The sequence below is a fragment of the Flavobacterium fragile genome, assembly GCF_023634865.1.
GTDB classification, from domain to species: Bacteria; Bacteroidota; Bacteroidia; order Flavobacteriales; family Flavobacteriaceae; genus Flavobacterium; species Flavobacterium fragile.
Genome location: NZ_JAMLJN010000010.1, coordinates 57,672 through 100,765, shown reverse-complemented (window position 1 = coordinate 100,765; position 43,094 = coordinate 57,672). Strand labels below are relative to the sequence as shown.

At 32.3% G+C, this 43,094-nt stretch carries 46 protein-coding genes and 1 other RNA gene (1 of these 47 only partly in view); 27 read left to right on the top strand and 20 right to left on the bottom strand.

Annotated elements, in window-relative coordinates:
- Positions 1–446: 446 nt before the first annotated feature.
- Positions 447–2,423 (bottom strand): alpha-ketoacid dehydrogenase subunit alpha/beta, encoded by a 1,977-nt coding sequence (locus NAT47_RS11290; protein ID WP_250582826.1) that lies wholly within the window; start codon positions 2,421–2,423, stop codon positions 447–449.
- 319 nt (positions 2,424–2,742) lie between these two features.
- Between NAT47_RS11290 and NAT47_RS11285 the strand changes: the two genes are divergently transcribed.
- From NAT47_RS11285 to NAT47_RS11260, 6 genes are all read left to right on the top strand, one after another.
- Positions 2,743–3,696, top strand: a complete 954-nt coding sequence (locus tag NAT47_RS11285) for an isopenicillin N synthase family dioxygenase (RefSeq protein WP_250582824.1) — start codon at positions 2,743–2,745, stop codon at positions 3,694–3,696.
- 144 nt (positions 3,697–3,840) lie between these two features.
- Entirely contained in the window at positions 3,841–4,218 is a 378-nt protein-coding gene (locus tag NAT47_RS11280) for a GxxExxY protein (protein WP_250582822.1), read from the top strand.
- A 58-nt stretch (positions 4,219–4,276) separates the two neighbouring features.
- A complete protein-coding gene (locus tag NAT47_RS11275) occupies positions 4,277–4,612 on the top strand; it encodes a translation initiation factor (protein ID WP_250582820.1) in 336 nt (111 codons plus the stop codon).
- 33 nt (positions 4,613–4,645) lie between these two features.
- A complete protein-coding gene (locus NAT47_RS11270; protein WP_250582818.1) occupies positions 4,646–5,512 on the top strand; it encodes a nucleoside phosphorylase in 867 nt (288 codons plus the stop codon).
- An 87-nt stretch (positions 5,513–5,599) separates the two neighbouring features.
- Positions 5,600–6,445 (top strand): substrate-binding domain-containing protein, encoded by an 846-nt coding sequence (locus NAT47_RS11265; protein WP_250582816.1) that lies wholly within the window; start codon positions 5,600–5,602, stop codon positions 6,443–6,445.
- A 27-nt stretch (positions 6,446–6,472) separates the two neighbouring features.
- Complete coding sequence (locus NAT47_RS11260) at positions 6,473–7,399, top strand: transglutaminase (RefSeq protein WP_250582814.1); 927 nt, start codon at positions 6,473–6,475, stop codon at positions 7,397–7,399.
- Here NAT47_RS11260 and ung read toward each other — a convergent pair whose 3' ends face one another.
- On the bottom strand, positions 7,400–8,065 hold the full coding sequence (gene ung, locus NAT47_RS11255; RefSeq protein WP_250582812.1) for a uracil-DNA glycosylase: 666 nt from the start codon (positions 8,063–8,065) through the stop codon (positions 7,400–7,402).
- An 83-nt stretch (positions 8,066–8,148) separates the two neighbouring features.
- Between ung and NAT47_RS11250 the strand changes: the two genes are divergently transcribed.
- From NAT47_RS11250 to NAT47_RS11240, 3 genes are all read left to right on the top strand, one after another.
- Complete coding sequence (locus NAT47_RS11250; RefSeq protein ID WP_250582810.1) at positions 8,149–10,317, top strand: endonuclease MutS2; 2,169 nt, start codon at positions 8,149–8,151, stop codon at positions 10,315–10,317.
- A 16-nt stretch (positions 10,318–10,333) separates the two neighbouring features.
- Positions 10,334–10,756, top strand: a complete 423-nt coding sequence (locus NAT47_RS11245) for a thiol-disulfide oxidoreductase DCC family protein (RefSeq protein ID WP_250582808.1) — start codon at positions 10,334–10,336, stop codon at positions 10,754–10,756.
- A gap of 72 nt (positions 10,757–10,828) precedes the next feature.
- Positions 10,829–10,972, top strand: coding sequence for a hypothetical protein (locus NAT47_RS11240; RefSeq protein ID WP_250582806.1), 144 nt, complete (start codon positions 10,829–10,831; stop codon positions 10,970–10,972).
- A 37-nt stretch (positions 10,973–11,009) separates the two neighbouring features.
- Here NAT47_RS11240 and NAT47_RS11235 read toward each other — a convergent pair whose 3' ends face one another.
- Together NAT47_RS11235 and NAT47_RS11230 are read right to left on the bottom strand one after the other, a co-directional pair.
- Entirely contained in the window at positions 11,010–12,029 is a 1,020-nt protein-coding gene (locus NAT47_RS11235; protein WP_250582804.1) for a T9SS type A sorting domain-containing protein, read from the bottom strand.
- Between the two features lie 69 nt (positions 12,030–12,098).
- The gene (locus NAT47_RS11230) at positions 12,099–13,265 is read right to left on the bottom strand and encodes a proline dehydrogenase family protein (RefSeq protein WP_250582802.1); all 1,167 of its coding nucleotides are present in this window, start codon (positions 13,263–13,265) and stop codon (positions 12,099–12,101) included.
- 94 nt (positions 13,266–13,359) lie between these two features.
- On the opposite strand from NAT47_RS11230, the gene aroB reads away from it, so the two are divergent.
- The 4 genes from aroB to NAT47_RS11210 all read left to right on the top strand — a co-directional run bounded on the left by aroB (position 13,360) and on the right by NAT47_RS11210 (position 17,588).
- The gene (gene aroB / locus NAT47_RS11225) at positions 13,360–14,427 is read left to right on the top strand and encodes a 3-dehydroquinate synthase (RefSeq protein WP_250582800.1); all 1,068 of its coding nucleotides are present in this window, start codon (positions 13,360–13,362) and stop codon (positions 14,425–14,427) included.
- 301 nt (positions 14,428–14,728) lie between these two features.
- The gene (locus NAT47_RS11220) at positions 14,729–16,138 is read left to right on the top strand and encodes a type III PLP-dependent enzyme domain-containing protein (RefSeq protein WP_250582798.1); all 1,410 of its coding nucleotides are present in this window, start codon (positions 14,729–14,731) and stop codon (positions 16,136–16,138) included.
- An 11-nt stretch (positions 16,139–16,149) separates the two neighbouring features.
- Positions 16,150–17,124, top strand: coding sequence for a deoxyhypusine synthase family protein (locus NAT47_RS11215; RefSeq protein WP_250582796.1), 975 nt, complete (start codon positions 16,150–16,152; stop codon positions 17,122–17,124).
- A gap of 86 nt (positions 17,125–17,210) precedes the next feature.
- Positions 17,211–17,588, top strand: a complete 378-nt coding sequence (locus tag NAT47_RS11210) for a DNA primase (RefSeq protein ID WP_250582794.1) — start codon at positions 17,211–17,213, stop codon at positions 17,586–17,588.
- Positions 17,589–17,920: 332 nt separating this feature from the next.
- On the opposite strand, the gene NAT47_RS11205 is transcribed toward NAT47_RS11210, so the two are convergent.
- Both NAT47_RS11205 and NAT47_RS11200 read right to left on the bottom strand, forming a co-directional pair.
- Positions 17,921–18,400 carry an Lrp/AsnC family transcriptional regulator gene (locus NAT47_RS11205; RefSeq protein ID WP_026726210.1) on the bottom strand — a complete coding sequence of 160 codons (480 nt, stop codon included), beginning with the start codon at positions 18,398–18,400 and terminating at the stop codon, positions 17,921–17,923.
- A 56-nt stretch (positions 18,401–18,456) separates the two neighbouring features.
- On the bottom strand, positions 18,457–19,611 hold the full coding sequence (locus NAT47_RS11200; RefSeq protein ID WP_250582792.1) for a M14 family metallopeptidase: 1,155 nt from the start codon (positions 19,609–19,611) through the stop codon (positions 18,457–18,459).
- 303 nt (positions 19,612–19,914) lie between these two features.
- Here NAT47_RS11200 and NAT47_RS11195 point away from each other — a divergent pair, with 303 nt between their 5' ends.
- Positions 19,915–20,379 (top strand): helix-turn-helix domain-containing protein, encoded by a 465-nt coding sequence (locus NAT47_RS11195; protein ID WP_250582790.1) that lies wholly within the window; start codon positions 19,915–19,917, stop codon positions 20,377–20,379.
- A gap of 30 nt (positions 20,380–20,409) precedes the next feature.
- Here the strand turns inward: NAT47_RS11195 and NAT47_RS11190 are convergent, their stop codons facing one another.
- Complete coding sequence (locus NAT47_RS11190) at positions 20,410–20,964, bottom strand: 1-acyl-sn-glycerol-3-phosphate acyltransferase (RefSeq protein ID WP_250582788.1); 555 nt, start codon at positions 20,962–20,964, stop codon at positions 20,410–20,412.
- A 55-nt stretch (positions 20,965–21,019) separates the two neighbouring features.
- On the opposite strand from NAT47_RS11190, the gene NAT47_RS11185 reads away from it, so the two are divergent.
- The gene (locus NAT47_RS11185; RefSeq protein ID WP_250582786.1) at positions 21,020–21,682 is read left to right on the top strand and encodes a spermidine synthase; all 663 of its coding nucleotides are present in this window, start codon (positions 21,020–21,022) and stop codon (positions 21,680–21,682) included.
- Positions 21,682–22,386: a potassium channel family protein gene (locus NAT47_RS11180; protein ID WP_250582784.1), complete on the top strand. Its 705-nt coding sequence runs from the start codon at positions 21,682–21,684 to the stop codon at positions 22,384–22,386. Before NAT47_RS11185 ends, NAT47_RS11180 begins: the two co-directional genes overlap by 1 nt.
- Positions 22,387–22,390: 4 nt before the next feature.
- Here NAT47_RS11180 and kdsB read toward each other — a convergent pair whose 3' ends face one another.
- Together kdsB and NAT47_RS11170 are read right to left on the bottom strand one after the other, a co-directional pair.
- Positions 22,391–23,116 carry a 3-deoxy-manno-octulosonate cytidylyltransferase gene (gene kdsB, locus NAT47_RS11175; protein ID WP_250582782.1) on the bottom strand — a complete coding sequence of 242 codons (726 nt, stop codon included), beginning with the start codon at positions 23,114–23,116 and terminating at the stop codon, positions 22,391–22,393.
- A 27-nt stretch (positions 23,117–23,143) separates the two neighbouring features.
- Positions 23,144–24,568, bottom strand: a complete 1,425-nt coding sequence (locus tag NAT47_RS11170; RefSeq protein WP_250582780.1) for an ATP-dependent DNA helicase — start codon at positions 24,566–24,568, stop codon at positions 23,144–23,146.
- 209 nt (positions 24,569–24,777) lie between these two features.
- Here NAT47_RS11170 and NAT47_RS11165 point away from each other — a divergent pair, with 209 nt between their 5' ends.
- Complete coding sequence (locus tag NAT47_RS11165) at positions 24,778–25,587, top strand: DUF3822 family protein (RefSeq protein WP_250582778.1); 810 nt, start codon at positions 24,778–24,780, stop codon at positions 25,585–25,587.
- Positions 25,584–26,162 carry a 16S rRNA (guanine(966)-N(2))-methyltransferase RsmD gene (gene rsmD, locus NAT47_RS11160; RefSeq protein ID WP_250582776.1) on the top strand — a complete coding sequence of 193 codons (579 nt, stop codon included), beginning with the start codon at positions 25,584–25,586 and terminating at the stop codon, positions 26,160–26,162. Before NAT47_RS11165 ends, rsmD begins: the two co-directional genes overlap by 4 nt.
- Before the next feature lie 7 nt (positions 26,163–26,169).
- On the opposite strand, the gene rnpB is transcribed toward rsmD, so the two are convergent.
- Positions 26,170–26,493, bottom strand: an RNA gene (gene rnpB, locus NAT47_RS11155) — RNase P RNA component class A.
- Between the two features lie 120 nt (positions 26,494–26,613).
- Between rnpB and NAT47_RS11150 the strand changes: the two genes are divergently transcribed.
- From NAT47_RS11150 to NAT47_RS11140, 3 genes are all read left to right on the top strand, one after another.
- Entirely contained in the window at positions 26,614–26,922 is a 309-nt protein-coding gene (locus NAT47_RS11150; protein ID WP_250582774.1) for a hypothetical protein, read from the top strand.
- 94 nt (positions 26,923–27,016) lie between these two features.
- Positions 27,017–28,090: a DNA polymerase III subunit gamma/tau gene (gene dnaX / locus NAT47_RS11145; protein ID WP_250582773.1), complete on the top strand. Its 1,074-nt coding sequence runs from the start codon at positions 27,017–27,019 to the stop codon at positions 28,088–28,090.
- 317 nt (positions 28,091–28,407) lie between these two features.
- Complete coding sequence (locus NAT47_RS11140; RefSeq protein ID WP_250582771.1) at positions 28,408–28,776, top strand: DNA polymerase III; 369 nt, start codon at positions 28,408–28,410, stop codon at positions 28,774–28,776.
- A 19-nt stretch (positions 28,777–28,795) separates the two neighbouring features.
- On the opposite strand, the gene NAT47_RS11135 is transcribed toward NAT47_RS11140, so the two are convergent.
- The 4 genes from NAT47_RS11135 to pdxH all read right to left on the bottom strand — a co-directional run bounded on the left by NAT47_RS11135 (position 28,796) and on the right by pdxH (position 32,975).
- Positions 28,796–29,686 carry a Ppx/GppA phosphatase family protein gene (locus NAT47_RS11135; protein WP_250582769.1) on the bottom strand — a complete coding sequence of 297 codons (891 nt, stop codon included), beginning with the start codon at positions 29,684–29,686 and terminating at the stop codon, positions 28,796–28,798.
- 10 nt (positions 29,687–29,696) lie between these two features.
- Positions 29,697–31,781, bottom strand: coding sequence for a polyphosphate kinase 1 (gene ppk1, locus NAT47_RS11130; protein WP_250582767.1), 2,085 nt, complete (start codon positions 31,779–31,781; stop codon positions 29,697–29,699).
- Positions 31,762–32,265, bottom strand: a complete 504-nt coding sequence (locus tag NAT47_RS11125; RefSeq protein WP_250582765.1) for a SixA phosphatase family protein — start codon at positions 32,263–32,265, stop codon at positions 31,762–31,764. Before NAT47_RS11125 ends, ppk1 begins: the two co-directional genes overlap by 20 nt.
- A 65-nt stretch (positions 32,266–32,330) precedes the next feature.
- Complete coding sequence (pdxH, locus tag NAT47_RS11120; RefSeq protein WP_250582763.1) at positions 32,331–32,975, bottom strand: pyridoxamine 5'-phosphate oxidase; 645 nt, start codon at positions 32,973–32,975, stop codon at positions 32,331–32,333.
- Between the two features lie 116 nt (positions 32,976–33,091).
- On the opposite strand from pdxH, the gene NAT47_RS11115 reads away from it, so the two are divergent.
- Genes NAT47_RS11115 through NAT47_RS11105 form a run of 3 tightly spaced genes read left to right on the top strand, consistent with a single transcriptional unit; the run spans position 33,092 to position 34,549 of the window.
- Positions 33,092–33,634: an RNA polymerase sigma factor gene (locus NAT47_RS11115; protein ID WP_250582761.1), complete on the top strand. Its 543-nt coding sequence runs from the start codon at positions 33,092–33,094 to the stop codon at positions 33,632–33,634.
- Between the two features lie 30 nt (positions 33,635–33,664).
- Complete coding sequence (locus NAT47_RS11110; protein ID WP_250582759.1) at positions 33,665–34,087, top strand: hypothetical protein; 423 nt, start codon at positions 33,665–33,667, stop codon at positions 34,085–34,087.
- Positions 34,088–34,099: 12 nt separating this feature from the next.
- Complete coding sequence (locus NAT47_RS11105; RefSeq protein WP_250582757.1) at positions 34,100–34,549, top strand: sensor of ECF-type sigma factor; 450 nt, start codon at positions 34,100–34,102, stop codon at positions 34,547–34,549.
- 39 nt (positions 34,550–34,588) lie between these two features.
- On the opposite strand, the gene NAT47_RS11100 is transcribed toward NAT47_RS11105, so the two are convergent.
- Complete coding sequence (locus NAT47_RS11100) at positions 34,589–35,611, bottom strand: WD40/YVTN/BNR-like repeat-containing protein (protein ID WP_250582755.1); 1,023 nt, start codon at positions 35,609–35,611, stop codon at positions 34,589–34,591.
- Between the two features lie 156 nt (positions 35,612–35,767).
- On the opposite strand from NAT47_RS11100, the gene NAT47_RS11095 reads away from it, so the two are divergent.
- From NAT47_RS11095 to NAT47_RS11085, 3 genes are all read left to right on the top strand, one after another.
- Positions 35,768–36,931 (top strand): hypothetical protein, encoded by a 1,164-nt coding sequence (locus NAT47_RS11095; RefSeq protein ID WP_250582753.1) that lies wholly within the window; start codon positions 35,768–35,770, stop codon positions 36,929–36,931.
- 73 nt (positions 36,932–37,004) lie between these two features.
- Positions 37,005–38,222: an RsmB/NOP family class I SAM-dependent RNA methyltransferase gene (locus tag NAT47_RS11090; protein WP_250582751.1), complete on the top strand. Its 1,218-nt coding sequence runs from the start codon at positions 37,005–37,007 to the stop codon at positions 38,220–38,222.
- 3 nt (positions 38,223–38,225) lie between these two features.
- Positions 38,226–39,320, top strand: a complete 1,095-nt coding sequence (locus NAT47_RS11085) for an endonuclease (protein WP_250582749.1) — start codon at positions 38,226–38,228, stop codon at positions 39,318–39,320.
- A gap of 102 nt (positions 39,321–39,422) precedes the next feature.
- Here NAT47_RS11085 and NAT47_RS11080 read toward each other — a convergent pair whose 3' ends face one another.
- The 5 genes from NAT47_RS11080 to NAT47_RS11060 form a co-directional block, all read right to left on the bottom strand.
- Positions 39,423–39,794, bottom strand: coding sequence for a methylglyoxal synthase (locus NAT47_RS11080; RefSeq protein WP_250582747.1), 372 nt, complete (start codon positions 39,792–39,794; stop codon positions 39,423–39,425).
- 35 nt (positions 39,795–39,829) lie between these two features.
- Positions 39,830–40,681 carry an N-acetylglucosamine kinase gene (locus NAT47_RS11075; RefSeq protein ID WP_250582745.1) on the bottom strand — a complete coding sequence of 284 codons (852 nt, stop codon included), beginning with the start codon at positions 40,679–40,681 and terminating at the stop codon, positions 39,830–39,832.
- A gap of 73 nt (positions 40,682–40,754) precedes the next feature.
- Positions 40,755–41,765 (bottom strand): type I glyceraldehyde-3-phosphate dehydrogenase, encoded by a 1,011-nt coding sequence (gap, locus tag NAT47_RS11070; protein ID WP_250582743.1) that lies wholly within the window; start codon positions 41,763–41,765, stop codon positions 40,755–40,757.
- A gap of 25 nt (positions 41,766–41,790) precedes the next feature.
- Positions 41,791–42,777 (bottom strand): 6-phosphofructokinase, encoded by a 987-nt coding sequence (gene pfkA / locus NAT47_RS11065; RefSeq protein ID WP_250582741.1) that lies wholly within the window; start codon positions 42,775–42,777, stop codon positions 41,791–41,793.
- Positions 42,778–42,914: 137 nt separating this feature from the next.
- Positions 42,915–43,094, bottom strand: the final stretch of a protein-coding gene (locus tag NAT47_RS11060) for a translocation/assembly module TamB domain-containing protein (protein WP_250582739.1). It continues 4,263 nt past the right edge of the window; the window shows 180 of its 4,443 coding nt (coding positions 4,264–4,443); its start codon lies beyond the right edge, outside the window; it ends in the stop codon at positions 42,915–42,917.

Here is a 43,094-nt window from a genome sequence, read left to right as displayed (position 1 = left end):
GTCAAAACCTATCAAAACCTGTCAAAACCTATCAACTCATTCTATTCCACCCTATTAATTTATAGTAGTTTAAGTATGCGAGTGTCTTGTATTACAATAGCAATACACAAAAACAGTGTATATAGAAAAACTACAACAAGCGTTTTTATCATGAAAAAACAATTGTATAGTAAGTTTAGGATTAAAAACTATAGTTGTATCACCATAACAGGATTTATTTATTAATCTGTATAGTTATTTTACGACGGGTCATAAAGCATAGCTAGTGTATGCTTAGTGTATGGATACTCCATACTTACGGTATGCATACGTAATGGTTGTAGTACCCTAGTAAAAGAAAAGAAACCAAAACAAAAAAAGACACCCGAAAGTGTCTTTTAATTTTATGTAAATTACAAAAAGTGAAACGTACGTTGTAAAAAAACTAGTGTTCCAAGGTGTTTAATTTAATAAGCCAATAGTTCTTTTAGTGCTGCTTCAAACCTACCCTTCGGTAAATATTGGTCTTCTAACGTCTTCATAAAAGGAATAGCCGATTCTAAACTTCCTACACGCTTTACAGGTGCATCTAAATATTCGAAACAGTTTTCCATAATCATAGCCGAAATGTCGCTTGCTACCCCACCAAATAAGGTGTCTTCTTGCAAAATGATTACTTTATTGGTTTTCTTAACAGAAGCATAAATCGCCTCCCAATCCATGGGTTGTAACGTTCTTAAATCTAACAAATCCGCCTTGATCTCTGGATTATTTGCTAACGTTTCTAAAGCCCAATGCACCCCTGCTCCAAACGAAATAATCGTAACATCTGATCCTTCTTTAATCAATGACGCTTTTCCAAAAGGTAAGGTGTAGTAATCTTTTGGTACGTCCTGATATACTGAACGGTACAATAATTTATGCTCAAAAAACAACACTGGATTAGGATCGTTAATAGCCGTATTCAATAACCCTTTCGCATCATAAGGAAACGCAGGATAAACTACTTTTAGTCCAGGCGTTTTAGTAAACCAAGCTTCGTTAGTTTGCGAATGGAAAGGCCCCGCTTGTGTACCACCACCACATGGCATTCGTACCACAACATCGCTCTTTTCTTGCCATCTGTAATGCTGCTTTGCCAATAAGTTTACAATCGGATTAAATCCAGTAGAAACAAAATCGGCAAATTGCATTTCAACCACCGCTTTAAATCCGTTGATCGATAATCCGTTAGCCGTAGACACTACAGCACTCTCACAAATTGGCGTATTTCGAACTCTTTCTTTACCAAATTGCGCTACAAATCCATCTGTAATTTTGAAAGCACCACCATATTCGGCAATATCTTGACCCATAATTACCAAATTCTCATGGCGTTCCATCGACTGACGCAAACCATTTGAAATGGCATCAATTACACGGATATTTTCTGTTTCAGAAGATGGAGTAAATTCTTCAAATTCATACGGTTGGTACACATCACCTAACTCTTCTTCTAATGAAGCTACAATAGCAGGTTCCTCCTGCACTTTCGCCCAATCGGTATCAATTTCGTTCTTAATCGCAGCACGAATAGCCTCATCTTCTTCATCCGATAAAACCGCTGTAGCTTTTAAGTAATTTCTATAATTCTCTACAGGGTCTTTTACCGCCCATAAATCCATTAATTCTTGCGGAACATACTTCGTACCACTCGCCTCTTCATGCCCACGCATTCTAAACGTTTTAAACTCTAACAATACCGGACGTGGATTTTCAATCATCGAAGCTTTTAATTCTTTAATTAAATGATATACTTCTAACAAGTTATTTCCATCTACAATATGGCTTTCCATACCATAACCTACACCTTTATCGGCTAAGTTTTCACAACGATATTGTTCGTTGGTAGGAGTTGATAAGCCATACCCGTTATTTTCAATTACGAATAAAACCGGCAATTCCCACACCGAAGCAATATTCAAAGCTTCATGAAAATCCCCTTCTGAAGTAGCTCCTTCACCTGTAAAAACAGCCGTTACTTTTCCGTTCTTTCTTAGTTTATTAGCCAAAGCAATTCCGTCAGCAATCCCTAATTGAGGACCCAAATGCGAAATCATACCAATAATCTTATATTCTTGCGTTCCAAAGTGGAAACTACGATCACGCCCTTTAGTAAAACCATTTTTCTTACCTTGCCATTGCGAAAACAAACGGTGCAACGGAATATCACGAGTAGTAAACACCCCTAAATTACGGTGCATTGGTAAAATATATTCATCCTTATCTAAAACCGAAGTAATTCCCACCGAAATAGCTTCTTGCCCAATACCCGAGAACCATTTCGACACCTTTCCTTGACGGATTAGAATCAACATTTTCTCTTCGATTAAGCGCGGTTTTAAGATTTTCTTGTATAAATCAAGTAGTTGCGAATTTGATAAATCTTTTCTTTCAAAGTTCATGATACGGGAACAATTAAATTTTGTTCAAAAGTAATAAAAATAACATTTTAGACGAGAAATGTTATAAAAAAAGAAAGTTAAAAAATCAAATGCAAGAGCAAAGCCAAGTTCAAATTAAAATTAGAACATAATCCCCCAATCTCCCAATCTCCAAATCTACCAATCTCCCCATCTCCCTATCTCCCAATCCCCCAATCTCCCCTTCACCAAATCCCCAATCAATGTTAACAACTTTCCTCTTTCACAATTAAAATAAATAATTACCTTTGTATTTACTTGGGTTAAAACCCCTTTGATTTATGAACAATTAATTTTAAGTATGCAACAAATTCCTAGTGTTGACTTACGTGATTTCCTGTCGGATGATCCGGCACGTAAACAAAAATTTGTAAATGAAATCGGAAAAGCCTACGAAGAAATCGGCTTCGTAGCACTAAAAGGTCATTTTTTAGATGACAAACTAGTAGAGGATTTATATGCAGAAGTGCGCAACTTCTTTAACCTTCCTCTAGAAACCAAAGCGAAATACGAAATTCCAGGTATCGGCGGACAACGTGGTTATGTGTCTTTTGGTAAAGAACATGCAAAAGGGCGTTCGGCTGGAGATTTAAAAGAGTTTTGGCATTTTGGACAATACGTTTCAGAAGGTTCAAAATGGGCTGGAGAATATCCAGACAACGTAGAAGTAACCGAATTACCTAAATTCAACACCGTAGGTAAAGAAGCCTATCAAATGTTAGAAAAAACTGGGGTTTACGTATTAAGAGCTCTAGCTCTTTACATTGGATTAGACGAATTCTACTTTGACAAATACATCAAAGACGGAAACAGTATTTTACGTCCTATCCACTACCCACCTATCACCGACGAACCGAAAGACGGAGCCGTTCGTGCCGCAGCACATGGCGACATCAACTTGATTACTCTATTAATGGGAGCGCAAGGAAAAGGTTTACAAGTACAAAATCACAACGGCGAATGGATTGATGCCATGGCACAACCAGACGAGTTAATGATTAATGTTGGGGATATGTTATCAAGACACACCAATAACAAGTTGAAGTCAACCATTCACCAAGTGGTAAACCCACCAAGAGAACTATGGGGAACTTCTCGTTATTCTATCCCATTCTTCATGCATCCAGTAAGCGACATGAGTTTAAATTGCTTACCAGAATGCATCGATGAAAACAATCCAAAGCGCTACGAAGACATCACCGCTGGTGAATTCTTACACGAACGTTTAGTAGAATTAGGATTGATTAAAAAATAAAAGGAAGAATATTCCAACAAACAAACTCCAAATTCCAAGTAACATTGGGGTTTGGTTTTTTGTTTAAAGATTAACATTTACACGCCACAATGGAACGCGGATGAAACGGGTTTTTCGGATTACCGCAGATTAATAATAAAAATTATGAGTAGTATTTTACACAAAGAGTTAACAGGTTCAATTTTGAAATTATTTTATGAAGTATACAATGAACTAGGATATGGTTTTCTTGAAAAAGTTTATCAAAATGCATTATATAATGAATTAAAAAATAACGGCTTTGAAGTTGAATCTCAAAAGCAAATAAAAGTATATTACAAGAACATTGAAGTAGGAGAATATTATGCCGATTTAATAGTAAACGATAAAGTAATTTTAGAATTAAAAGATACTGAAGCAATTACTGAAGCTCATGAATTTCAACTACTTAATTATTTAAAAAGCACAAATATTGAGGTAAGCCTTCTATTAAACTTTGGAAAAAAACCTGAGTTTTGTAGAAAAGTATTTCAAAATTATTAAAAATAAAATCAGCGATAATCCGTAAAATCAGTGTTATCCGCGTTCTAAAAAATTAACTATGAATGATTTAGAAGAACAATTAAAAAAACTATTCCCTAACCACGAAGTTTCTAACGAACCAGAAGCTATCGAGGAAACTCCTCACGAATTATTCGTTCAAAAGGAACCTATGATTTGTAAATATGAGAAGCGCAAAGGAAAACCTACCACGATTATTTCAGGCTATGAAGGCGAAGAAGAAGATTTTAAGATCTTAGCCAAAGAAATCAAAAGCAAATTAGCGGTGGGTGGTTCTTTTAAAGATGGCGAAATCATCATTCAAGGCGATTATCGTGATAAAATCATGAAACTTTTACAAGACAAAGGATTTAAAACCAAACGAGTTGGAGGATAAACCTAAAACCTGAAACTTTAAACTAAAAAACAAATGATAGCAGCATCAGAATTAATATTAAACCCAGACGGAAGTGTATATCACATCAATTTAAAACCGGGACAAATCGCTAACGATATTATCTTCGTTGGAGATCAAAATCGTGTAGAAAAAATCACAAAACACTTTGATTCAATCGAGTTTACTACTCAAAAGCGTGAATTTAAAACCCAAACGGGTACTTATAAAGGCAAAAGAATAACGGTTATGTCCTCCGGAATTGGACCAGACAACATCGATATCGTAATGAATGAATTAGACGCTTTAGTAAACGTAGATTTAGAAACAAGAACCGTTAAAAAAGAATTAACTTCTTTAAACATCGTTCGTATCGGTACTTCAGGTTCATTACAAGCCGACATCCCTTGCGATAGCATTGTAATGAGTTTGTATGGCCTAGGATTAGACAACATGCTACGCTCCTATTTAATTGACGATATTTCAGAAACCGAAATGGAAGAAGCGTTTATCGCTCAAACCAATTGGGACATGAGAAAAGGCCGTCCGTATGTAATTGCAGGAAGTAAAACCTTAGAAAAACGTTTAGAAAGCGATAAAATCTTCAAAGGATTCACAGGAACAGCAGGCGGATTTTACGGACCACAAGGACGTGTAGTACGTTTAGGAATCCAAGATCCAGAATTAAATTCGAAAATGGATAGTTTCAATTTCAACGGAACACGTATGACGAATTTAGAAATGGAAACTGGCGCTATTTACGGTTTAGGAAAACTATTAGGGCACAACTGTTTATCGTTAAATGCTATCATTGCAAACCGTGCAACTGGTACTTTTAGTGAAGACCCATACAAAGCTGTAGATGAATTAATTGTATACGCATTAAATAAGTTAGCAGAGTAATAGTACGGAACACAGATTTAAGAAAATTTTAAATCTGTATTCCAAATACTTTTAAACGCTTAACACTTTAATTTTTTAAACTTAAGAATGAAGACAATCAAAATTGCGGGTGTACCAGAACATTTCAACTTACCTTGGCACATGTGTATTGAAGATGGCGAATTTGAAGCTGTAGGAATCGATTTGCAATGGACCGATGTGCCTGAAGGAACCGGAAAAATGTGCCAAATGTTACGCGATGGCGAAACCGATATTGCTGTAATTCTAACCGAAGGCATCATCAAAGACATTACTGCTGGAAACCCCAGTAAGATTGTGCAAGTTTACGTGCAAAGCCCTTTAATTTGGGGAATTCACGTGGCTGCCAATTCTAACTATAAAACACTTTCCGATTTAGAAAACAAAAAAGTAGCCATTTCTCGCATGGGTTCGGGTTCGCATTTGATGAGTATTGTAAATGCTCAAAATCAGAATTGGAACTCCGAAAATTTACAATTCGACATCGTGAATACCATTGATGGTGCTGTAGAAGCTTTAACTTCAGGAAAAGCTGATTACTTCATGTGGGAACGTTTTATGACACAACCGTTAGTAGATCAAGGTATTTTTAGAAGAATTGCCGATTGCCCTACGCCTTGGCCTTGTTTTGTAATTGCCGTGCGTAATGAAGTTTTGGAAAACCATCCAAAAGTAATCGAGCAAATTTTAGACATTATCAATACTACAACAGAAGAATTCAAAATGATTCCGAGTATTGATAGAACCTTAGCTTCTAAATACCATCAAAAAATAGAAGCAATTCAAGAATGGTTAAAAGTAACACGTTGGTCGCAAAAACAAATGACAGCACCAACTTTAGATAAAATAATGGAACAACTTTTGAAGCTTCAAATTATCGACAAAAAAGTCCCAATAGAGTCGATACTTAAATAATTCCGTATTTTTATCGTTTTAAACGAAATGACAATTAAAATTCCAACTATCGCCGAACTCAAAGAAAAGCTTTCTTTACCGAAGCCGTGGGATAATGTTGTCATTTTTTTATTGAATATCTTAATTGCTATTCCCCTTTTTTTAATTGCACATCAAAATTTAATCGATTTAGAATGGAAGTACAATATAGACCGAATACTTATTTTTGTAGTGCTTGTAGTTAGCATCCAACTGATTTTACGATTGGTCAAAACGATAATCATTTTGATTGTTTTCCTGTACCTAGTGGCTTTGTTATACGGAACCCTTTTTGGAAATTATGGATTCAATCGCGTATTTGAAGACTACCGATTTATGGTCTACTCCATGAGTGAAAATCCAAATCCGCAGGACGTAATAGTGGCAAAATTGCTTCCTTTTCCTAATAAAACTAAAATCATTAATGCGGTAGATTTTGCCAATCCTAAAGTGCGTAATTTTGCCCTTTTAGCAACAACCAAACATTTTAAAGACATCAAACAAACGGGCGATGTTCGTAGAATGATTCAATGCTTTGCAGTATTTAAAGAAATTAGAAACCGCTGGAACTACGTTAACGATCCGAAAGGAAGAGAGTACATAGCTTCGGCTTCCGAGAGTTTACAACACTTTTCTGGTGATTGTGATGACCACGCTATTTTGATGGCAGCATGTATTAAAGCGATTGGCGGTACACCCAGAATTATTCATACAGGAGGGCATTTGTATCCAGAAATGTTGATTGGAAATAAAAACGACTTAGAAACTGCTTTGTATTACATCAAAGAAGTCTTGTTTGTAGACGAAAGTAAAAACCAACAAATCCATTATCATATTGATGAAAGAGGTCAAATTTGGTTAAATTTAGATTACACCGCTACATATCCAGGAGGTAAATTTATGAGTGATGAGATTCTAGGGGCATTAACGTTGTAATTACCATACCACTTCACCTTTTCCTTTTGCTTTAAGGTATTCATTCGTCAATGTAAAATGATTATTTCCAAACCACATGCCTCTGTTAGCACTTAAAGGAGATGGGTGTCCGCTTTCTAAAACCAAATGTTTTTCTCGGTTGATCAATTTCCCTTTTTTCTGAGCAAAACTACCCCATAATAGAAACACCACGTTTTCTAATTGCTCATTTATCAAATCAATCACAGCATCGGTAAAAACATTCCATTGTAAGTGTTTGTGACTATTTGCTTGGTCTTTTCTTACCGTTAAACCAGCGTTTAATAGCAAAATTCCTTGTTTTGCCCAACGTTCTAAATTACCTGAAGTTGGAAATAAGATTCTATCATATTCTGAATTAATTTCAGTAAAAATATTTTTCAACGATGGTGGAATCGCCACGCCATCATTAACCGAAAAACACAAACCATTCGCCTCACCTGTTCCATGATATGGGTCTTGTCCAATAATCACCACTTTCGTATCTTGAGAATCAAATTGCTCAAAGGCTGAAAAAATCAGTTCTTTTGGTGGGAAACAAGTTGTGTTAGCATACTCTTGCTCCACTTGTTGCATCAATTCTACAAAATACGGCTTCTGAAATTCAGATGCTAATAAGACTTCCCAACTCTGATTTTTGATAAACATTTTATAATTTTTACCAAAAATATAAATTTCTGTTGCAATATGGATTCATTACTTTGTAACTTTGACCTACTAGAAAAAGAAAAATGATTTCGATTACTGAAAAAACGCTACAAGATTTAGAATTTAATACGGTTTTAGAAACCATTGCCAGTCGTTGTAACACCGATATTGGTGAAGAAAAAGCGATGGCGATAACTCCGTTTAAAAACAAAGAAGAACTGCTTATTAACTTAAAGCAAACTTCTGAATATTTATCTTCGTTTTCTAATAATAATGCCATTCCCAACCACGGATTTGAGAACATCAACTACGAACTAAAATTCTTAGCTATCGAAGACAGTTTCTTGGAAGTTGGAAGTTTTAAAAAAATTGCCAATCTATCAGAAACGGCGATTACGTTGATTCAGTTTTTAAAGAAATTTGAAGATTATTATCCAAATTTATACCAAAAAGCTTCTCAAATAGATGTGGTGAAATTAATTATTCAACGTATTGATGAAGTCGTAGATAAGTTTGGAATTATTAAAGACAATGCTTCTCCCGATTTAGTGGATATTCGTCGAAGTATTAATGTGGTGCGAGGAAAAATCAACCAAAGTTTTGGTATGGCATTGAGTCAATACAATTCGCTTGGTTATTTAGATGATATTAAAGAAACTGTGGTTGAAAATCGCCGTGTTTTAGCGGTTTTAGCCATGTATCGAAGAAAAGTAAAGGGTTCGATTTTAGGAAGTTCTAAAACAGGAAGTATCGCTTACATCGAACCCGAAGCAGCACAACGCTATTCGCGTGAATTAAACAATTTAGAGTATGAAGAACGCGAAGAAATCATGCGAATTTTAAAGCGTTTGACTAATGAAATTCGTCCGTTTACCGAAACGATTGCGGCTTATCAAGACTTTTTGAGTGATGTTGATGTGATTGCTGCAAAAGCAAAATATGCTAATAAAATCAACGGAATTCTACCGAATATAATTGAAGAAAAGCGCATGTTTTTCCGAGAAGCCTACCACCCTATTTTGTATTTAAACAATAAGGAAAAGAAAGCGGTTACCTATCCTCAAACCATTGAATTACATAATGAAAGTCGCATTATTGTAATTTCGGGACCAAATGCTGGAGGAAAAACGATTTCATTAAAAACGGTAGGATTACTACAATTAATGCTGCAAAGTGGGATTTTAATTCCGGTTCATGAACGTAGTGAAACCTTTTTATTCGATCGAATTTTAACCGATATTGGTGACAATCAATCTATTGAAAATCATTTGAGTACGTATAGCTATCGTTTAAAGAATATGAATTATTTCTTAAAGAAATGCAACGCTAAAACTTTATTCCTAATTGACGAATTTGGAACGGGTTCTGACCCTGAATTGGGAGGCGCTTTAGCAGAAACTTTCTTGGAAGAATTCTATGCTCGTGAAGCCTTCGGGATCATTACAACTCATTATAGCAATTTAAAAATATTAGCCAACGAATTGCCTTACGCTACAAATGCTAACATGATGTTTGATGAGAAATCGTTAGAACCCATGTACAAATTAATTTTAGGACAAGCGGGAAGTTCGTTTACTTTTGAAGTTGCACAAAAAAATGGTATTCCATATGGATTAATCAATCGTGCTAAAAAGAAAATAGAAGGCGGAAAAGTTCGCTTTGACAAAACGATTGCTACCCTTCAAAAAGAGCGTTCTAAATTAGAGAAAACCTCTTTAACTTTAAAAGAAGAAGAAGCAAAAGCACGTGAAGAAAGCAAAAAGATGGAAACCATCAATGCAAAAATTCAAGAGAAATTGGAACGCTATCAAGAATTGTACGATGCGAACCAACGTTTGATTTACATTGGACAAAAAATTGATGATATTTCAGAGAGTTATTTTAATAACAAAGACAAAAAGACTTTGATTGGAGAATTTTTGAAAATCGTAGAAATCGAAAATTCAAAACGCAGAAAACTTTCCGCAAAAGAAAAGAAAGTCAAAGAAGTGATTCACAAAAAAGTCCAAGAAGAAGTAAAAGTTAAGGTGGAAGAAATCCGAACCGAAAAAAAAGAAAAGAAAATAAAAGCCAAAATTGAAGAAGAAAACAAACCTAAAGTAATTTTAAAAGTTGGAGATCGTGTTCGCATGAAAGATGGGAAAGCCATCGGAACCATAGACGCGATTGAAAAGACAAAAGCTACGGTAAACTATGGAATTTTTACTTCAAAAGTGAGCTTAGAGCAATTGGAATATGTGCAACCTGCTTAGTATTTGAAAATATAGTATGGAAATAAACGACTTACCAAAAGATAAAAAAATCATTTTGTTTGATGGCGTTTGCAATTTGTGCGATGCTTCAGTACAATATGTTATTAAGCACGATAAAAAAGATGTGTTCCGTTTTGCTTCACTTCAATCGGAATTAGGAGAAAAAATCTTAAAACACATCGGAATAAATCCTGCACATATAGACAGTATTGTTCTGTACGAGCCCGGTGTTTCTTATTATTACAAATCAACCGCAGCTCTAGAAATTGCAAAAGGTTTGAGTGGAATTTTTACTTTAGCAACTGTTTTTACGATACTACCAACGGGATTAAGAGATTTTGTTTACGATTATGTAGCGAAAAACAGATACAAGTGGTATGGTAAAAAAGAAGCTTGTCTTATTCCTTCTGCAGATCTGAAAGATAAATTTTTAGACTAGTCAATATGATAATTATCAGTTAATAAACAAAAGTTAACCTTTATATTTGTCTAAATTCAAACTTTTGAAACTATGACAAATTTGATGTTCCCTCTTTATTCGCATAGTAACGGAGCCTTTATAATGATTGCTGTTTTTTTACTAGTCATTCTAGGTTTAGTAGGCGCTATTATGCTGATGATGAATTCCGACAAAAAGAAAAAAAACGACCAGTAAACACTGGTCGTTTTTAATTTAGACTATTCTATAGAAATTATTGTTTGATAAACTTCTTAGTAATTTTTCCTTCTGCAGCTTCGATAGTTACAAAGTAAACTCCAGCATTTAAATCAGAAACATTGATTTGAGTCATAGCACCTGATTCGTTTTTAACCACTCTTCCGTTGATATCAACAACTGAAATATTTTTGATTTCGTAGTTGTTAACGTTAGAGATATTTAAAACGTTTGTAGCTGGGTTAGGGTAAATTGATATCGATTCTAAATTAGTATTTTGAAAGTTTTCTGTTCCTAACAAACTCTCTACATTATTTGCATAAACTACAAAATTATCGAATTTAGTTACTCCTGCTAATGCATTAGCAGTTCCTGCTCCCATAAGGAAATCAACTTCTCTAGGTTGAACTGTCCCCGTCGCAGGTATAGCTCCGGTTAGACCAGCATAAAATCCTGGGCCTTTCCAAACAACTTCACGAGTTACAGTATTGTAAGAAATCCCCATTCTAACCCAAGTATTTGATGTTAAATTAAGTACTGCATTTGAAGTTCCTAAATTAAATGAATAAGTTCCTACAGGATTAACACCTCCATTATTAGGATCAAAATAAGCTATCCCTGAAATAGCCTTAGTTTCTAAATTAAAAGACAAACCAGCCAATACAACACTTCCGTCACTATTAAAAATGTAAACTCTTGCAGTGTTTTTAGATGTTGTAGGTCCACCAGTAAATAAATCAAATTCTGTATTTATGATATTATTTCCTGAAGTTCTAGCTGCCCAAGCTGTTGGTAAATCACTTTTCCACATGTAACGAGTTCCAGTTGCAGTATTAGACCCTGTAAGTTGAAAAGATTTACCAGTAGTTTCAGAAACTATCTGATAATCAGAATTTGTCCCATTAGCAGTTAACCATCCACCTTGTCCAGCAGTAACACCTGTTACATCTGTTCCAATATTACCTAAATTTAAACCATCAAAGTTTTCAGATTGTAAAACCTGAGAAAAGGAAATAGAAGAAGCTAATAAGCTTAAAAAAAGTAAAGTTTTTTTCATAAAATAAAGATTAGTAATTAATATCAAATATAGTATTTTTAATAAATAGAATTGAGTTTTAAGAAAAAATTATAACTTTCTTCTTTCTCGCTCTCTCTTAATCAAAGTCAATTCTCTACTGGTTTGACCTGCAACAGAAGTATTCTCTTCTGCTCTTCTTATTAAGTAAGGCATTACATCTCTAACGGGTCCAAAGGGTAGATATTTAGCTACATTGTATCCTTCAGAAGCTAAATTAAAACTGATGTTATCACTCATTCCTAATAATTGTCCAAAGAAAATTCGCTTATCATCTTTAGCGATTCCTTTTTCTTCCATTAACTGCATGAGTTTATAAGAGCTCTCTTCATTATGTGTTCCTGCAAAGATTGCCATGATGTCAATATGGTTAACCATGTAAGCAACAGCAGCATCATAATTAATATCTGTAGCTTCTTTAGAAACACAAATAGGTGATTTCACTCCACGTTCTGCTGCTCTTTCGTTTTCCTTTTCCATGTAAGCACCGCGAACTAACTTCATTCCAATGAAAAAACCCTCAACTTTAGCTTGTTCATGAAGTTGCTTTAAATAGTCTAAGCGATCCCAACGATACATTTGTAATGTATTAAAAATAACGGCTTTTTGTTTGTTGTATTTTTTCATCATATCCGTTACTATAGCATCGGCTGCATCCTGCATCCATGTTTCTTCTGCATCAATCAATAACAAAACGTCTTTTTCAAAAGCAGTTTTACAAGCAATATCAAAACGTTCGATTATTCTGTTCCATTCTTTTTGTTCGTTTTCGGTTAAATATGCCTTCTCACCTACTTTTTCATACAAGGCTAAACGGCCAAATCCTGTTGGTTTAAAAACTGCAAAAGGTATCGCTTCTCTCTCTCTAGCAAATTCAATCGTTTTTAACGTCATGTTCAATGCTGCATCAAATTGTGCTTCTTCCTCTTTACCCTCTACAGAATAATCTAGAACTGAAGAAACTCCTTTAGTGTACATTTTATCTACTACACTTAAGCAATCGGTTTCATTAACACCTCCACAAAAATGATCAAACACAGTAGAACGAATTAATCCTTCAACCGGTAAATGGGCTTTCAAAGCAAAGTTGGTAACAGCGGTCCCGATTTTTACTAATGGTTGACTATCGATTAACTTGAATAAGAAGTAAGCTCTCTCTAATTCGGTGTCGCTTTTTAAAGCAAAAGCAACTTCTGTATTATTAAATAGTGTTTTCATTATGATTTAATATAAAGTGTTACAAATATACGCCACTGATATCGAATAATAAATAAAAAATGACGTATTTTGCAGTCAATATTTACATTTTTTTATGCAAACTATAGCAGCTACTAACTATTCCATATTTTTCAATGAATTGGGTTATGAAAAATTAGCCACATACTTGCTACCGGCACAGTATTCAAAAATTTTTATTTTGGTAGATGAAAATACGTCACAATATTGTCTTTCTCATTTTTTAAATAATCTAACTACAGAAATTGAATTAGAAATTATTGAATTAGAAGCTGGTGAAATTCATAAAAACATAACAACTTGTTTTGAAGTATGGTCGGCTCTATCTGAATTGGGTGCTGATAGAAAAAGTATTATAATCAACTTAGGTGGCGGTGTCATTACCGATTTGGGTGGGTTTGTTGCTTGTACTTTTAAAAGAGGAATTGACTTCATTAATGTTCCAACTACTTTATTAGCCATGGTTGATGCTTCAGTAGGTGGTAAAAACGGCATAGATTTAGGAAATTTAAAAAATCAAATTGGAGTAATTCGTGAACCGAAAGCAGTGCTAGTTGACACCGAATTTCTAAGTACTTTATCTCAAAAGGAAATGCGTTCAGGTTTAGCCGAGATGCTCAAACACGGATTGATTTTTGATAAAGAATACTGGAATCAATTTAAAAATCTAAATAACTTAAATACAGATTATTTAAACACATTAATTCATCGATCTATTGAAATTAAAAACACCATTGTTTCTCAAGATTTAAACGAAAATGGAATTCGAAAAGCACTCAATTTTGGGCACACTTTAGGACATGCCATCGAAAGTTATTTTTTAGATAAAAAAAATAAATCACCACTTCTTCACGGGGAAGCAATTGCTGTAGGAATGATTCTGGAAAGCTATATTTCTAGAGAAAAAGGATTGTTAACCCATGATGAATATCATGAAATTAAATACATTATTAAGGACATTTACGAGCGTATTGAATTTGACTCGGAAGACATAAAAAACATACAAGATTTGTTGATTTTTGATAAAAAAAATGAATTCGGAAAAGTGCAATTTTCCCTACTTGACGGAATTGGAAAAATAAAAATTAACCAATCAACAGACAAACAATTGATTGTCAATGCTTTTGAAGATTATTCAAGGTAGTTTTTTTTTATCATTTTCTATCCACATTAGCCATTTAATTTTTTAACTTTGCGCCAATGAAAGAAAACAATAATACAAGTAATTTTAACAGGGTTCTTAATAATAGGAATGCTGACTTGTCTATTATTGACCGTTTTTTCTTTTCCATTTTTTGTTTTCACATTATTGATTTATTCGCGCAATCGAAAACTTTTAGTGAGAAACTTTTGATTCGATTTGCAAATATTAGAGTTTGAAAAATATCGATTTAACACGTAAAAACATTTGAGCTTTTTTAATTTAAATCTTATTTTCAATAAAAATGAACACTAAATATTACGACTTAATCAATCAAACTTTTTATTTTCCTCAAGAAGAATTTACCCTTAATAAAGATAATCTTCATTTTCATGGTATCGACTTAATGAAGTTAGTTGAAGAATATGGTACACCGTTGAAGTTTACCTATTTGCCAAAAATTTCACAGAATATCAATCGCGCTAAAATGTGGTTTAGAAATTCGATGGAAAAACATGGTTACGAAGCCAAATATTTTTACTGCTATTGTACTAAAAGTTCCCATTTTGAATTTATTCTTAACGAAGCTTTAAAAAATAATATCCATATTGAAACCTCTTCCGCTTTTGACATCAATATTGTTGAAAGATTAATGGAAGAAGGAAAAATTAATAAAAACACTTTTATCGTATGTAATGGTTTCAAACGTGACCAATACATTACTAATATTGCCCGTTTAATCAACAATGGTCATAAAAACACCATTCCTGTAATTGATAATTTCGAAGAGCTTGATTTACTTCAAGAGCAAATTGAAGGAAAATTCAAAATTGGAATTCGTATTGCAGCAGAAGAATCGCCAAAGTTTGAATTTTATACGTCTCGTTTAGGAATTGGATACAAGGATATTTTACCTTTTTATAGAAAACAAATTGCTGATAATAAAAAAGTTGAAGTAAAAATGCTTCACTTCTTTATTAATGCTGGTATCCGTGATACTGCCTATTATTGGAATGAATTATTAAAATGTATGAAAGTGTACATTGCTTTGAAAAAAGAATGTCCTTCATTAGATAGTTTGAACATTGGTGGTGGCTTCCCTATTAAGAATTCACTAGCCTTTGACTATGATTATCAATATATGGTTGATGAAATCTTAAATCAGATTAAAATTGCATGTGATGATGCGGAAGTTCCTGTTCCTCACATCTTTACTGAATTTGGGTCATTTACCGTGGGTGAAGCTGGAGGTGCTATCTACCAAGTTTTATATCAAAAGAAACAAAACGACAGAGAGAATTGGAACATGATTGATTCCTCATTCATCACTACTTTACCTGACACTTGGGCAATTAACAAGCGATTTGTTATGATGGCAGTGAATCGATGGAACGACACGTATGAAAGAGTGTTATTGGGTGGGTTAACATGTGATGGCGATGATTATTACAATTCGGAACAACACATGAATGCAGTCTATTTACCAAAATACAATAAAGAAAAACCTTTATATATTGGATTCTTCAATACAGGCGCATATCAAGAAACCATTGGAGGATTTGGAGGTATAAGTCATTGCATTTTACCACAACCAAAACATATTTTAATAGATAAAGACAAAAACGGAATTATTGCAACCGAGGTATTTTCCGAGCAACAAAAAGCCGAGGATGTTTTAGAAATTTTAGGATACAACAAGAAAAAAGAACAATAAAACAAAAAGTAATGAGCAAAGGACCTATTAGTCAGTTTATCGAGAAACATTATCTTCACTTTAACTCTGCCGCATTAGTTGATGCTGCCAAAGGATATGAAGAACATTTATTAGCAGACGGAAAAATGATGATAACATTAGCGGGTGCCATGAGTACAGCTGAATTAGGAAAATCATTGGCCGAAATGATTCGTCAAGACAAAGTACACATCATTTCTTGTACAGGTGCTAATTTAGAAGAGGATATCATGAACTTGGTAGCTCATAATTCTTATAAAAGAGTTCCAAATTACAGAGATTTATCTCCACAAGAGGAATGGGATTTATTAGAAAATCATTATAACCGTGTAACGGATACTTGTATTCCTGAAGAAGAAGCTTTTAGAAGATTACAACAACATTTATATGATATTTGGAACAATGCAGATTCTAAGGGAGAACGTTATTTCCCGCATGAATTCATGTACCAAATGATTAATTCAGGAGTTTTAGAGCAATATTACGAAATCGACCCAAAGGATTCATGGATGGTTGCTGCTGCAGAAAAGAATTTACCAATTGTAGTACCAGGATGGGAAGACAGTACAATGGGTAACATTTTCTCTTCTTACTGTATCAAGGGAGAATTCAAAGCTACTACAATGAAAAGCGGTATTGAATATATGATGTGGTTAGCAGATTGGTACCCTAAAAATTGTGCAGGAAAAGGAGTAGGTTTCTTCCAAATCGGCGGAGGTATCGCAGGAGACTTCCCTATTTGTGTAGTTCCTATGCTATATCAAGATATGGAAATGCATGACATCCCTTTTTGGAGCTATTTCTGTCAGATTTCTGACTCAACAACTAGTTATGGATCGTATTCAGGTGCTGTTCCAAACGAAAAAATCACATGGGGTAAATTAGATATCACAACACCAAAGTTCATTGTAGAGTCTGATGCTACGATAGTTGCGCCGTTAATATTTGCTTATGTTTTAGGTTGGTAATTTTTTTTAAAAAATATTACATTTTACTTGAAAATATAAGTTATGCATATTAAATTTGACGAAATTACTAGATTAAAAACCACCCGATGAAAAGAGTTATTGTTGACTACGCTAAATTGACAAATGAAATTTTAACCTTACTAGTTGAGAAATTTCCTGACGGTTACGATGATTCAGATGTTATACGTTTCAAAAATGCTAAAAATGAAACAGTTGAAGCTGTTGAAGTGCGAACAGAAGATACTATTTATTTAGTTAAAGTAAGTACTAAATTAGCAGATAGAATCGAAAATTACGAGGAAGACGATATCATTGTTGATGTTGTAGTACCAGACGAAAAGATTGCAGGGCTTAAAGATTTAGATATCGAAGAAGACGATGATGATGATATGGTAAACGATTCTGATGATATAGAAGACACCGAAGATTCTGATGACGTTGATGACGAAGAAGATGAAGACTAAAAAAAGGATTCCAAAATGGAATCCTTTTTTTGTAAACGTATTTCAAGAATTACATTTTTGTGGAGAAATTCGTGTCTTGAAAAAATATATACCATCACATATTACGACATACTATTGTTTGAAGTAGTTTCCAGATAAAGTTGTTCCTCTTTTAAAAAAGTTATAAATTAATTAATTTAGGTTTTCTAACCGTTGCTTATTCTAATATTTTTTTCATTCACTCTAATGAAACTTAATGAAGGAAGTCTTTATAAAAAGTTGTAAGTTCATTTGGTAACTGATTCATAATATTAGAGCAAAAAAAAAGCCTCATAAGAGGCTTTATACAATTTTTACAATTCTTTAAAGATGGTATGCATTAATCGTTTTTTATCATTAATGCTTTCTTCTAAAGATATCATGGTTTCAGTTCTGTAAACACCCTCAATATCATCAATCATGAAAATAACTTCCTTAGCATGTTTGGTATCTTTAGCTCTTATTTTACAGAAAATATTGAATTTACCTGTAGTAACATGTGCAACAGTTACAAAAGGAATTTGATTAATACGCTCTAAAACAAATTTCGTTTGAGATGTATTATGCAAGAATACTCCAACATATGCAATAAAAGAATAACCTAACTTTTCATAGTCTAATGTTAAAGAAGAACCTTGGATGATACCAGCATCTTCCATTTTTTTAACTCTAACATGAACTGTTCCTGCTGAAATTAATAGTTTTTTTGCGATATCGGTGAATGGAACTCTTGTGTTATCAATCAGCATATCCAAAATCTGATGATCTACTTCATCTAAACGAAACTTACTCATAAGTGCTTATAATAAATGTTAAAATTTTAAATTTAATGCAATATAAGGCAAAATTATTAAATAATTTCCAAACCATTAAAAAAATGTGTTAAATTATTGATAAAAAAATTAGCTTTATCACCATTTTTTGGAAAAAATGAAAATTCTGAACTAAATAAACCTCCATTGCAATCATATTCTAAATGACCTTTATGATGATCTAAATCCCCAACTTTTTCAATGTAGGCAATAAATTGTACCTCCTCATCGGTTAAAGATTCTTTATATTGAGCTGCAAAGTTAATTATTTTTTCAACATTAGAATCTATTATTTTGACATTTTTATAAATTATATCATAAAAACATTTGTTATTTTGAGGAATATTTAAATAATCTGTCAATTCATTATTAACTATAACGTTTTCGCAATTTAACTCCAAACTACTTAAAAGCGCAATAAAAATAAATTTTCTAGAAATATCTCTATCATAATCATTTTCATAATGTCCTGCTTCAAACAAAATAGTAGGTGTATTTTGTGTAGTAAAATAATCTCCCGTACAATTTATATTATAACTATCATCGAAACGCCCTATTTGATTAGGCAGATAATTTTGAAGAACAGTATTCATTCTATTTATTACTTGTACAGCTTTTAAACGCACATCATTATAATCCCTTGAGTCGTTGTAGGCAGGTGCTAAAAAAGAAATAGTCGCAGGAAGATTAAATCCTTCGGTACCAAAAATACTTCGCTGATCGTGAAGATTATAACAAAAATCGGGTTGAAAATCATTATAAATCTTTTTCAATAATTGCATTTCGGGTTGCGTTGCATATAGAGCATCTCTGTTTAAATCAATTTTATTCGCATTTTCTCGAGTATATAAATAAGCTCCATCAGGATTTAACATAGGAATACATAATAAGGTGTATTCTGATATAATCCAATTCGCTAATTCATGGTCTGACTTTAAAAAATTAAAAAAATCAAACAACCCTTTAGTAGTTGTTGGTTCGTTACCATGCATTTGAGACCACATCATAATTTTCTTTTTTCCCGTCCCAATTTTAACTTGATAAATACTTCTTTTTTGAACCGACATACCTATTTCACTTATTTCAAAATCTGTTGACATAGATAAAAGCAAAGGTTGGATCACTTCTAAATGAATGTATTTTCCTTTGAGTTGAGACTCTAAATAATGTGTTGCTAATTGTAAATAGTCCATGGAAATATTTTAAGTTACAAATGTAAACAACTTTAAAATTACATTTGTAAACATGTAAAATTGAGATAAAATTTACTTTTGTAAACGTTAAAACTAATGTATGTGAATTCTTTTAAAACTGCAGTGTTTACATTTTAACACAATATTGATTTTTGATAATAAACAAATATTAATCAGTAAATTATATAATTTAAAGTAAAGTAATTAATTAAATTAAATTTATCGATTTATATATGTAAACTTGTAAAGTTCGACACAAATGTTTACATTTGTAATCTTATAAAAATAAAACTTTTATTTACAATGGTAAACATCGATGATTTTATAAAACGATTAGAAAATATTTTAGAATATTATAATCTTTCTGCATCTGCTTTTGCTGATAGAATTAACATCCAACGCTCTAGTATGTCTCACCTACTTTCAGGGAGAAACAAACCTAGTTTGGATTTTATCATCAAGGTAGTAACTGTTTTTCCTGAAGTAGATTTATATTGGCTTTTGAATGGTAAAGGAGTTTTTCCTAAATCAGATGTAGCGAATCCGTCAGAGCAAAAATCAGAAAACTTCAATATTATAAAATCTAGTGAACACGCTCCTACTTTAGAGCCTGATTTATTTTCAACAGTTGATAACATTAATAAGACCATTCCTGTTGAAGAAAAAGATGGTTCTTATGGATTAGATCAAAACTTAATTGCAGATGAGGAAATTGACAGAATCGTTATTTTTTTCAAGAATGGAAGCTTCAAAAGTTATAGACCATAAAAAAAACTCCGAATTTCTTCAGAGTTAATTTTAAATATCAGTAAAACTTTTCGCTGGAAACTTACCAACAACTCCTTTGTAATACGATTTTAATTTTTTAAAATCTTCTTCAATATTATTAGTTATTTGAAAAGGTTCGTGTATTCTAACTTCTTTTTTCCCATAATCAAAAGCTACTGGAATTATGGGTACATTAGCTTTCTGAGCTATAAAATAAAAACCTGTTTTCCATTCTGTTACTTTCTTACGAGTTCCTTCGGGAGCAATTGCTAGTCTAAAAACTTCTTTTTCTTGAAATATCTTGGCTATTGAATCTACTTTATTTTCATTTTTATGTCGGTTTAAAGGCGTTCCACCCATCCATTTAAAATAATAATTGAAAGGGAAAACAAATAGCTCTTTCTTTGCTACAAAATTCATTTCTTGTTGAACAATTCCTCTTGTAAAAACTCCTAAAAAAAAGTCATACCAACTGGTATGTGGCACTACAATCATCACACATTTTTTTATTTCAGGTGCTATGGAACCTTCAATTTTCCAACCTAATATTTTAAAGAAAATGAATTTATATAAAATTTGTTTCATTTGTGTTATTTTGAGACAAAAATAAAATTATATTTACGATTACAAACAAAGTTACATGATTAAGCGCTTACTTAGTTTTTTATTTCCAATAAAAATTCACGAAAAAAAATCGGACTTCAGTAAAAATTTAGAAGTTACTTGGAATAATGGCTATTTGGTTTTGGATTCTAAAAATACCAATTATTCTTTTGGAAGTTTGCAACGCGTATTAAAAAAAGGATTAAAGTATATAGGTTATGAACGCATTCGAAACTTTAAATCAATTTTAATATTAGGTGTAGCAGGTGGAAGTGTAATTGATACACTTAAAAATGAAGTTAAATTTGAAGGTACAATTACTGGAGTTGAAATTGATTCAACCGTAATCGAATTAGCTAAAAAGTATTTTGGATTGGATAATTACAACAAGGTTTCTATTATAAACGAAGATGCTTTTGAATTTGTTTTAAAGACTAAAGAAAAATATGATTTAATCATTATTGATATCTTTCAAGATACCACAATGCCAAACTTTTTGTTTGAAGATTTCTTTATCAATAGAATTAATTATTTACTTAATATTAAAGGGTTTATCTTATTTAATACTATGGTTTTAGATTATCAAGACAGAAGAAGAAATGCCATATACAAAAGTAAATTTGAAAGTAATTATTCAGTTCGATTATATCCAAAAATAGAAGTTCACAACGAATTGTTTACCATAAAAAAATTAGCGTAATGAGTGTTATCAAAAAATTATTGGTAGGAAAAGTGAATGAAAAACACATTCAAAATATGAATCCTGTTAAAAAAAGGCTCTTGAATATAAAAGCCATTTGGAATAACGACCATGAAGATGATAATGGGATTGAAAAAATTATTCGTTTAATTCTATCAACCTCTCAGTTACTATTTCCTGGGATTTACATCAAATATTGGGCAAATAAATTTGGACATGAGTATAAAGACTTAGCCATGGACTTTTATATTTTGGCTAAAGTAACCTTCCCTTTATTAATTCTTATAAACAATTGGCAAAACCAAGAATACATTATATATGTATTGACTTATTTTCTTTTAGAAACCGTTTTGTACATCCCAACATTAATTTTTGCTTCTGATTTATTTTCGCAACCAAGGTCCTACAAAAGATCGATGTTATTGTTGTTTTTTAACTATTTAGAAACAGTTTTAGCTTTTGCTGTATTTTATAGAACAGGAAACTACTTGAATGCCCCATTAAATCATTGGTTTGATGCTGTTTATTACAGTTTTGTTACTTCTTCTACAATTGGATATGGAGAATTTTACCCTACAACAACTGAAGGTAAAATCTTTACTATTCTACAAGTATTTTTATTTTTATTCTTTGTTATTTTGTTTATGAATTTCTTTTCTTCTAAAATTAAAACAAAAGGATATTTTAGTGATAATACAGAATAAAAGATTATAGCATTTTTTTAGCTTTTTCTAAATCCTCAGGTGTATCGATTCCGATACTTGCATGAGAAGTTTCTACCATTTTAATACGTTTTCCGTATTCTAAATAACGCAATTGTTCTAATTTTTCAGAAGCTTCTAACGATAGCATAGGTAAACGGTAAAAATCCATCAAAGCTTCTTTTCTGAAAGCATAAATTCCGATGTGTTTCATATAGCGCACTCCAACATTTTCCTCTCTAGGATAAGGAATTACCGAACGCGAAAAGTATAACGCAAAACCTTGTTGGTCTGTAATAACTTTTACGTTATTTGGATTGTTAATTTCTTCTTTATCAGATATTTGAAACATTAAAGAACCTAAATCGACTTTCTTTTCTGTATCTTTTTTAAAAACTTCAATTAATTCTTCTAAAGGTTTTTTATTGATAAAAGGTTCGTCACCTTGAACGTTTATTACAAGATCAACCTCCATTTTTTCAACAGCTTCCGCAATTCTGTCGCTTCCGCTATCATGTTCTTTTATAGACATGATAGCTTTTCCCCCATTAGAAATAATTTCATTATAAATTAAATCAGAATCCGTAACCACAAAAACATCATCGAATAAATTGGTAGAAATAGCCGCTTCATAAGTACGAAGAATTACGGTTTTACCTCCCAAATCTTGCATTAATTTGGCAGGGAAACGAGTGGATGCATAACGAGCAGGAATTACAGCTATTATTTTCATGATGGTTGTTGTTTGATTACAAAAGTATTAATTTTCGAAAAACTCATCCTTAAATCCGATTAAATATAATTTTTCTTCAGCACGGGTGATGGCAGTATACAACCAGCGTACATAATCAACATCGATTCCTTCAGGTAAATAAGGTTGTTCAACAAAAACCGTTTTCCACTGACCACCTTGCGATTTATGACACGTTATCGCATATGAAAACTTCACCTGAAGTGCATTGAAATAAGGATTTTCTTTTACTTTTTGTAGTTTTTTATATTGTTGACGTTCTTCTTCATAATCCAACAACACTTCCTGATACAATTTATTTGATTCTTCATAAGTTAACGAAGGCGATTCACTCATAATCGTATCTATCATAATAACGGTGTCAAATGGAATCTGATTTGGATAATCGACCATTCTGATTTTTACGGTGGCGAATTTGAATCCGTACAGCTCTCGAATTTTTCTGATTTCTAGAATTTCGACAATATCACCATTAGCGATGAAACCAGCTTCTGAATTTTCGGGTAACCAAAAATAATTATTTTTTACTACCATTAAATAATCTCCTGTAGAAATTTCACTTTCTTTGGACAAAATAGAAGCTCTAATTTGTTGGTTGTATTGATTGGCTCTTTTATTGGATCGCAAAATAAAAGCCGTATCTTCTATACTATAATTATCATAGGCTTGGTGAATGGCATCTTGAATTTCATAACCATCTTGAAGGCGCACAATATCTTTAAATCCTTTCAATTTGAATTGGAACGTATCAATAAAATGCGAATGTAATAATTCTCTTAGTTGAGTTGCATTGTACAAAATTCCAGAATGCTCCGCTTGACGCATCACTTCATCTAATTCGATATGATGCACATTTTTTTGATAATGCAGCGAAAGCGAGTCAATATCCAAAGCCGGACTCACACTCATATTAACAGGCGGCAACTGAGCGGTATCTCCTATTAACAATAATTTACAATTGTTTCCAGCATCCACATAAAAAAACAAATCATCTAACAACGAACCATTTTCATACAATTTTGAATCTTGATTATTATCCGAAATCATAGAAGACTCATCTACTATAAAAAGAGTGTTTTTAAATTTATTTTGTTGCAAAGTAAAACTTACTCCTCCTGTTTTATTTTTTTTGGGGAAATAAATTCGTTTGTGAATAGTATAAGCAGGTTTTCCTGAGTAATTACTGATTACTTTAGCTGCTCTTCCGGTAGGTGCTAACAGCACTGCTTTCATATTAACACTGACCAAATTGTTGATTACGGTTGAAATTATAGTAGTTTTACCCGTACCAGCATAGCCTTTAAGAACAAATATATCATCAGAAGTGGAATTTAGAATAAAATCAGCTATCTTCTGAAGAAAAACATCTTGCTTTAAAGTGGGCTGATATGGAAAATTCTCTTGTAAAAAATTGTAAAACTGCTTGTAGTTCATAAGACGTTGATGGCAAGTATTAATTTTCAAATATACTGATGATTTTTACATGAAATTCTTTTGTGTTGAAAAAAAAATGTAGATTTGTCGACCTGTATAATGAATATAATTTATGTGCTGTAAAAGTTATAATTTGATAATAATTATATCTTTAACCTTTCCTAAATGAATTATTTAATTGATAAATTTGTTCTTCAAAGAAAATTATGATGTCATCAAATAACGATATTACTCAAAAAACCTATAAAAAATTATCGATTCAAGTTTCACTGAATGGAATTTCTTTTTGTATTTTTGATTTGATATCAAACAAAGTGATTACTACAATGGCTATTCCCTTTGAAAAAAACAAAGTGATAGAAGAACAATTGTGGAGAACTTTTGTAGACTATCCTATTCTTACAAAAACATTTGATGAAGTTATCGTTATTCATGATAACAACTTGAATACGTTTGTGCCTACTTCTTTATTTGATGCTCATTTTTCAGCAAGTTATTTGCAATACAATACTAAAGTTTTTGAAACGGATTTTTTTACTCACGATGTAATATTTCCATATGAAATTAATAATGTTTATGTTCCATTTATTAATATCAATAACTTTTTGTTAGACCAATATGAGACATTTGAGTACCAAAATGCCAATTCTATCTTAGTAAAACAACTTTTGGATTTGTCTAAAAATAAAGAAGAAAAGCAAGTATTTGTCCATCTTCAAAAAGAGCATTTTGAAATTGTTGTGGTGAAAAACCAACAATTACTATTTTTTAATTCGTTTCAATATCGCACACCAGAAGATTTCATTTATTTTATTTTATTTACGTGCGAACAACTGCAATTAAATCCTGAAACTATTTCCGTTCAACTTTTTGGAAATTGTTCAGAAGAAGATCCTTTTTTTAAAATTGCATACCAATACATTAGAAATTGTACTTTACTTGATGTTTCAAACAAAGCTTCAATTTTAGAGGTATCTTCAGTACAATATAGAAATCACTTTATACTTTATCATTCATGAGAATTATCTCCGGAAAACACAAAGGACGCCGTTTAGTAGCACCAAAAAACTTACCTGTTCGCCCTACAACCGATATGTGCAAAGAATCTTTATTCAATATTTTGAATAATTACTTCAATTTTCACGGATTAAAAATTTTAGATTTATTTGCAGGAACTGGTAACATTAGTTACGAATTTGCTTCTCGAGGTGCTGGACCTATAACTAGTGTTGATGGAGATATGGGTTGTGTGAATTTCATAAAAAAAACTGCAACAGAATTAGATTTAGATATTAGTGTTATAAAAAGTGATGTTTTCAAATTTTTAGAAAAAAGCAAAGCGAGTTATGACATCATTTTTGCAGATCCACCTTATGATTTGAGTCAGGAAAACTTTGAAAAAATCATTGAACTAATTTTTGAAAACGAACTTTTAGACAAAGAAGGAATGTTAATTGTAGAACATTCAAAGCATACCAAATTGGACCATTTATCTAATTTTTCATTTTCTAAAAGTTATGGCGGTTCAGTATTCTCATTCTATGAATTTGAAAGTGAAGACGAAGAGGAAATAGAATTTGAGGACGAAGGTTGATAATCCTAAAAAAAGCAGACCTGTAAGCCGGATTCTGTCTCCAATAAATCGGAGCCTTATCATTTATCTAAACTAAACATTACTGCTTAGCTTAAGCTGCCTACCCTTCAGCATCGGACGAGTAGCCCTTATTTTGATTACTCAAAAACTGCTGATATACTTGGCATTTCACCGCATAGAGTTTACCTGGTTTCACTACAGCATTACCTGTACATACTTTCTGTTGCACTTGTCCTCACCTTTCGATGGATGGGCGTTACCCACTATGCTACTCTTTGGTGTCCGGACTTTCCTCTCCTATTTTCATAGCAGCGATAAGGCGGTCTGCGCTGCAAATTTACACTTTTAAATTATTAAAGCTGAAATTAAAAATCTTTTATCATTATTTAACTATCAGCAATTGTATTTTTTTGTAAATTTATAAATCCTAAAAATAATAATCTACAGTCTTATGTCTACTATTTATCACTACGCATCCATGTCTGAAGCATTACAAAAATTAAAAGAAAAAGGGTTCACATTTGATTACAATAAAAATATTGAAGATATTATTTTACACCCCGAAAATTATTCCATACATCACGTTTTTCATTATGAAGGAAATTCTAACCCAGATGACCAAGCTACAGTTTATGGAATTGTTTCTAAATATGGTTTAAAAGGAGTTTTTGTAACAGGAACGGCTGCAAATTCTTCCCATGATCATGCTTCATTCATATCAAACTTAAATGTTAAAGATAAGAAATCAACGAGTCTATAGCTGTTGGGAAATTGTGAATAAGTTTTAGTAGTTTTAAGAATCTGTATTTGTTTTTTGATATTTCCCAACCTATATTTGTGTTTCAATAGAATATATGGAACAATTTATAGTATCTGCTCGAAAATATCGTCCTCAAACATTTAAAGATGTTGTGGGCCAGCAGGCTATTACCAATACTTTGTTGAATGCTATTGAAACTAATCACTTAGCACAAGCCTTATTATTTACCGGACCTCGTGGTGTAGGAAAAACAACTTGTGCTCGTATTTTAGCACGAAAAATCAATCAAGAAGGTTATGATGATCCGTATGAGGATTTCTCTTTTAACGTTTTTGAATTAGATGCGGCTTCTAACAATGGTGTTGATGACATTAGAAGTATTATTGACCAAGTAAGAATACCTCCACAAACTGGAAAATACAAAGTATATATCATTGACGAGGTGCATATGCTTTCTCAAGCCGCTTTCAATGCCTTCTTAAAAACATTAGAAGAACCACCAAAACACGCTATTTTCATTTTAGCAACTACCGAGAAACATAAAATTATCCCAACGATTTTATCGCGTTGTCAAATTTTTGATTTCAAAAGAATTACGGTTAAAGATGCCAAAGAACATTTAGCTGAAATCGCTAAAGAACAAGGAATCACCTTTGAAGATGATGCTCTTCACATTATTGCTCAAAAAGCAGATGGTGCTATGCGTGATGCTTTGTCTATTTTTGACCGAGTAGTTTCCTATTGCGGAAAAAACCTTACTAGACAAGCGGTTACCGAAAATTTAAACGTGTTAGATTTTGAATATTACATCAAAATCACCGATTTAATTTTAGAAAATAAAATTCCAGATTTGCTTTTAGCTTACAATGACATTTTAGCAAAAGGTTTTGATGGACATCATTTTATTGCTGGTTTGGCTTCGCACTTTAGAGATTTATTGGTTTGTAAAAATCCGGCTACTTTGCCTCTATTGGAAGCAGGTGAACATGCTCAAAGTTTATATGCTGCACAGTCTCACAAAGCGATGCACGATTTCTTATTAAAAGGAATTGAATTAGCAAATGAATGCGACTTAAAATATAAAGTCAGTCAAAATCAGCGCCTTTTAGTTGAACTTTGTCTAATGCAATTAGCCTCTATCACTTTTGATGGAGAAAAAAAAAAGTAGCTAAATTTATTATTCCAGCTACTCATTACAAGAACAACTCCTACTCTATTTCAGAAGTTTCCACGTTAAAAACTCAAGTTCCGACTGACGAAATCAAACCAGTTGTAAAAACAGAACCAAAGGTAGAGCCTATCGTTTCCTCAATTCCAGAAGTTCAAAATGAAGTAGTTACTCCAATTGTTTCTGAAATTCCAAAACCTATTTTAACCAATTTAAATCCGACAGGAACTAAAGTTTCAGCTCTTTCTTTAGCAAGTGTTAAAGCTAAAAAAGAATTAGAAGCCCAACAACACACCTTTCAAAGACAGCGCGAGGAATTGCCAGCTGAGGCATTTAACGAAACCGATATGTTATTGCAATGGAATAAATTTGCACAAAAAATGGTAGATAGCGGAAAGCGTCTTATGGCTACTTACATGCAAATGAACGATCCCACGCTTGAAGGTACAAAAATTACGTTAGAACTTCCCAACCAAAGTACAAAAGAGGAGTTTTTAGCAGGTTCAATTGAATTATTAGGCTATTTAAGAGGCAAATTACATAACCACGATATTACCATTGAAGTTGTTGTAAATGAAACTACTGAAAATAAATACGCCTTCACCCCACAAGAAAAATTTGAACGTTTAAAACAAATTAATCCGGCTTTAGATTTATTGAGAAAGACGTTTGATTTGGATGTTTAATTAATTCATTTTTTTTAGATCAAATCCTACCATAATACATCGCTTTCACGATACCATCTGATAATCCGATTTTTGGTACGTAAATATGACGAGCTCCACTCCATTTCATAGCGTTTAGATAGATTCTTGTTGCTGGTATAATTACATCGGCGCGGTCTGGATTTAAACCTATTTCGGCAATTCTTTGTTCGTATGTCATGCTGTTCAATTTTTGATATTGCGAACTTACATACACATATGAAAGTGGTTTATCTTGTTGTTTTTCAGACAATTTGAATAATTTATTTATATTTCCACCAGAACCAATTAAGGTAATATCTTCAAAAGGTTCGGTGTTGGTTTTAATCCATTTTTCAATTTCTTGCCAAACAACATCGTTTACCATGTTATTCAACAAGCGAACGGTTCCGTTTTTGAACGATTTGGATGCAATGATCTTTCCTTCGTAGAATAAAGAAAATTCGGTACTTCCACCGCCAACATCAACGTATAAGTAAGCCTTGTCAGTACTAATAAATTGTTTTAAATCGGATGCAGCAATGATAGCGGCTTCTTTTTTACCATCGATGATATCAATTTTAATATCGGCTTTCTTTTTGATGATTTCGACTACTTCTTTACCATTGTATGCCTCACGCATAGCTGATGTAGCACACGCTTGATATTTTTCTACCTTATGAACTTTCATTAATAATTTAAAGGCTTTCATGGCGTCAATCATCCTATCGATATTTTCTTCGGTAATTTCGCCCACAGTAAAAGCATCTTGTCCTAAACGAATAGGAACACGAACTAAGGAACTTTTATTAAATTGTGGCGCTTGACCTTCTTGCTCTACAATATTGGTAACCAATAAACGCATAGCATTGGAACCAATATCTATAGCTGCATATTTTTTTATTGTAATCATCTGTAATAATTTATTGCACGCTTTCGGCAATTACGTCTAATTTGTTTTGATAATAATTATACATTTCTTGTTGTGCTCTAAACGGTTTTTCGTCTCCACGTTTTCTGTAACGATTTAATAAATCTGCCGAATGAATGCGTGCTTTTACATTAGCTTTCCATCCAATTTCAAATGTATCGATTAATTCTTGTTTGATTTCTGGATCGTAAATTGGACATGTAACTTCTACTCTAGCATCTAGATTTCGCGTCATAAAATCTGCTGACGAAATAAAAACTTCAGGATCACCTGCATTTCCAAAAATATAAATTCTTGAATGTTCTAAATAATTATCTACGATGCTGATGGCTTCAATATTTTCACTTAAATCTTTAACTCCTGGTATCAAACAGCAAATACCTCTAATAATCAATTGAATTTTAACACCGGCTTGGCTTGCTTCATATAATTTATCCACCATTTTAAAATCAGATAAACTATTCATTTTCAGCTTGATGTATGCTTCTTTTCCGGAAAGTGCATTTGAAATTTCGCGCTCGATTAGTTTATTGAAACGACTTCTCGTATAATGTGGAGATACAATTAAATGCTTGTAACGATGTACTCGATAATTCACATCAAAAAAATCAAAAATTTTAGCGGCATCTTTTAGAATTTCATTTTTACTGGTAAAAAGAGTTACATCAGTGTAAATTTTTGCCGAATTTTCATTGAAATTTCCAGTTGAGATAAATCCGTAACGTTTTACTTTTCCTTCTTCAATTCTTTCTATGACGCAAACTTTGCTATGAACTTTCAAGCCTTTAACTCCAAAAATTAGTTCAATTCCTTCTGTTTGCATTTGTTCAGAATAAGAAATATTACTCTCTTCATCAAAACGTGCTTGTAATTCAATTTGAACCGTAACTTTTTTTCCATTTTTAGCTGCATTGATCAGTGAACTAACGATTTGTGAATTCTTAGCCAGTCGGTATAAGGTAATTTTGATTGAAACAACTTTTGGATCTAAGGCAGCTTCGCGCAAAAACTTGATGATATAGGAAAAAGATTGATAGGGTGCATAAAGTAAATAATCTTTCTTTTTTATACGCTCTAAAATACTTCCTTCAAGTGATAAACCTGGAACGGGTAAGGGTAAATTTTCTCTGTATAATAAATCGTATCGTCCTAAATTTGGGAAACTCATGTAATCTCTACGATTGTGATATCTTCCTCCGGGAATAATACTATCTGAGCTCAAAATATTCATTCCTTTAAGGAAAAACTCTAGCGTATCTTTCTCTATTGCCTGATCATAAACAAAACGAACAGGTTCACCTACTCTTCGTTCTTTAACCGAATTAGAAATTTTTTCCATCAAACTTTTACTCAAGTCACTATCAAATTCCAATTGTGCGTCTCGAGTAATTTTTATCATATGAGCCGAAATACATTTGTAATCAAAAATATTAAATATGCTATTTAGATTAAGACGAATAACGTCGTCCAAAAGAATAATATACTGTTTTTCAGAAATTGATGGAAGTACTACAAAACGGTTAATGGTGTTTGGAATTTCTATAACCGCATACTTTATTTCTTCTTCTGAAGAATTTGATTTCATAACTAATTTAATGGCCAAATAACCCGAAGTATCCTTTAATAACGGAAATTCCTCCAAATCATTTAACATGATTGTTACTACTGAAGGTGCTACTTTTTGAATAAAAAAATCATGAATAAAACTTTCTTGGTCTTTGGTAACTTGTTTTTCATTAATAATAAAGATATTTTCTTTTTCAAGTTTTTTTTCAATTTCACTTAAAATACGAAGACTTTCAGATTGTTGTTCAATAACAATATCTGTAATCTCTTTTAAAAGCTGTTCAGCAGGCAAACCAAGGATTTTTTCAGTTTCGTTGTTTTCATGCCTTAATCGTCTAATTGCTGCATATCGAACTCTAAAAAATTCATCTAAATTGTTTGAAAAAATTCCTAGAAAACGAAATCGATCCAACAATGGAACATTTGCATCATTGGCTTCTTGAAGCACTCTTGCATTAAATGTTAACCAACTTTTTTCTCTATCTATGTAATTATTTGTGTGATTGTTCATTTTTAAACTGACTTGGAAATAATGTTGCTATAGTTTGTCCATTTGAAATCGTATTCCAATCATCAGTATCAAATTGCAAAGCAACAACACCCGATGTTGGGACATTATTTATGTAAAGGTCTCCAAATTTATTAACAAATTTTGTAATAGCTTCATTATGTCCGAAAAGAATTAAAATAGCGTGTGAATTTTCACAATTTTTAACACTTTTCTCTAAATCTCTAACGTTAAAAGTATACAATTCTTCTTTAAAATGGATATTATCAAAACCCAAAGGTAAATATTCAGAAAAAATTAAAGCCGTTTGTATAGTTCTTGTTGAAATACTACACCAAACTGTAAACGAATGCGCAAGATTTAATTGTAAGTGTGAAGCAACTAAATGAGCATCTTTTTGACCTCTCTTTGAAATCGGTCGGAACTTATCTTCAAGCGGTTCATCCCAACTTGATTTTGCATGTCGAATTAAAAAAATAGTTTTCATTTTTACAAGATACACCAAATTTTAAAAATGAAAAAAAGAATATTTAGCTAATGAAAACAAAACAATTATGGTGATAATCGCTCTATTTTCCAATCATAATCATTCGTTAATTGATAACGAATTCTATCGTGTAAACGGTTAGGTCTTCCTTGCCAAAATTCTACTTCAACAGGACGAACCAAAAAACCACCCCAATGTGCCGGACGCAAAATTTCTTTTCCCTCCCATTCTTTTTCTAACTGTTTTAAATTATCTTCTAAAAATTCTCTACTAGGAATAACTTCACTTTGCGGTGAAACTATAGCTCCTAATTTACTTCCATCTGGACGCGATGCAAAATAATTATCAGAAACATTTTCTGGAGTTTTCTCCGCAATTCCTTTTATAATGATTTGACGTTCCACTGTAGGCCAAAAGAAAGACAAACAAATATGTGGGTTATTTAAAATGGCTTTCCCTTTTTCCGAATTATAATTGGTGTAAAAAATAAAACCTTCTTCATTAAACTTTTTAAGCAATACTACACGCGCCTTTGGAAAACCATCTAAACCAATTGTAGTTACGGTCATCGCATTCACTTCTTCGGCTGCGTTTAACTCTTCGGCTTCGTAAAACCATCGATGAAATAAATTAATTGGATCTTCCGGAATTTGGTTTTCCAATAACTCGCTCTTTTCGTATGATTTTCTATAATTGCTTAAATCTTTCATAATAACAGTTGTTTCAACAAAGCAAAGTTACAAAGGGAAACTCGTTTTTTTACTAAAACAAAAATTAAAATTAAACCTTTTTGAATATCTTTAGTCTTATAATCAAATTCAGCATTTTGCAAGACGAAAAAGCTTTCATTTCCGAATTACTAAACCCGAAAACGCAAAATGAAGCGTTTAGAAAGCTATTGCAATTGTATCAAAAACCTTTGTATTATCACATTAGAAACATGGTTTTGAGTCACGATGATGCTGATGATGTGCTGCAAAACACATTTATAAAAGTATTTGGAAATCTAAAAAATTTCAAAGGCGATAGTAAATTGTATTCTTGGATGTACCGAATTGCAACTAATGAAGCCATTACTTTTATGCAACAACGAGCAAAGAAACAAGGAATTTCAAACGAAGAAGCCCAACAAAAAGCCGTGAATAAACTAGAAAGTGATGTTTTTTTTGATGGCGATGAAATTCAACTGAAATTACAAAAAGCCATCGCTACTTTGCCTGAAAAGCAACAATTGGTTTTTAAAATGCGCTATTTTGAAGAATTAAAATACGAAGAAATGTCGGAAATTCTAGAAACTTCGGTGGGTGCTTTAAAGGCGAGTTACCACATTGCAGTTAAGAAAATTGAAGATTTTTTACATACACATTAAACCTTTACCAATAATTTTTGTCCAATAGATATGAAACCTTTTGATTTAGAAAATAAAAACGAAATAAAATCGGGATTTAAAGTTCCAGAAAATTACTTTGAGCAATTCGAAGCTAAAATGATGGCCCAAATTCAACCAGAAAAAGAAACCAAAGTAGTGTCTATTTTTTACAGAAAACAAGTTTGGATGAGTGCGATTGCTGCTGTTGTTTTACTTGCTATTGCAATTCCGGTTTATTTTAACATGGCGAATAGCAATAATTTAGATGCAACTACTATTGAAATGTATCTTTCACAACAACAAGGAATTGGCATCACAGAATTATCCAAACACTTAACTGACGAAGACATTGTCGCTTTAGAACAAAATTTATCAATAAGTGAAACAAATTCAGATGAAGTTGAAGCATATTTATCAGAAACCGAAAATTTAGATTATTACATAAACGAATAAAAATACAATACAATGAAAACGAGATTTATTTATCCTCTAGTATTTTTACTAATTTCTTCATTATCTTTTGCTCAAGATTATAAGGAAAGAAGAGAAAAAGTAAAAGCTTTAAAAGTAGCTTTTATCACTGAAAAATTAGAATTAACAACGGAAGAAGCTCAAAAATTTTGGCCAATATACAATGCTTTCGATGAAAAACAAGCTGAATTACGTCATGAAAAAATGCGCGCTATTCTGAATCGTTTTAAACCAGGAAATGTTGAGAATTTAAGTGAAAAAGAAGCCTCTGCTCTATTGATACAAATGGAAAAAATTGAAGAAGATTTATTCAGTTTGAGAAGAAAATTCATCAAAGATTTACAAGGCGTTGTAAGTGCTAAAAAAATCATCAAACTAAAAAAAGCAGAAGAAGATTTTAATAGAGAATTATTAAAACAAATGCGAGAAAAACGAAAAGGATAATAAGATTATAAAGCGCTCAAAAATTAATGAGCGCTTTTTTTATTGAATTTCAAATCGAACCAACTTATTTCTTCCGGTTGCATAAAACACTTTTTCGGATTCAAATCTGAAAGTAAAAAAATCTTTATCATCAGAAAATTTTGTCCAACTTTTGCCAAAATTATCCGAGTAAAACATTCCTGTTCCACCAACAGAAATGATTTTCTTCCATTTGCTATTCGGAACAAATTGTACACAAGAAGCGTAACCAAAAGCTTCTTTCTCAGCGATTAATTTCCAAGTTTTTCCACCATTTTTAGTAAAGGCTTTGTTAGCCCAATTTTGGTCTTGCTTTTCGTAATTTCCACCAGCAATTATTCCAATTTTTTCATTGTAAAAGTCGGCTGTAAAAATTCCTGTCATGGTTTCGCCTTGAACTAATGGTGTTTCATAAACGTTCCAAGTCGCTCCAAAATCATCCGAAACAAAAACTCTCGATTTCTTTCCACCCGAAACCATAAAAATCGATTTTCCTTTTACAATCAAATTTGTATTACTAGTAGCAAAAGCGGCCTCACCTTCTGAAACTTTTGGTAACACATCGCAATTTACTTTTTGCCATGTTTTGCCTCCATCAGTAGTTTTTATGAAAGCTAAACAGTTTTCAATTGGGTCACCCATGGCAAATCCGTTTAAATCATCCACAAATTGCATACTATCATAAAAAACTTTTTCGTGTTCTTCTTCATAAACAACAGTTTCTTCCAAAGTTTTCTTGTCAATACGAATCAACATCGCTGGATTTCCTATCGCTAAAATAAAAATGGCTTTTTTTGTTCCTGCTATACTTCTAAACTCAGTAGTTCGGGGAACGGATTGAATTTCTTTTATGATTGTGGTATCTTTCTTTTTATCATAAAATCCGTAACGACCTTTATCCATTCCCATCCAAACTTTTTCATCGTCAACTAAAATAGCTCTGCAACTCAATTTAGTTTCGAGAATAACTTCTGATTTAAATTTTTTATTTTGAGCTATTCCTGAAATACTTATAAATAATAGAAATAAATAAATCGTCTTCATTGGATAGGTTTTATTTTCAAATATAATGGAAATATTGTAAAGGAAAAACATAATTTATAAGTAACTAAAAATCAATGATTTAATTGCATTTAAAAAATTTTGGCACAGTAATTGGATAACTAAAATAGAAATAAGAACCCTAAAAACGAATATATTATGAAAACGAAATTGATACATCTGAGCTTACTGGCTTCATTGACGATAGGTTCTCTTTTTGCGCAAGAAAAAACTACGGTTACAGCAAAAAATTCGGATATCAGCGACAACTTAGATTTAAGAGCGGTTGCGACTGTCTTTGGTGATGCAAAAGATTTGGAAGATTTTGAGAGAAGATTAAATGATCCTAAAACTCAAATCTCTAACTTAGATTTGAATAACGATAATTATGTCGATTATTTAAGAGTTATTGAAACGGTTGAAGGAAACGTGCATTTAGTTGTGGTTCAAGCAGTTTTAGAAAAAGATGTTTTTCAAGATGTGGCAACCATTGAAGTAGAACGAGACCGAAACAATCGAGTACAAGTACAAGTTGTAGGTGACGTTTATATGTATGGTGCTAATTATATTTACGAACCTGTTTATGTGCATACTCCGGTGATTTACACTACTTTTTGGGTAAGCAATTATCGTCCGTATTATTCATCTTGGTATTGGGGTTATTATCCAAGTTATTACTACTATTGGAATCCATTCCCAATTTTTAGATACAGAAATCACATTCATGTTCATATTAACTTTGGTCACAGTTATCATTATGTAACACACAGAAGATGTGCTGCCGTTTATAACAACTATTATGGAAGAAGAGGAAATGGTTATGAAAGAAGATATCCAAATCGTTCCTTCGCTCACCGAAATGCAGGATATTCAAACCGTTATGAATTAGATTCAAGAACAAATATCAGTTCACCACGTAATAGAAGTGAAATAACTTCAAACTCACCAAGAGGAAATCGTGAAACGAGAGCAATTGAAGGAAGTTCACCAAGAACTAGACCTGAAACTTCTTCTCCAAGAAACAACGGAACTAGAGAAAATTCTGGAACTCGAGTTACCACAGAAAACAGAGGAAATTCTCCAAGAGTAACTACGGAAAATAGAGGTCGAAATGAAGGTCCAAGATCAAATGGTGGAAGAGAGTTTTCAGAAAATATAAACAAATCTCCAAGAGAAAGAGGAACTGTTTCAAGCTCAGGAAACAGAGGAAATTCGGAATACAGAGGAGGTTCTTCAAGAGGTAATTCACAACCAAGAAATAGTACTCCAAGAGGCAACTCAAACTCAAGAGGTTCCGAAGGAAGAGGAAACGGAAGAGGATAAATATTAAAGCTGTCAAATTTGGCAGCTTTTTTTATTTTTATTCGTATCTTTGCAGGCTGATTTAAAATAAATAATGAGATTACACAGAAATTTAGTGTTCACAACAATCGATTCGCTAATGGCGATTTTTAACGAAGGTGAATACGCTGATAAAGTGGTTGCTAGAGCACTTAAAAAAGACAAACGTTGGGGAAGTCACGATAGGAAATTCGTAGCCGAAACCATTTACGAAATCGTAAGATGGAAACGTTTATATACTGAAATTGCAGAAGTTAAAGAACCTTTTGATCGAGATAAAATTTGGAGAATATTTGCGGTTTGGGCAGTATTAAGAGGTTATAACCTTCCCGATTGGAAATATTTTGAAGATACACCAGTTAGAAGAATCAAAGGAAAATTTGATGAGTTAACTAAAACCAGAAAATTCAGAGAATCGATTCCAGATTGGATGGATGAATTGGGTGTTAAAGAATTAGGTGAAGAAGTTTGGACTAAAGAAATTGCAGCTCAAAACGAGCAAGCTAAAGTAATTTTAAGAGTTAATAAACTTAAAACTACCAAAGAAAAATTAAGAGCCATCTTAATGGATTTGAATATTGAAACTGAGTTTCACAAAGATTATCCAGATGCTTTAATTTTAACAGAAAGAGCTAATGTTTTTTTAACAGACGCTTTTAAAGATGGATTGTTTGAAGTACAAGACGCTTCTTCTCAATTGGTAGCTTATTTCTTGGATGTGCAACCAGGAATGCGCGTTGTGGATACTTGTGCTGGTGCTGGTGGAAAAACGTTGCATTTGGCTTCCTTAATGGAAAATAAAGGCCAATTAATTGCTATGGATTTATATGAAAGTAAGTTAAAGCAATTAAAAATTCGAGCCAAAAGAAATGGCGCTTTCAACATTGAACCTAGAGTTATTGAAAGTTCAAAAACAATAAAAAAATTACACGAAAAAGCCGACAGAGTTTTAATTGATGCACCTTGTAGTGGTTTAGGTGTTTTAAAGAGAAATCCAGATAGCAAATGGAAATTACAACCTGAATTCATAGATAACATCCGTAAAGTTCAGGCAGAAGTTTTAGAAAATTATTCAAAAATTGTAAAACCTGGTGGAAAATTAGTTTATGCTACTTGTTCTGTATTACCATCAGAAAATCAAGAACAAGTTAAGCATTTCTTAAACACAGAAATTGGAAAAGAATTTAACTTTGTTAAAGATCAAAAAGTCTTAGCAAGTGAAAGTGGCTTCGACGGATTTTACATGGCATTATTAGAAAGAAAAAATAAATAGTTTATGAAAAAGAACTTTACCTTAATAGCGTTTTTATTGTGTTCAGTTATAGGATTGGCACAAATTCCTTCGGGATATTACAGTAGTGCTACTGGAAGTGGTTATACTTTAAAAACACAGTTATTTAATATAATAAAAGGGCATACTGATCTAGGATATGCTGGTTTATATGTGACTTACACTACTTCTGATATTGATTTGTATTATGAAAATAATGGAACCATGTTAGACATGTATACCGAAAATCCGACAGGTCCAGATACTTGTGAATATACTTATGGTGTAAATCAAGATGATGGTTCTGGTGGTACTGCAGAATGTCAAAAATACAATAGAGAACATATAGTTCCACAATCTGTATTTGGTTCAGCTACACCAATGTACTCAGATGCACATTTTGTAGTACCATCTGATAAATATGTAAACGGTCAAAGAGGGAATGATCCGTTTGGTAGAGTAAATGTGCCAACTAACACATATTCTAATGGTTCAAAAAAAGGAAATAATTTAAATTCAGGTTATTCAGCTGGATATTCAAGCATTGTTTTTGAGCCTATCAATGAATTTAAAGGTGATATTGCAAGAATGTTTTTCTATTTTGCAACAAGATATGAGAATCAGGTAGCAGGATGGTCATATCCAATGTTTAATGGTACTTCTAATCAAGTGTTCACTAATACGTTTTTAAACATTTTAATTACTTGGCATAACAATGATCCTGTAAGCCAAAGAGAGAGAGATAGAAATAATGCTATATATGCACGTCAGAACAATAGAAATCCTTTTATTGATCATCCTGAATATGTATGTCAAATATACCCAACACAATGTGCTACATTATCATCTGATAATTTTATTTTAGAAAATGTTGTTTCAATTTATCCAAACCCAGCTGTGAATTACGAAATTACTATTTCATCTGAAGTTGAATTAAATTCAATTGTTTTATACAACATCAACGGACAAATTATTCAAGAAATTAAAAATCCAACACGAATTGATAATTCTTATAAAGTTAATAATTTACAAAGCGGTTTTTATTTAGTTCAATTAACTTCTGAAAATGCTACAACGTCTAAAAAAATTATTGTAAATTAATAAAGATAAATATTAAATAAAGAAAATCCCATCAATTTTTTGATGGGATTTTCTTTATCATCTTAAGTTAATTAATTTATAAACAGTACTGATATAGAAATATTAATACTCATCTAACCCCAATAACAACAACTGTGCTGTAGCTTCATTGGTAGCCAAGGGTACGTTGTGAACATCGCAAATGCGAATTAACATATTAATGTCGGCTTCATGAGGGTGACTAGAATTAGGATCTTTAAAAAATAAAACCATTTTAGTTTTTCCTTCAGCCACACGTGCCGCAATTTGAGCATCACCTCCTAGTGGACCAGAAAGCATTTTTTTTACTTTAAAACCAGCCGCTTCCGCCCTTCCTCCTGTAGTACCAGTAGCAATGATTTTTAATTTTTCTTTTGACAAAATGGCTTTATTCTTATTTAAAAACTGAACCATGTCTGCTTTTTTTCCGTCGTGGGCTATGATGGCTATTTCCATAAAAAAATAATTCTTAACAAATATAGAAAGAAAAATTATTTATTCAATATGTGATAAGAGATAAGTCCATCAATGGGTCTTCGTAATATATTACCAACGGTAATATCATGTTTTTTCAAAATCTCAGTCAACTCATCTTTTAAATAAAAAGCAATAGAACCAATAAAATGAACAGGAACTTCTCTGTAATTTTCAAATTGTTTGATATAATTATCTACAAATGATTCCATTTCTTCCTGAATCATTTCTTTACAGATTTGTTTATCCTTATGCTTAATCAAAAATTTTGCGAAAGTTGCTAAAAAAGCATTTGGATTGGGTTCTTTATAAAAATTATGTTTGATAAAATCAGCATCAACGTTATATTCATTTTCAAATTCTAAAGCCATTTCTTTTGGCATTTTATTAAAATAGTACGCTCGAATCAGGTGACGTCCAAATCTATTTCCAGAACAATCATCCATTGCAATATAACCTAATGATTGTACTTTTTGATGTAAAACCTTTCCATCAAAATAACTACAATTTGAACCTGTACCTAAGATACAAACAATAGCTTTTTCATCTTTTGGAGTAGTAGCATAAACAGCAGCATAAGTATCTTCGTGAACTACAACAGTAGCATTTTTAAAATATTCTTGAAAAACTAAAGCTAAGAAGTCTTTCATTCGGTCAGTTCCACAGCCTGCTCCGTAGAAGAATAAGTGAGTTGCTTTGTCTCTATTGTGCGAAATATCAAACTTATCTTCTAATCGATTTACAATTTCTTCTTTGTTTAGAACTTCAGGATTTAATCCTAGAGTTTGAGTAGTGAATAATACTTTACCATTATCATCAATTGCAATCCAATCGGCTTTAGTAGAACCACTGTCAACAAGTAATTTCATTTAGTTAGTGTTAGTTTATTTTAAAAATAATCCCGCACAAAAATGCTACGGGATTATCAATAAGAGAAATATTTTATTTTAAACCTGCAATATGTACCGATAAATCAATTAATTTACTTGAATAACCATATTCGTTATCGTACCAAGAAACCAATTTAAAGAAAGTAGAATTCAACCCGATTCCTGCTTTGGCATCAACAATAGAAGTTCTTGAATCTCCAACAAAATCTTGTGAAACCACATCATCTTCTGTAAATCCTAAGATACCCTTCATTGAAGTCTCAGAAGCATTTTTAAGTACTTTCATGATATCTTCATACGTTGTTTCTTTGGCTAATTTAACAGTTAAATCTACCACTGAAACATCAACTGTTGGTACACGAAAAGACATTCCTGTAAGCTTTCCGTTTAATTCTGGTATTACTTTACCTACTGCTTTTGCAGCTCCAGTCGATGATGGAATAATGTTTACACTCGCAGCTCGTCCACCTCTCCAATCTTTTTTTGAAGGACCATCAGCTACCATTTGCGTTGCTGTTGATGCATGAACAGTTGTCATTAAACCTTCAACAATTCCGAAGTTATCGTGAATTACTTTAGCTAATGGTGCCAAACAGTTTGTTGTACAAGATGCATTAGAAACAATAGTATCTGTAGCTTTTACTTCCGCATGATTTACTCCCATGACAAACATTGGAGCATCTGCTGAAGGAGCAGAAATTACCACTTTCTTAGCGCCACCATCAATATGAGCTTGAGCTGTTTCCAAGGTCGTGAAAATTCCCGTACATTCTGCTACTACATCGACATTTACACTTGCATCATCCCATTTGATTAATTTTGGATCTCTTTCTGCTGTAACACGAATAAACTTATCATTAACATATAATTTTCCATCTTTCACTTCAACTTTTCCATTAAAACGACCATGAACTGAATCATATTTTAATAAATATGCTAAATGTTCTACATCTAATAAATCGTTGATAGCTACTACTTCTACGTTATCTCTGTTGAATGTTTCTCTAAATACAATTCTACCGATTCTTCCGAATCCGTTAATTCCTAATTTTACTTTTGACATTTTATATTTTTTATTGCTTAATTTATTATGATGATACGATATCGGAGACTTTTACTAATTCCATATCGATTTTACTTTGCCCTTTGATGGCTTGTTCTAAAGGTGTTAATGTAATTTTATCTTCATTTAAACCTACCATGTAGTTTGATTTTCCTTCTAACAAGGTCTCAACTGCCTTTACTCCCAATCTTGAAGCCAAAACACGATCAAAACAAGATGGAGAACCACCACGTTGCATATGTCCTAAAACAGAAACACGAACATCGTATTCAGGCATGTTTTCCTCAATGTAATCTTTCAGTTCAAAAACATTTTTACCAATTTTATCCCCTTCTGATACTACTACAATACTTGAAGTTTTACCAGAACCTTTACTCCTTTTTAAAGAATCTACAAGACGATCTAAACCAAAATCTTCTTCTGGAATAAGAATTTCTTCCGCTCCAGCTCCAATTCCTGCATTTAATGCGATATGTCCAGCATCTCTACCCATTACCTCTACAAAAAATAATCGGTTGTGTGAATTAGCGGTATCTCTAATTTTGTCAATGGCATCAATTACGGTATTTAAAGCCGTATCATAACCTAATGTATAACTTGTACCATAGATGTCATTGTCAATGGTTCCTGGAATTCCAATTACAGGAAATCCGAATTCTTCATTGAAAATTTCAGCACCTGTGAAACTTCCATCACCACCAATAACTACAAAAGAATCAATACCAGCAGTAACTAAATTATGATAGGCCTTTTTTCTTCCTTCTTTTGTCTTAAAATCAACAGAACGTGCCGATTTCAAAATAGTACCTCCTTTATTAATAATGTTTTTAACATCTCGAGGTCCCATTTCTTTGAAATCACCTTCAATCATACCTTGGTATCCTCTATATATTCCAACACAATCTACATTATAATAAGCACAAGCTCTAACAACTGCTCTGATAGCAGCATTCATTCCTGGTGAATCTCCCCCAGATGTTAAAACACCTACTTTTTGTATTTTTTTTGACATGGATTTTATTTGTTTATGTAAATTTATAAAACGAAAAATAAAAAACTAGAGTTGATTGTTAACAATTTAAAAATCGCTAAAAATTCAAACGTTTTCGTTAATAAGTTTTTGAGTTTTATAATAAAAATTTAAAAAAATTAGTCTATTTCAGGAACTTTAGCAGGTTCTTCTTTTGGAGTTGTAGTCGTTTTAGATTTTCGAGAATTAATCAGTTCTAGAAACTCAGGAGGAAATTCTTCTGAATCTGGAAAATCATTATTAGACTGTGAGGAAGTAGATTTCTTTTTATTTTTATTTAAAATGCGCTGCATTAATTC

What these genes read in the sequence shown, in the direction of transcription:
- pdxH (WP_250582763.1), bottom strand. Translation starts at nt 32,975, where the DNA reads ATGAAAGATTTAAGCAATTATAGAAAATCATACGAAAAGAGCGAGTTA.
- NAT47_RS11125 (WP_250582765.1), bottom strand. Translation starts at nt 32,265, where the DNA reads ATGAAAACTATTTTTTTAATTCGACATGCAAAATCAAGTTGGGATGAA.
- gap (WP_250582743.1), bottom strand. Translation starts at nt 41,765, where the DNA reads ATGTCAAAAGTAAAATTAGGAATTAACGGATTCGGAAGAATCGGTAGA.
- NAT47_RS11165 (WP_250582778.1), top strand. Translation starts at nt 24,778, where the DNA reads ATGTCATCAAATAACGATATTACTCAAAAAACCTATAAAAAATTATCG.
- NAT47_RS11260 (WP_250582814.1), top strand. Translation starts at nt 6,473, where the DNA reads ATGACAATTAAAATTCCAACTATCGCCGAACTCAAAGAAAAGCTTTCT.
- dnaX (WP_250582773.1), top strand. Translation starts at nt 27,017, where the DNA reads ATGGAACAATTTATAGTATCTGCTCGAAAATATCGTCCTCAAACATTT.
- NAT47_RS11095 (WP_250582753.1), top strand. Translation starts at nt 35,768, where the DNA reads ATGAAAACGAAATTGATACATCTGAGCTTACTGGCTTCATTGACGATA.
- NAT47_RS11250 (WP_250582810.1), top strand. Translation starts at nt 8,149, where the DNA reads ATGATTTCGATTACTGAAAAAACGCTACAAGATTTAGAATTTAATACG.
- NAT47_RS11235 (WP_250582804.1), bottom strand. Translation starts at nt 12,029, where the DNA reads ATGAAAAAAACTTTACTTTTTTTAAGCTTATTAGCTTCTTCTATTTCC.
- NAT47_RS11105 (WP_250582757.1), top strand. Translation starts at nt 34,100, where the DNA reads ATGAAAACGAGATTTATTTATCCTCTAGTATTTTTACTAATTTCTTCA.
- ppk1 (WP_250582767.1), bottom strand. Translation starts at nt 31,781, where the DNA reads ATGAACAATCACACAAATAATTACATAGATAGAGAAAAAAGTTGGTTA.
- NAT47_RS11075 (WP_250582745.1), bottom strand. Translation starts at nt 40,681, where the DNA reads ATGAAATTACTTGTTGACAGTGGTTCTACTAAAGCCGATTGGATTGCA.
- NAT47_RS11190 (WP_250582788.1), bottom strand. Translation starts at nt 20,964, where the DNA reads ATGAAACAAATTTTATATAAATTCATTTTCTTTAAAATATTAGGTTGG.
- NAT47_RS11270 (WP_250582818.1), top strand. Translation starts at nt 4,646, where the DNA reads ATGATAGCAGCATCAGAATTAATATTAAACCCAGACGGAAGTGTATAT.
- NAT47_RS11240 (WP_250582806.1), top strand. Translation starts at nt 10,829, where the DNA reads ATGACAAATTTGATGTTCCCTCTTTATTCGCATAGTAACGGAGCCTTT.
- NAT47_RS11265 (WP_250582816.1), top strand. Translation starts at nt 5,600, where the DNA reads ATGAAGACAATCAAAATTGCGGGTGTACCAGAACATTTCAACTTACCT.
- NAT47_RS11210 (WP_250582794.1), top strand. Translation starts at nt 17,211, where the DNA reads ATGAAAAGAGTTATTGTTGACTACGCTAAATTGACAAATGAAATTTTA.
- NAT47_RS11290 (WP_250582826.1), bottom strand. Translation starts at nt 2,423, where the DNA reads ATGAACTTTGAAAGAAAAGATTTATCAAATTCGCAACTACTTGATTTA.
- NAT47_RS11245 (WP_250582808.1), top strand. Translation starts at nt 10,334, where the DNA reads ATGGAAATAAACGACTTACCAAAAGATAAAAAAATCATTTTGTTTGAT.
- NAT47_RS11280 (WP_250582822.1), top strand. Translation starts at nt 3,841, where the DNA reads ATGAGTAGTATTTTACACAAAGAGTTAACAGGTTCAATTTTGAAATTA.
- ung (WP_250582812.1), bottom strand. Translation starts at nt 8,065, where the DNA reads ATGTTTATCAAAAATCAGAGTTGGGAAGTCTTATTAGCATCTGAATTT.
- NAT47_RS11110 (WP_250582759.1), top strand. Translation starts at nt 33,665, where the DNA reads ATGAAACCTTTTGATTTAGAAAATAAAAACGAAATAAAATCGGGATTT.
- NAT47_RS11220 (WP_250582798.1), top strand. Translation starts at nt 14,729, where the DNA reads ATGAACACTAAATATTACGACTTAATCAATCAAACTTTTTATTTTCCT.
- NAT47_RS11150 (WP_250582774.1), top strand. Translation starts at nt 26,614, where the DNA reads ATGTCTACTATTTATCACTACGCATCCATGTCTGAAGCATTACAAAAA.
- NAT47_RS11200 (WP_250582792.1), bottom strand. Translation starts at nt 19,611, where the DNA reads ATGGACTATTTACAATTAGCAACACATTATTTAGAGTCTCAACTCAAA.
- NAT47_RS11170 (WP_250582780.1), bottom strand. Translation starts at nt 24,568, where the DNA reads ATGAACTACAAGCAGTTTTACAATTTTTTACAAGAGAATTTTCCATAT.
- NAT47_RS11100 (WP_250582755.1), bottom strand. Translation starts at nt 35,611, where the DNA reads ATGAAGACGATTTATTTATTTCTATTATTTATAAGTATTTCAGGAATA.
- NAT47_RS11275 (WP_250582820.1), top strand. Translation starts at nt 4,277, where the DNA reads ATGAATGATTTAGAAGAACAATTAAAAAAACTATTCCCTAACCACGAA.
- NAT47_RS11230 (WP_250582802.1), bottom strand. Translation starts at nt 13,265, where the DNA reads ATGAAAACACTATTTAATAATACAGAAGTTGCTTTTGCTTTAAAAAGC.
- NAT47_RS11135 (WP_250582769.1), bottom strand. Translation starts at nt 29,686, where the DNA reads ATGATTACAATAAAAAAATATGCAGCTATAGATATTGGTTCCAATGCT.
- rsmD (WP_250582776.1), top strand. Translation starts at nt 25,584, where the DNA reads ATGAGAATTATCTCCGGAAAACACAAAGGACGCCGTTTAGTAGCACCA.
- NAT47_RS11215 (WP_250582796.1), top strand. Translation starts at nt 16,150, where the DNA reads ATGAGCAAAGGACCTATTAGTCAGTTTATCGAGAAACATTATCTTCAC.
- pfkA (WP_250582741.1), bottom strand. Translation starts at nt 42,777, where the DNA reads ATGTCAAAAAAAATACAAAAAGTAGGTGTTTTAACATCTGGGGGAGAT.
- NAT47_RS11195 (WP_250582790.1), top strand. Translation starts at nt 19,915, where the DNA reads ATGGTAAACATCGATGATTTTATAAAACGATTAGAAAATATTTTAGAA.
- NAT47_RS11285 (WP_250582824.1), top strand. Translation starts at nt 2,743, where the DNA reads ATGCAACAAATTCCTAGTGTTGACTTACGTGATTTCCTGTCGGATGAT.
- NAT47_RS11180 (WP_250582784.1), top strand. Translation starts at nt 21,682, where the DNA reads ATGAGTGTTATCAAAAAATTATTGGTAGGAAAAGTGAATGAAAAACAC.
- NAT47_RS11205 (WP_026726210.1), bottom strand. Translation starts at nt 18,400, where the DNA reads ATGAGTAAGTTTCGTTTAGATGAAGTAGATCATCAGATTTTGGATATG.
- NAT47_RS11090 (WP_250582751.1), top strand. Translation starts at nt 37,005, where the DNA reads ATGAGATTACACAGAAATTTAGTGTTCACAACAATCGATTCGCTAATG.
- kdsB (WP_250582782.1), bottom strand. Translation starts at nt 23,116, where the DNA reads ATGAAAATAATAGCTGTAATTCCTGCTCGTTATGCATCCACTCGTTTC.
- NAT47_RS11085 (WP_250582749.1), top strand. Translation starts at nt 38,226, where the DNA reads ATGAAAAAGAACTTTACCTTAATAGCGTTTTTATTGTGTTCAGTTATA.
- NAT47_RS11185 (WP_250582786.1), top strand. Translation starts at nt 21,020, where the DNA reads ATGATTAAGCGCTTACTTAGTTTTTTATTTCCAATAAAAATTCACGAA.
- NAT47_RS11080 (WP_250582747.1), bottom strand. Translation starts at nt 39,794, where the DNA reads ATGGAAATAGCCATCATAGCCCACGACGGAAAAAAAGCAGACATGGTT.
- aroB (WP_250582800.1), top strand. Translation starts at nt 13,360, where the DNA reads ATGCAAACTATAGCAGCTACTAACTATTCCATATTTTTCAATGAATTG.